This window comes from Brevundimonas sp. (genome assembly GCF_029946145.1).
Classification (GTDB): Bacteria; Pseudomonadota; Alphaproteobacteria; order Caulobacterales; family Caulobacteraceae; genus Brevundimonas.
In genome coordinates, this window is the sequence record NZ_JAQSDY010000027.1 from 499,958 (window position 1) to 555,575 (window position 55,618).

General features: G+C 69.6%; 53 protein-coding genes (2 of these 53 cut by a window edge). 20 read left to right on the forward strand and 33 right to left on the reverse strand.

Annotation, left to right across the window (positions count from 1 at the left end):
* The 7 genes from PSV23_RS14625 to PSV23_RS14655 form a co-directional block, all read right to left on the reverse strand.
* Positions 1 to 148: the beginning of a helix-turn-helix transcriptional regulator gene (locus PSV23_RS14625; protein WP_300470302.1), read on the reverse strand. It extends 242 nt beyond the left edge of the window; only the first 148 of its 390 coding nucleotides appear in the window; its start codon is at positions 146 to 148; its stop codon lies beyond the left edge, outside the window.
* Positions 149 to 218: 70 nt separating this feature from the next.
* The gene (locus PSV23_RS14630) at positions 219 to 815 is read right to left on the reverse strand and encodes a helix-turn-helix transcriptional regulator (protein WP_300470305.1); all 597 of its coding nucleotides are present in this window, start codon (positions 813 to 815) and stop codon (positions 219 to 221) included.
* 103 nt (positions 816 to 918) lie between these two features.
* Positions 919 to 1,476, reverse strand: coding sequence for a NifU family protein (locus tag PSV23_RS14635; RefSeq protein WP_300470308.1), 558 nt, complete (start codon positions 1,474 to 1,476; stop codon positions 919 to 921).
* Positions 1,477 to 1,670: 194 nt separating this feature from the next.
* Positions 1,671 to 2,141, reverse strand: coding sequence for a universal stress protein (locus tag PSV23_RS14640; protein ID WP_300470310.1), 471 nt, complete (start codon positions 2,139 to 2,141; stop codon positions 1,671 to 1,673).
* A 140-nt stretch (positions 2,142 to 2,281) separates the two neighbouring features.
* The gene (locus PSV23_RS14645) at positions 2,282 to 7,162 is read right to left on the reverse strand and encodes an NAD-glutamate dehydrogenase (protein WP_300470313.1); all 4,881 of its coding nucleotides are present in this window, start codon (positions 7,160 to 7,162) and stop codon (positions 2,282 to 2,284) included.
* 198 nt (positions 7,163 to 7,360) lie between these two features.
* Positions 7,361 to 8,200: an outer membrane protein gene (locus PSV23_RS14650; RefSeq protein WP_300470315.1), complete on the reverse strand. Its 840-nt coding sequence runs from the start codon at positions 8,198 to 8,200 to the stop codon at positions 7,361 to 7,363.
* A 331-nt stretch (positions 8,201 to 8,531) separates the two neighbouring features.
* Positions 8,532 to 9,752, reverse strand: a complete 1,221-nt coding sequence (locus PSV23_RS14655) for an AI-2E family transporter (RefSeq protein WP_300470317.1) — start codon at positions 9,750 to 9,752, stop codon at positions 8,532 to 8,534.
* 13 nt (positions 9,753 to 9,765) lie between these two features.
* Between PSV23_RS14655 and PSV23_RS14660 the strand changes: the two genes are divergently transcribed.
* Positions 9,766 to 11,340 (forward strand): helicase HerA-like domain-containing protein, encoded by a 1,575-nt coding sequence (locus PSV23_RS14660; RefSeq protein ID WP_300470319.1) that lies wholly within the window; start codon positions 9,766 to 9,768, stop codon positions 11,338 to 11,340.
* 969 nt (positions 11,341 to 12,309) lie between these two features.
* Here the strand turns inward: PSV23_RS14660 and PSV23_RS14665 are convergent.
* Positions 12,310 to 13,437, reverse strand: coding sequence for an MltA domain-containing protein (locus PSV23_RS14665; RefSeq protein ID WP_300470321.1), 1,128 nt, complete (start codon positions 13,435 to 13,437; stop codon positions 12,310 to 12,312).
* Entirely contained in the window at positions 13,434 to 14,081 is a 648-nt protein-coding gene (gene timA / locus PSV23_RS14670; protein WP_300470324.1) for a TIM44-related membrane protein TimA, read from the reverse strand. Before timA ends, PSV23_RS14665 begins: the two co-directional genes overlap by 4 nt.
* A gap of 189 nt (positions 14,082 to 14,270) precedes the next feature.
* Between timA and secB the strand changes: the two genes are divergently transcribed.
* Positions 14,271 to 14,789 carry a protein-export chaperone SecB gene (secB, locus tag PSV23_RS14675; RefSeq protein WP_300470326.1) on the forward strand — a complete coding sequence of 173 codons (519 nt, stop codon included), beginning with the start codon at positions 14,271 to 14,273 and terminating at the stop codon, positions 14,787 to 14,789.
* A gap of 159 nt (positions 14,790 to 14,948) precedes the next feature.
* Here secB and dnaQ read toward each other — a convergent pair whose 3' ends face one another.
* The 5 genes from dnaQ to PSV23_RS14700 form a co-directional block, all read right to left on the reverse strand.
* Entirely contained in the window at positions 14,949 to 15,665 is a 717-nt protein-coding gene (gene dnaQ / locus PSV23_RS14680) for a DNA polymerase III subunit epsilon (RefSeq protein ID WP_300470328.1), read from the reverse strand.
* A gap of 83 nt (positions 15,666 to 15,748) precedes the next feature.
* Complete coding sequence (coaE, locus tag PSV23_RS14685) at positions 15,749 to 16,366, reverse strand: dephospho-CoA kinase (protein ID WP_300470330.1); 618 nt, start codon at positions 16,364 to 16,366, stop codon at positions 15,749 to 15,751.
* The gene (locus PSV23_RS14690) at positions 16,363 to 17,160 is read right to left on the reverse strand and encodes a shikimate dehydrogenase (RefSeq protein WP_300470332.1); all 798 of its coding nucleotides are present in this window, start codon (positions 17,158 to 17,160) and stop codon (positions 16,363 to 16,365) included. Before PSV23_RS14690 ends, coaE begins: the two co-directional genes overlap by 4 nt.
* Positions 17,157 to 17,792, reverse strand: a complete 636-nt coding sequence (locus PSV23_RS14695) for a nucleoside triphosphate pyrophosphatase (RefSeq protein WP_300470334.1) — start codon at positions 17,790 to 17,792, stop codon at positions 17,157 to 17,159. The genes PSV23_RS14690 and PSV23_RS14695 overlap by 4 nt, the downstream gene beginning before the upstream one ends.
* Complete coding sequence (locus PSV23_RS14700) at positions 17,789 to 18,673, reverse strand: pyruvate, water dikinase regulatory protein (protein ID WP_300470337.1); 885 nt, start codon at positions 18,671 to 18,673, stop codon at positions 17,789 to 17,791. Before PSV23_RS14700 ends, PSV23_RS14695 begins: the two co-directional genes overlap by 4 nt.
* A 484-nt stretch (positions 18,674 to 19,157) precedes the next feature.
* On the opposite strand from PSV23_RS14700, the gene hemE reads away from it, so the two are divergent.
* From hemE to PSV23_RS14755, 11 genes are all read left to right on the forward strand, one after another.
* Complete coding sequence (gene hemE / locus PSV23_RS14705) at positions 19,158 to 20,204, forward strand: uroporphyrinogen decarboxylase (RefSeq protein WP_300470339.1); 1,047 nt, start codon at positions 19,158 to 19,160, stop codon at positions 20,202 to 20,204.
* Entirely contained in the window at positions 20,201 to 21,262 is a 1,062-nt protein-coding gene (hemH, locus tag PSV23_RS14710; protein WP_300470341.1) for a ferrochelatase, read from the forward strand. Before hemE ends, hemH begins: the two co-directional genes overlap by 4 nt.
* Positions 21,262 to 21,756: a CopD family protein gene (locus PSV23_RS14715; protein WP_300470343.1), complete on the forward strand. Its 495-nt coding sequence runs from the start codon at positions 21,262 to 21,264 to the stop codon at positions 21,754 to 21,756. The genes hemH and PSV23_RS14715 overlap by 1 nt, the downstream gene beginning before the upstream one ends.
* Positions 21,757 to 21,967: 211 nt before the next feature.
* Positions 21,968 to 23,383, forward strand: coding sequence for a transcription termination factor Rho (gene rho, locus PSV23_RS14720; RefSeq protein ID WP_300470345.1), 1,416 nt, complete (start codon positions 21,968 to 21,970; stop codon positions 23,381 to 23,383).
* Between the two features lie 40 nt (positions 23,384 to 23,423).
* On the forward strand, positions 23,424 to 23,663 hold the full coding sequence (locus PSV23_RS14725; protein ID WP_300470347.1) for a DUF6489 family protein: 240 nt from the start codon (positions 23,424 to 23,426) through the stop codon (positions 23,661 to 23,663).
* Positions 23,664 to 23,802: 139 nt separating this feature from the next.
* Positions 23,803 to 25,107 (forward strand): tRNA uridine-5-carboxymethylaminomethyl(34) synthesis GTPase MnmE, encoded by a 1,305-nt coding sequence (mnmE, locus tag PSV23_RS14730; RefSeq protein ID WP_300470349.1) that lies wholly within the window; start codon positions 23,803 to 23,805, stop codon positions 25,105 to 25,107.
* Positions 25,108 to 25,176: 69 nt separating this feature from the next.
* Positions 25,177 to 27,033: a tRNA uridine-5-carboxymethylaminomethyl(34) synthesis enzyme MnmG gene (gene mnmG / locus PSV23_RS14735; RefSeq protein WP_300470352.1), complete on the forward strand. Its 1,857-nt coding sequence runs from the start codon at positions 25,177 to 25,179 to the stop codon at positions 27,031 to 27,033.
* Positions 27,034 to 27,085: 52 nt separating this feature from the next.
* The gene (gene rsmG, locus PSV23_RS14740; protein WP_300470354.1) at positions 27,086 to 27,706 is read left to right on the forward strand and encodes a 16S rRNA (guanine(527)-N(7))-methyltransferase RsmG; all 621 of its coding nucleotides are present in this window, start codon (positions 27,086 to 27,088) and stop codon (positions 27,704 to 27,706) included.
* A complete protein-coding gene (locus tag PSV23_RS14745; RefSeq protein ID WP_300470357.1) occupies positions 27,690 to 28,502 on the forward strand; it encodes a ParA family protein in 813 nt (270 codons plus the stop codon). Before rsmG ends, PSV23_RS14745 begins: the two co-directional genes overlap by 17 nt.
* An 85-nt stretch (positions 28,503 to 28,587) precedes the next feature.
* A complete protein-coding gene (locus PSV23_RS14750; RefSeq protein WP_300470479.1) occupies positions 28,588 to 29,430 on the forward strand; it encodes a ParB/RepB/Spo0J family partition protein in 843 nt (280 codons plus the stop codon).
* A gap of 25 nt (positions 29,431 to 29,455) precedes the next feature.
* Complete coding sequence (locus PSV23_RS14755) at positions 29,456 to 29,641, forward strand: hypothetical protein (protein ID WP_300470359.1); 186 nt, start codon at positions 29,456 to 29,458, stop codon at positions 29,639 to 29,641.
* 171 nt (positions 29,642 to 29,812) lie between these two features.
* Here the strand turns inward: PSV23_RS14755 and holA are convergent, their stop codons facing one another.
* The 4 genes from holA to PSV23_RS14775 all read right to left on the reverse strand — a co-directional run bounded on the left by holA (position 29,813) and on the right by PSV23_RS14775 (position 34,462).
* Positions 29,813 to 30,865 (reverse strand): DNA polymerase III subunit delta, encoded by a 1,053-nt coding sequence (gene holA / locus PSV23_RS14760; RefSeq protein ID WP_300470361.1) that lies wholly within the window; start codon positions 30,863 to 30,865, stop codon positions 29,813 to 29,815.
* A 10-nt stretch (positions 30,866 to 30,875) separates the two neighbouring features.
* Positions 30,876 to 31,367 (reverse strand): LPS assembly lipoprotein LptE, encoded by a 492-nt coding sequence (gene lptE / locus PSV23_RS14765; protein WP_300470363.1) that lies wholly within the window; start codon positions 31,365 to 31,367, stop codon positions 30,876 to 30,878.
* Positions 31,367 to 33,925, reverse strand: coding sequence for a leucine--tRNA ligase (gene leuS / locus PSV23_RS14770; RefSeq protein ID WP_300470365.1), 2,559 nt, complete (start codon positions 33,923 to 33,925; stop codon positions 31,367 to 31,369). Before leuS ends, lptE begins: the two co-directional genes overlap by 1 nt.
* Before the next feature lie 63 nt (positions 33,926 to 33,988).
* The gene (locus tag PSV23_RS14775; protein ID WP_300470481.1) at positions 33,989 to 34,462 is read right to left on the reverse strand and encodes a DUF3576 domain-containing protein; all 474 of its coding nucleotides are present in this window, start codon (positions 34,460 to 34,462) and stop codon (positions 33,989 to 33,991) included.
* A gap of 336 nt (positions 34,463 to 34,798) precedes the next feature.
* On the opposite strand from PSV23_RS14775, the gene PSV23_RS14780 reads away from it, so the two are divergent.
* Positions 34,799 to 35,191: an NtrZ family periplasmic regulatory protein gene (locus PSV23_RS14780; protein ID WP_300470367.1), complete on the forward strand. Its 393-nt coding sequence runs from the start codon at positions 34,799 to 34,801 to the stop codon at positions 35,189 to 35,191.
* A gap of 6 nt (positions 35,192 to 35,197) precedes the next feature.
* Here PSV23_RS14780 and PSV23_RS14785 read toward each other — a convergent pair whose 3' ends face one another.
* Positions 35,198 to 35,839: a thiamine phosphate synthase gene (locus tag PSV23_RS14785; protein WP_300470369.1), complete on the reverse strand. Its 642-nt coding sequence runs from the start codon at positions 35,837 to 35,839 to the stop codon at positions 35,198 to 35,200.
* Between PSV23_RS14785 and PSV23_RS14790 the strand changes: the two genes are divergently transcribed.
* Positions 35,838 to 36,554, forward strand: coding sequence for a YggS family pyridoxal phosphate-dependent enzyme (locus PSV23_RS14790; RefSeq protein ID WP_300470370.1), 717 nt, complete (start codon positions 35,838 to 35,840; stop codon positions 36,552 to 36,554). The genes PSV23_RS14785 and PSV23_RS14790 overlap by 2 nt on opposite strands.
* A gap of 62 nt (positions 36,555 to 36,616) precedes the next feature.
* Positions 36,617 to 37,303, forward strand: a complete 687-nt coding sequence (locus tag PSV23_RS14795; RefSeq protein WP_300470371.1) for a response regulator transcription factor — start codon at positions 36,617 to 36,619, stop codon at positions 37,301 to 37,303.
* Here PSV23_RS14795 and PSV23_RS14800 read toward each other — a convergent pair.
* Positions 37,300 to 38,085, reverse strand: a complete 786-nt coding sequence (locus tag PSV23_RS14800; protein WP_300470374.1) for a hypothetical protein — start codon at positions 38,083 to 38,085, stop codon at positions 37,300 to 37,302. The genes PSV23_RS14795 and PSV23_RS14800 overlap by 4 nt on opposite strands.
* Before the next feature lie 146 nt (positions 38,086 to 38,231).
* On the opposite strand from PSV23_RS14800, the gene PSV23_RS14805 reads away from it, so the two are divergent.
* Positions 38,232 to 39,641, forward strand: coding sequence for an SLC13 family permease (locus tag PSV23_RS14805; protein ID WP_300470376.1), 1,410 nt, complete (start codon positions 38,232 to 38,234; stop codon positions 39,639 to 39,641).
* Here the strand turns inward: PSV23_RS14805 and PSV23_RS14810 are convergent.
* The 3 genes from PSV23_RS14810 to PSV23_RS14820 all read right to left on the reverse strand — a co-directional run bounded on the left by PSV23_RS14810 (position 39,638) and on the right by PSV23_RS14820 (position 43,940).
* On the reverse strand, positions 39,638 to 40,432 hold the full coding sequence (locus tag PSV23_RS14810; protein WP_300470378.1) for an exodeoxyribonuclease III: 795 nt from the start codon (positions 40,430 to 40,432) through the stop codon (positions 39,638 to 39,640). The two genes, PSV23_RS14805 and PSV23_RS14810, sit on opposite strands and share 4 nt — an antisense overlap.
* A 313-nt stretch (positions 40,433 to 40,745) precedes the next feature.
* The gene (locus PSV23_RS14815; RefSeq protein WP_300470380.1) at positions 40,746 to 41,378 is read right to left on the reverse strand and encodes an outer membrane lipoprotein carrier protein LolA; all 633 of its coding nucleotides are present in this window, start codon (positions 41,376 to 41,378) and stop codon (positions 40,746 to 40,748) included.
* A 183-nt stretch (positions 41,379 to 41,561) separates the two neighbouring features.
* Entirely contained in the window at positions 41,562 to 43,940 is a 2,379-nt protein-coding gene (locus tag PSV23_RS14820) for a DNA translocase FtsK 4TM domain-containing protein (protein WP_300470382.1), read from the reverse strand.
* A 161-nt stretch (positions 43,941 to 44,101) separates the two neighbouring features.
* Here PSV23_RS14820 and PSV23_RS14825 point away from each other — a divergent pair, with 161 nt between their 5' ends.
* Positions 44,102 to 45,355 (forward strand): UbiH/UbiF/VisC/COQ6 family ubiquinone biosynthesis hydroxylase, encoded by a 1,254-nt coding sequence (locus PSV23_RS14825; RefSeq protein WP_300470384.1) that lies wholly within the window; start codon positions 44,102 to 44,104, stop codon positions 45,353 to 45,355.
* Here the strand turns inward: PSV23_RS14825 and PSV23_RS14830 are convergent.
* The 5 genes from PSV23_RS14830 to rpe all read right to left on the reverse strand — a co-directional run bounded on the left by PSV23_RS14830 (position 45,352) and on the right by rpe (position 49,797).
* Positions 45,352 to 45,546, reverse strand: a complete 195-nt coding sequence (locus PSV23_RS14830; protein WP_300470386.1) for a Trm112 family protein — start codon at positions 45,544 to 45,546, stop codon at positions 45,352 to 45,354. The two genes, PSV23_RS14825 and PSV23_RS14830, sit on opposite strands and share 4 nt — an antisense overlap.
* Before the next feature lie 128 nt (positions 45,547 to 45,674).
* Entirely contained in the window at positions 45,675 to 46,334 is a 660-nt protein-coding gene (locus PSV23_RS14835; RefSeq protein ID WP_300470389.1) for an LON peptidase substrate-binding domain-containing protein, read from the reverse strand.
* 9 nt (positions 46,335 to 46,343) lie between these two features.
* The gene (gene trxA / locus PSV23_RS14840) at positions 46,344 to 47,240 is read right to left on the reverse strand and encodes a thioredoxin (protein WP_300470391.1); all 897 of its coding nucleotides are present in this window, start codon (positions 47,238 to 47,240) and stop codon (positions 46,344 to 46,346) included.
* A gap of 92 nt (positions 47,241 to 47,332) precedes the next feature.
* Positions 47,333 to 49,141, reverse strand: a complete 1,809-nt coding sequence (locus PSV23_RS14845; protein WP_300470394.1) for a heparinase II/III family protein — start codon at positions 49,139 to 49,141, stop codon at positions 47,333 to 47,335.
* The gene (gene rpe, locus PSV23_RS14850) at positions 49,138 to 49,797 is read right to left on the reverse strand and encodes a ribulose-phosphate 3-epimerase (RefSeq protein WP_300470483.1); all 660 of its coding nucleotides are present in this window, start codon (positions 49,795 to 49,797) and stop codon (positions 49,138 to 49,140) included. The genes PSV23_RS14845 and rpe overlap by 4 nt, the downstream gene beginning before the upstream one ends.
* Positions 49,798 to 49,899: 102 nt before the next feature.
* Here rpe and PSV23_RS14855 point away from each other — a divergent pair, with 102 nt between their 5' ends.
* Positions 49,900 to 50,364, forward strand: a complete 465-nt coding sequence (locus PSV23_RS14855) for an OsmC family protein (RefSeq protein ID WP_300470396.1) — start codon at positions 49,900 to 49,902, stop codon at positions 50,362 to 50,364.
* Positions 50,365 to 50,429: 65 nt separating this feature from the next.
* On the opposite strand, the gene PSV23_RS14860 is transcribed toward PSV23_RS14855, so the two are convergent.
* The 4 genes from PSV23_RS14860 to PSV23_RS14875 form a co-directional block, all read right to left on the reverse strand.
* Positions 50,430 to 51,185 (reverse strand): dienelactone hydrolase, encoded by a 756-nt coding sequence (locus tag PSV23_RS14860; RefSeq protein WP_300470398.1) that lies wholly within the window; start codon positions 51,183 to 51,185, stop codon positions 50,430 to 50,432.
* A gap of 58 nt (positions 51,186 to 51,243) precedes the next feature.
* Positions 51,244 to 52,848: a bifunctional phosphoribosylaminoimidazolecarboxamide formyltransferase/IMP cyclohydrolase gene (gene purH, locus PSV23_RS14865; RefSeq protein ID WP_300470400.1), complete on the reverse strand. Its 1,605-nt coding sequence runs from the start codon at positions 52,846 to 52,848 to the stop codon at positions 51,244 to 51,246.
* Between the two features lie 163 nt (positions 52,849 to 53,011).
* Positions 53,012 to 53,908 (reverse strand): manganese catalase family protein, encoded by an 897-nt coding sequence (locus PSV23_RS14870; protein WP_300470402.1) that lies wholly within the window; start codon positions 53,906 to 53,908, stop codon positions 53,012 to 53,014.
* 166 nt (positions 53,909 to 54,074) lie between these two features.
* Complete coding sequence (locus PSV23_RS14875) at positions 54,075 to 54,602, reverse strand: prolyl-tRNA synthetase associated domain-containing protein (protein WP_300470404.1); 528 nt, start codon at positions 54,600 to 54,602, stop codon at positions 54,075 to 54,077.
* A 52-nt stretch (positions 54,603 to 54,654) separates the two neighbouring features.
* Here PSV23_RS14875 and PSV23_RS14880 point away from each other — a divergent pair, with 52 nt between their 5' ends.
* Complete coding sequence (locus PSV23_RS14880) at positions 54,655 to 55,395, forward strand: DUF6065 family protein (protein WP_300470407.1); 741 nt, start codon at positions 54,655 to 54,657, stop codon at positions 55,393 to 55,395.
* A 91-nt stretch (positions 55,396 to 55,486) separates the two neighbouring features.
* Here the strand turns inward: PSV23_RS14880 and PSV23_RS14885 are convergent, their stop codons facing one another.
* Positions 55,487 to 55,618: the 3' end of a hypothetical protein gene (locus PSV23_RS14885; RefSeq protein ID WP_300470410.1), read on the reverse strand. It continues 423 nt past the right edge of the window; 132 of the gene's 555 nt are visible here — the last part of the coding sequence; its start codon lies beyond the right edge, outside the window; it ends in the stop codon at positions 55,487 to 55,489.

Consider the following 55,618-nt stretch of genomic DNA (forward strand, 5'->3'; position numbering starts at 1 on the left):
GACCCGTCTCGTACTTCTGCACCTGCTGGAAGCTGATGCCCAGCTGCTGGGCCAGGGCGCTCTGGGACAGGCCCAGGGCCGACCGCCGCAGGCTGATGCGCGCGCCCACATAGGCGTCCACATCGTTCCGTCCGCCTGTTCTGGCCATGAGCGCTCGCCTCCCTTTCCACACGGAAAGGTTTCATGGAACCGAAAATAGCGCAACTAAAAAGTTTCATTCAGTGCTCCAGCCGCGCCACGACGGCGGAGACCGACCGGGTGTCGGCGCGCGCGATCCGTTCCTCGGCGCCCAGGCCGCCCGCGCCCCCGCGCACCACCAGCACCTCGGCGTCGGCCCGGTCATACAGCCTGACCCGCGTCTCGCCGTCGGCCATCTCGATGACGCAACCCTGATCCCGGCGCGGCCAGCGGCCCGGTTCATACTCCAGCACCACGCCCGAGGCGGCCCAGGGCGCCAGGTCGTCGTTGGAAAGCTGCACTCGCCGGCCCGGGGCAGCCGCCGGGGGCGCGCCGGTGAAGCCCCGGCCCGTGCTCGCCACGCCGCGCGTATCGCCCGGCCGCTCCGGCCTCTCGTCGGCGGGACCCCGCGCCAGGGCCAGCGCCTCCGCCGTCGCGCCGATCGCGGCCGTCAGCCGCCGCTGCACGTCGGGGCGGAACAGGCCGGGACGCTTGCCCGTCTCGTACAGGCCCCAGCCCTGGCTGGTCATGCCGGCGCGCTGTCCGGCCTCGGCCTGACTCAGGCCGGCCTCGCGGCGCAAGGCCGCCAGGGCCTCGCCGAGACGCCGGGCATCCTCGTCGCTTTCAAACCGGGGCATGGGGCGATGATGGCGCCGTCCGCGCGCGGAAGCGAGGACGGATTCGTTTCAGGAGCACTCAAGCAGCAGCGACCGCGTCGCGAGCGATAGCGCCCAGGAACCTTCAAAGCACCTGTTCGACGCGGGTCACTTCGGGGATGTAGTGTTTCATCATCTGCTCGACCCCGGTCTTCAGCGTCGCCGAAGACGACGGGCAGCCGGCGCAGGCCCCGCGCATGCGCAGGGTCAGGACGCCGGTCTCCTCGTCGAAGGCGTCGAACAGGATGTCGCCTCCGTCCTGGGCCACCGCCGGACGAACCCGGCTGTCCAGCAGCTGCTTGATCTCGGCCACGACCTCGCTGTCCTCGCCCATGTCGGCGTGCGCCGCCGGCGCCGCGTTCCGCATCAACGGCTCGCCGGAGACGAACTGGTCCATCACGGCGGCCAGGATGGGCGCCTTCATCGTGCTCCACTCCGGCCCCTGGGCGTCCCGGGTCACAGAGACATAGTCATAGCCGAAGAAGACGCCGGTCACGCCCTCGAGCGCGAACAGGGCCTCGGCCAGGGGTGAGGCGGCCGCCTCTTCCGCGCTGACGAAGTCGGTCGGCGAATTCGCAACGTCCCGCCCGGGAAGGAATTTCAGGACGTTCGGATTGGGCGTCGGTTCGGTCTGGATGAACATGGCGCTCAGATGCGCCGTGCGAGGCGCTGGTTCAAGGCCCTATGACGGTCTCCCTCCCCCTCGTGGGGAGGGTGGCTGTCGCACAGCGACAGACGGGTGGGGAACCGCCGCACGGTCTGCTTCACCATACCCCACCCTGTCGTCGCTGCGCGCCGACATCCCTCCCCATGAAGGGGAGGGAGAGGCTGACTGCGTCACGCCAGATCCTCGATGTCCTTCTCGGTCAGCTCGCCCGGTACAATGGTCACCGGCAGCTTGCGGCCCGTGAAGGCGGCGCCCTGTTTGACCACCGCCGAGACCAGCGGCCCGGGTCCCCGCCCGCCGTGGCCCGCGGCCAGGACCAGAATCTTGATCTCGGCGTCCTCGCCGACAACCTTGCGGATGGCGTCCTGGGGCTCGCCCCGCTCTATCAGCAGCACCGGCGTGGCCCCCGACCGTTCGGCCGCCTCCTCCGCCCATTTGTTCAGCAGGGCTTCGGCCTCGACCCGGGTCTGGCGCTCGATCTCCTCGCGCACCCCCGCCCAGTGGGCGTCGGACGCCGCCGCCGGGATCACCCGCAGCAGCGTCACCCGCCCGCCCGTCGAACGCGCCCGCCGCGCCGCATAGCGCAAGGCGGACTCGAACTCGGGACTGTCATCGACGACGACCAGAAACTTGCGCGGCATCGGCCCTCTCCCTCAACCCCGGAAGCTATCAGAACCCGGACGCAGGCGCGAAGCGCCAGGCCGCGTCGGGTCGACCCAAAGGGCGGCGCGAAGCATCAAAAGGCGGAGCCTTTTGACCGCGGCCCGACAAGAAGGCTTCGTCAGCTTGCTGACGAGGCTATCTCACGAATGGCGCTGTTGGCGATGGTCAGTTTGGCGAAGGTCCAGCCCGAACCCGAGGCCTCGATCTCGTCGACCGAGGTGCGCACGCCCTCCACCGTCGCCTGACGCGGTCCGATCCAGGCGTCGACCGCCGCCTCGGCGGCCGCCTCGCTGGCCCCGACCGAGACTTTCGACGCCCTGGCCACGGCCCGGGTGAGCAGCACCTGCTCCGCCATCAGATCCTCGATCAGACGCCGCACCGCCAGCCGGTCGAAATGATCCGCCGACGGTACATTGTTCGCCGCCGACCTCAGCCGGTCGAAGTCGAAGGCCGCGCCGACCTGATGGTACAGCATCGCCATGGCCGGTTCGGGCCAGCCCGCCTCGCGCGCCAGATCGCCGATGTCGGCCGTGGCGACCAGCGGCCGCAGCATGGCGAAGTCGCGCGCCATGGCCTCGGACGCGCCCAGTCCGATGAAGGTCTGGACCCGGCTTTCCAGTCCGGCCTGTTCGAAGCGCGACAGCACCGCGCCGCCGGCGGCGCGCAGGGCGTCCGCCGCCGGGCGATAGGCCTCGATCAGCTGGTCGACGGTGCAGTCCTTGCGCATGGCCCGGCGGGCCAGCCAGAAGGTCTGGCGGCGCAGCACGGTCGCGATCTCGCGGTACAGCACCGTCTGGGCCTCGGCCGGAATTTTCAGATCCAGGGCCGACACCGCATCCCAGGCCTCGTCGAGGCGGAAGATCTGACGCGCGGCCTCGAAGGCGACGACCATGGCGCCCGTGTCGCACCGCGCCGACTGGCGCAACCGCTCGGGGAAGGTCGGGCCGGCCATGTTGACGATCTCGTTCGACAATATGGTCGAGACGATTTCGCGGCGCAGCCGGTGCCGCTGCATGTCGGCCTCGTATTTGGCCAGGGGGGCCGGGAAATAGCGGACCAGGGTCCGTTTGAAGAAGGCGTCGTCCGGCGCCGTCGAGGCGACGATGTCGTCGAACAGCTCCAGCTTGGAATAGGCCGTCAGCACCGCCAGCTCGGGCCGGGTCAGCGCCTGGCCCGCGGCCTTCATCTCGGCCAGTTTCACATCGTCGGGCAGGCCCTCGACCTTGCGGTCCAGCTTACCCCTGGACCCCAGCCACTGCATGAAACGCTGCTGGGAATCGAGCGCGGCCAGCCCTTCCGCCTCCTGCAGCGAGACGGCCAGGGTCTGGTCGTAGTTGTGCACCAGCACCTTCAGCCCGACCTCGTCGGTCATCGAGGCCAGCAGGGCGTCACGGTCCCCGGCCTTCAGCGCCCCCGAGGCGATGGCCGCCCCGGTCAGGATCTTGATGTTGACCTCGTGGTCGGACGAATCCACGCCCGCCGAATTGTCGATGGCGTCGGTGTTGATCCGGCCGCCCGCCCCGCCTGCACCGGAACGGGCGAAGGCGATGCGCCCGGCCTGGGTCATGCCCAGATTGGCGCCTTCGCCGATCACCTTTGCGCGCACGTCGGCGCCGTCGATGCGGATGGCGTCATTGGCCTTGTCGCCGACCTGGGCGTCGCTCTCGTGCGGCGCCTTCACATAGGTCCCGATACCGCCGAAATAGAGCAGCTCGGCCGGAGCCTTGAGGATGGCCTTCATCAGGGCGGCCGGGTCCAGCACATCGTCCTGGATGTCCAGCGCCGCCTTGATCTCGGGGCTCAGCTCGATCGACTTGGCCGAGCGCGGGAAGACCCCGCCGCCCTTCGAGATTCTCGACTTGTCATAGTCCTGCCAGGACGAGCGCGGGACCTTGAACATCCGCTCCCGTTCGACCCAGGAACTGGCCGGATCCGGGTTCGGATCAAGGAAGATGTCGCGGTGATCGAAGGCCGCGACCAGTTTGATCGCCTTCGACAGCAGCATGCCGTTGCCGAACACGTCGCCGCTCATGTCGCCGACGCCGACGACGGTGAAGGGCTCGCTCTGGATATCCTTGCCCATCTCGCGGAAGTGACGCTTGACCGCCTCCCACGCGCCGCGGGCGGTGATGCCCATCTCCTTGTGATCGTAGCCGACCGAGCCGCCCGAGGCGAAGGCGTCGTCCAGCCAGAAGCCGTAGTCGCGGGATATGCCGTTGGCGATGTCCGAGAAGGTCGCCGTGCCCTTGTCGGCGGCCACGACCAGATAGGGGTCGTCGCCCTCGAAGCGGATGACCTGGGGCGGCGGAACCACCGCGCCGGACTTGTCGATATTGTCAGTGATGTCCAGCAGACCCGACAGGAAGGTCTTGTAGGCGCGGATGGCCTCGGCCTGCTGGGCGTCGCGGTCGCCGCCGGCGCGCACGATCGCCGCCAGGCATTTCGGGAAGAAGCCGCCCTTGGAGCCGACCGGCACGATGACGGCGTTCTTGACCTGCTGCGCCTTGACCAGGCCCAGCACCTCGGTGCGGAAGTCGTCGCGGCGGTCGGACCAGCGCAGGCCCCCCCGCGCCACCGGCCCGAAGCGCAGGTGCACGCCCTCGATATGCGGCGCCCAGACGAAGATCTCGCGGAAGGGTTTGGGCAGCGGCAGGTCGGCCAGCTCGCGCGAGGCGATCTTGATCGAGATATGCGGCTTGGGCCGGCCGTCCGGGCCGGTCTGGTAGTAGTTGGTTCGCTTGATCGCCCGCACCAGCAGCGCCAGGCGCCGCAGGGCGCGGTCATGATCCAGACTCTTCACATTCTGCAGCAGGGCGTTGATCTGCTCGCCCAGCCTGGCGACCTCGGCCTCCCGGCTGGCGGCGTCGCCGCCCTTCGCCAGGTCGAACTTCGCCTCGAACAGCGCAAGAATGGCCCGCGCCACGGCCGGATAGTCGCGCAGCGCCTCTTCCTGCACGGCCTGCGACGGATCGAGACCGGTCTGCTGGCGATAGCGGGCCAGGGTCCGCACCAGCGCCGCCTCGCGCCAGTCGACGCCCAGTTCCAGCACCAGACGGTTGAAGCCGTCGCTTTCGGTCAGCCCGGTCCAGACGGCCGAGAAGGCGGCCTCGAACGGCCCCTTCACATCCTCGAATTTCAGACTCCCGCCGCGCGGGTCCTCAAGCAGGAACTCGTGCACATGGATGTCGGCGTCGCCCGACGGGTGCAGGGCATGGCCCCACTCTTCCAGCGTCTTCATCCCCATGTCGGCGAGAATGGGCAGCACATCCGACAGCGGCACCGCCGAACCCCGGCGGTACAGCTTGAAGCGGAAATTCAGCGGGCCGTCCGCCGGTGTGCGGAAGGCGCGCACGGATACCGGGTCGCCCGACCCGACCTGCCCCGACTCATTCAGCCCGTCGACCGCCTGCAGGTCGCGCACGGCCTCGTCGGCGTCATACCGGTCGCGATAGCCGGCGCCGAAGGCCTCGGCCCAGCGCGCGCTCAGCGGACCGACGGCGACATCGTCCACGTCGGCGGCGCGCAGGGCGGCCTCGAACCGGTCGATCCAGCTGCGCCCGGCCTCGGCGACCTCGGCCTCCAGCGCCGCATGATCCGGGCACGGATGATCGCCGGGCGTCACGCCGATGATATAGTGGATTCGCACCAGCGGCTGGTCCGACAGCTGCGGATACCAGGCCGACAGACGCCCGCCCCAGGCGCGCACCAGGATGCGGCCGATCCGTTCACGGACCGAGGCGTCGAAGCGCTCGCGCGGGACGAAGGCCAGGATCGAGACGAAGCGGTCGAACGGGTCCTTGCGGGTGAAGATCTTGATCCGCGGCCGGTCATGCAGGTGCAGTATGCCCAGCGCGATCTCCAGCAGTTCGTTCTCGGTGACCTGGAAGAGTTCGTCGCGCGGATAGTTCTCGAGGATGTTCCTGAGCCGCTTTTCGTTGTGACTGCCCGGCGTCTTGCCGGCGCGGGTCAGGGCGTTGGCGACCTTGCGGCGGATCAGCGGCACCTGGGTCGCGGTCTTGTCATAGGCCTCGGCGGTGAACAGGCCGACGAAGCGGGTCTCGCCCGACGGCCGGCCGTCCGGCCCGAACCGCTTGACCCCGATATAGTCCATATAGGCGCGGCGATGGACCCGCGACCGCACATTGGCCTTGGCCACGGTGACCGGCTCGGACAGGTCCAGCTGCTTCTTCATCGATTTCGTCAGCACCGCCGGCTCATTGGCGCGGCGCAGCACGGTGCGGTCCGGGTCCGCCAGCACGCCCAGGCCGGCGCCCGACTGCGACAGCGGCGCCTCGGCCTCATAGCCGCCGTCCTTGTTGCGCGGATAGTCGTAGTCGCGCGCGCCGAGGAAGACGAAATGATCGGCCTGAAGCCATTGCAGGAAGGCCAGGTTCTCGGCCAGGACCTCGGCGTCCACCCCGGGGGGCGAGGTTTCCAGATGGGCGATCGAGCGCGCCATCAGGGCGTTCATCGCCGCGTGACCGGCCACGGCGCTGCGCACGTCGCCCATGGTCGCGGCGAGGCCTTCCCCCAGGGCGTCGCGGCGCTCCTGGGGCAGGGGGTCGAGAACGACGATGATCACCGAGACCCGCCCGCCGTCCCGCTCGACCAGCGGATGGAACATCGACCGCACCGTCACCCCGGCCTCGGCCAGTTCGCCCATGACGCTGTCGACGAGGAAGGGTCGGTCCTCCTGGACGATGGCCAGACTGTCATAGCCGGTCGGCCGGCCGTCGGCGCCGGTCAGCGGCCCCAGGCTGATGCGCGCGGTCTCGCCCGCCTTGCGGCCGTCCGCCGAGCGCCAGACCGAGGCCAGCAGGGCCGCCAGATCGGCGCCGCCCAGTTCGGGCGCCTCGTCGGCGGCGTAGTCGTCCCATGCCTGCAGCAGATAGGATTTCGCCTCCGGGCCGGGCTTTCCGCCGACCGCGCTCGCAAACCCGGCCTCCAGTTCCTCCAGGGTGATCGCCTGAGGGAGCTTGGCAGCCAGTTCGCCGGACATGGGCAGGTCTCTTGCAGACGCGGCCTCTGCATCGGCCGCTGGAGTGATCGCCAGACTAGGCCGCTTCGCCGCAGGGGCAAGGGTGCTGTCAGACGGCCGCCTGACTAGGCCAGTCGGCCCGTTCCGGGAACCCCGAAAACGACAACGCCGGCCCCGTTTCCGGAGCCGGCGTCGCTGATCGTCGATCCTGGAAGGGACCTAGAAGCGGACGTTCATGCCGATGCGGAGCGCGTGCAGCTCCAGACCGTCGTTGCCGCGGGTGATATCCGTGCCCGCCGTGTTGGGGGCCAGGACGAAGGGGTTGGTGGCCGGAGCCGTCCCCTGACCGACGCGGACGACATGATCGCCGGGCTGCAGGTTGGAATACAGGTACTCGCCCGTGACCGACAGGTTCCGGGCCAGTTTCCACTCGACGCCGGCGCCCAGCTGATAGCCGTCGGCGTCGTCCTCATTGACCGTTTCGGTGAAGCTGTTGGCGCCGTTGGTGGTGCGGAAGCTGTTCTCGACTTTGGCCTTGGCGGCGCCGCCGGTCGCATAGAGCAGGGCCGGGCCGACGGCGAAGCCGACGCGGGCGCGCAGGGCGGCCATCTGTTCCACCTGACGGGTGAAGACATAGGCGGCCGGCGTGGTGCTGAAGGACGTGACCGAGTCTTCCAGATCCACGGCGCTCAGTTCGCCGACCAGGCCGACGACCAGCGGGCCGAACTGCATGTCATAGCCGGCGCGGATCGAACCATCGACGCCCGTGGGGTCGACGTCGCAGCTGTCGCCCGCGGCCTGGGCCGTGGCCGAGCCGTCGCACGAGCCGGGACCGAAGGCGTTGGTGGTCGTGCCGCTCAGAACGACGGTGTCGTCGAACTGGCCGTCGAAATCGCGGTCGAACACCAGGCCTTCGCCGGCGTCCTCATTGTTCTCAACCACGCCGCCGTAGACGCCGATGTAGGGGCCGCTCCAGTCGGGAACCGATTGGGCCAGGGCGGGCGCGGCGACGCCGGCCAGCAGAACCGCCAGGGACGCGGCGGAGAGAGACTTGTACATGGGGAGGTATCCTGGGAGCTTTCGCGGACTGTCCGCGGTTCGCCCTTCCGCGCCGCTAACGTGGCGGAATTCGGCGCGTTCCGTCCGAACACGTCCTTTGTCTCTCGAAGGGGCGGGCCTGTTGCGGAGATGTCGCGGCGCGATTCCGCACGCGGGACCCTGGAAAAGACAAGGCCGCCGAACTTTCGTCCGGCGGCCTGCTTGGGATCGGCGCCCGGGAGGGGGAGGGTTGGCGCCGATCTGTCCACCGCGGCTTGGGGGAGGGGAGGGGCCGCGGCGACAGGGATGAGATAGGCGCCGGTTGTGACCAATCAAGGGCGGTGAAACGCCCTCAATCGGCCGCCCCCTGCGGCGGGTTGACGCGGACCCGCCTGCTTCGCGCGGGCCCGGGGTCGTCCTCGTCGGCATAGGGTTCGCCATCGCCCGACATCAGGATGGCCATCCAGCGCGAGCCCCTGAACTCGGCCAGAATGGCCATGGCCATGACCGCCAGCGGCGTCGAAAGGAACATGCCGACCACGCCCCACAGCTGCCCCCACAGGGCCAGCGACAGCAGCACCACCACGGGATCGATGTTCTGGTTGTCGCCCTGCATGCGCGGCTGGATCATGTTGCCGCTGATGAACAATATGGCCTGCAGCCCGACCAGCAGCACCGCCGCGGGCCAGTAGCTTTCGAACTGCACCAGGGCGAACATCGGCGGGGCCAGACCCGCGACGGCCCCGCCCAGCACCGGAATGAAACCGACGATGAAGATGACGAAGGTCCAGAACTCCGCGTTCTGAAGGCCCACGGCCCGCATCAGCAGCCAGGCGGCGGCGCAGATCATGGCCCCCGTCACCGTCTGCACCCACAGATAGCCCTCGACCCCGCCGCGCACCCGCTGGAATACCTCCAGCGCTTCCGACCGGGACTCGCGGGCGGGGAACAGGCCGACCAGCTTGCGCCGGAACCCGGACTGCGACGCCAGCAGGAAGGCCAGATAGACCATGACGAAGAACGAGCCCGACAGCACCCCCTGGGCCTGCCTGGCGGCGCCGGCCAGATAGCCGCGCACGTCCAGCTGGCTCAGCAGCTCGGCCGCCGTCGGGGCCGCCTTGATCCCGAACAGCCGCCCGCCGTCGATCAGGATCTGGTCGATCCGGGGCCCTATCCGGGTGGTGATGCCCGTCGCCTCGTCAAAGAAGCCCGTGGCTCCGTTCACGATGAGGGCGATCGAGGCGAAGAAGCCCAGGACGACCAGCAGCAGGGCCGCCGCGCCGGCCCAGCGACCGGGAATGGGGGTCCGGTCCTCGATCGACCGCTTCACGCCGTCGATCATGATCATCAGGAAGACGGCCATGGCCAGCGGCGTCAGTATGCCCCGCAGCCAGTAGAGCGCCGCCCCGGCCGCCACCACGGCGATCAGCACGAGCGCGTTGCGCGCGACGGTGGAGGCCGGCAGGGCGATGGGCGGTTTCATGTCCGCATCGTCGGCGGCGTCGCGCGTCCGGTCAATGATCTCGACATGGCGCTTGAAGCCCGCCGCTCGCCGCGACAGGGTAAAGCCCATTCAGGAGTTCTCCATGACCGACGCGCCCGGCATCTTCCTCGGCCAATCCATGGACGGCGCGCCGGCCAGTGGTCCCGGCCTGCCGGAAATCCTGCTGCTGAACCGCGCCAACCGCCACGGCGTGGTCGCCGGCGCGACCGGCACCGGCAAGACCGTGACCCTGCAGATCATGGCCCAGGGCTTTTCCGACGCCGGCGTCCCGGTCTTCTGCGCCGATGTGAAGGGCGACCTGTCGGGCATCTGCGTTCCCGGCTCGCCCAACGAGAAACTGCTGGCCCGCGCCGCCTCCATGGGGCTGACGCTCCAGCCGAAGGCCGCCCCGGTCGTCTTCTGGGACCTGTACGGCCTCAAGGGCCACCCGATCCGCACCACGGTCAGCGAGATCGGCCCCCTGCTGCTGGCGCGGATGCTGAATCTGAACGACGTGCAGGAGGGGGTGCTGTCGGTCCTCTTCCACGTCGCGGACAAGGAAGGCCTGCTGCTGCTCGACCTCGACGATCTGCGCGCCATGCTGGCCTATGTCGGCGAGAATTCGGAGCGTATCGGCCGCGAGGTCGGCAATGTCGCCCCCGCCTCCATCGCCTCGATCCAGCGCGCCATCCTTCAGCTCGAACAACAGGGCGGCAAGGCCTTCTTCGGCGAACCGGCCCTGAAGCTTGAGGACATGATGCGCACCGGCCTGGACGGCCGCGGCCAGGTGAACGTTCTCGACGCGACGAAGCTGATGGCCAGTCCGCGCCTCTACGCCGCCTTCCTGCTGTGGCTGCTTTCGGAACTGTTCGAACAGCTGCCGGAGGTCGGCGACCCCGAAAAGCCGCGCCTCGTCTTCTTCTTCGACGAGGCCCATCTGCTGTTCAATGATGCGCCCGACGCCCTGCGCGAAAAGGTCGAACAGGTCGTGCGCCTGATCCGCTCCAAGGGCGTCGGCGTCTATTTCGTCACCCAGAACCCGGCCGACATTCCCGACAGCGTCCTGGCCCAGCTGGGCAACCGCATCCAGCATGCGCTGCGCGCCTACACCCCCGCCGAGCAGCGCGGCCTGAAGGCGGCTTCGCAAAGCTTCCGCGTCAATCCCGCCTTCGACACCGCCGAGGCCATCCAGGGTCTGGGCGTGGGCGAGGCCCTGGTCTCGGCCCTCGACGAAAAGGGCGCCCCCCGCGTCGTCGCCCGCACCATGATCCGCCCGCCCGACAGCCGCCTCGGCCCCGCCACCGACGCCGAACGCGCCGCCGTCATGGCCGCCAGTCCGGTGCGCGGCCTCTACGAGGCCATGGTCGACCGCGAATCCGCGGAGGAAATCCTCACCGCCCGGCGTGGCGAGGAAAATCAGGCCGCCGCCGACGCCAGACTGGCCGAAGCCCGCGCGAAAGCCGACGCCGCCGCCGCGAAAGACGCCGACAAGGCCGCCGCCCGCGCGAAGGAACAGGCCCGCTACGACCGCGAAGCCGCCCGCCCCCGCGCCGCGCCGCGCCGCTCGACCCGGGAGACGCCGATCGAGGCGGCGACCAAGTCGGTGCTCAGGACAGCGGGCTCGACGCTGACGCGGGAGTTGCTGCGAGGCCTGCTCGGCGGGTTGAAGCGGCGGTGATGGGGCCCCCCTCCCTGGGGGAGGGCCTGAGCGCACAACCACACCCCCTTGTCGTCATCCCGGCGAAGGCCGGGACCCAGCGGCGCGCGCGAGCGCGAACCTGTCGCGGATACGTCTGCCAGATCCATCGTGCGTGAACAGGTCGCCTTCGGCGCCGCTGGGTCCCGGCTTTCGCCGGGATGACGACAGGAAAACTGTGACGCTACTCCGCGAACCTATAGTCGCTTTGGCGAGAGAATATCTCACCGCATCAACGGCTTCTGCTTTTCCCAAACTCTATTGCCAGCACGGGGTCCCGGCCCCCTATCATTCTCCTCATCCCGTCGCGGGGGAGGGCGTCTGGCGCCAGGGCCAATCACGTGCGGCGGGAGTGATCGTTGCGGGACGCCGCGCCTCGCCTTCGGGCGGCGCGCGCGGCGGAACTGGACCACCCTAGAGGACGGGTTGCTCCCCCCTCCGGCGTGCGAAGGGACTGTCCTCCGGTTTGAAACGGAGGAGCCCGGGGGCCTGGCCGCCCCCGCCCGTCCGGGCTTAGTTTCGAAAGGGCCTAAATGGCGAGAGATCGGGGGCCGAAAACTGGCGACACCCCGGTTGGCCATGGGATGCCCGCCCCGAAGCGCTCGGAAGCCGCGATCACGCGGAGCGAAGGCGGCGACGCCGAAAACACATCCCGGTCCCCGTAACGCGAAAGCAGGGGGCCATCTATCGGTTCCGGGCCAGCCGCCCGCGCTCCGCCACCTCCCCGCACTTTTCGGCGGCGACGCCGGAAAGCGCTTGAGCCTGTCCGTCTTTGACAATCGAATGAATGGCCCGCGCCCCACCCCCTTGTCGTCATCCCGGCGAAGGCCGGGACCCAGCGGCGCCGAAGGCGATCTGTTCACGCACGCTGCATCTACCAGCCCTGTTCCCGACAGGTTCGCGCTCTCGCGCGCCGCTGGGTCCCGGCCTTCGCCGGGATGACGACAGAACCTACCCGCGCGGAACCAGCCGCCACATCCGCAGCGGATGGCGCACCGCCCCCGCCTCGGCCCCCGCCGCCTCGCCGCGGCCCATGTAGAGGTCCGCCCGCACCGGCCCGCGAATAGCCGAGCCGGTGTCCAACGCCACGACCAGACCCTGATACCCGCCCCGCGCCCCGGCCAGGTTGCCGCCGTCGGCCGAGATCCACACCAGATCGCCATAGCGCCAGCTGGCCGGATCGACGGCGATGGCGCGCCGCGCCGGCAGCGGGATCCCCGCCGCCCCGGCCGGGTCGCCGCCGTCGTCGGGGTCCAGCTTGAAGAAGATGTAGCGGGCGTTCAGCGCCATGACCTCTCGCGCCTCCGGCCCCCGATGCGCCGCCAGCCAGCCGCGGATGGCGTCGCCCGAGGTCCCGTTCGGCGGCAACAGTCCCCGCTCGGCCATCGGCCGGGCGATGCCGGTGAAGGGCCGGCCGTTGTCAGCGGCGTAGGCGGCGCGGACCCGCGACCCGTCCTCCAGCGTCAGATAACCCGACCCCTGGATCTGCATAAAGAACAGGTCCTCGGCCCGCATCCACGCCAGCGGTGGCGCGCCCGAGACCGTCTCCGGGTCCGCCTCGATATCGGCGCGGACGGGCAGGGTCTGGCCCCGCGTCCAGCCCGCCGGTCGGGCCAGAACCGGCGCATCGAACTCGGCGTTCGGGGCGGTGCGCGCGGCATACTCCGGCGCGAAATAGGAAGTCAGCAGGCCGGGCCGGCCATCCTCGGTCTCCGCCGCCACGACGGTGAAGCCGCTCTCGAAAAAAGCCCGCGCCGCCGAGGGCGTCACCGGCCTGGAGGTCTGTTTGATCCTCATGGCCCGGTCGCACTGGGCGCGGGCCGCCGGCTCCCGCGACGCCGTGCAGCCGACGGCGTAGGCCTCGAACGCCGCCAGATGATCCTCGCCGTTCCAGCCCGGCAGCACGGTCGGGCTCAGGCCCGCGTCCGCAGCCGGACGCGGCGGCGCGGGCCGGGGCTCGCCCGGAACAGGGGCTGGAGCGAGAGGCGCGGTCACGCACCCCGCCAGCAGGATCGTCAGGGCCAGGGCGGCGGCGCCGGCCCGGGGAGTTCGCCAGCGGCGCACGCCGCCCGCGATCATGCGGCGGCGGGTTCGGTGCGGGCCAGAACCCAGTTGGGGTCGGCGGCGCCCAGGGTCCGCTCGAAGGTCCACAGTTCGGCCACCCGCCGTTCCTCGATCTGCGGCTCGGCCGCCGCATCGGCCGAGGTCACGGTATTGCGCAGTTCGGCCAGGAAGCGGACCTTGGCGGTGGCGCGGTCTTCCTCGGCCGAGGCCTGTTCCAGATCGGCGCGGGCCGGGTGCAGGAATTCGGCGACCTCGCTCTCGGCCCGGGCCTCGCGCGCCGCGATCCCGGCCTCGAACGAGGCCATGACCGTCGGGGTCAGCAGCGGCTTCAGCGTCTCGCGGTCGCCGGCGGCATAGGCCCGCACGATGGTCTCATGGGCCTGACGGGCGCCCTCGAGAAAGCGCACGGGGTCGAAATTCGGGTCGCGCGCCTTCAGGCTGGCGATCGAGGCCAGGGTCACGGCGTCCAGAACATTGGGACGGCCGGCGGCCTGATCCGGACGGACCCCCGGCGTCGCGAGGGCGGCGGGCTTGGCGCGCGCATCCTCTTCCGGCTGCCGCCCGACCTTCTTGCCCAGCACATTATAGAGCTGGAACAGGACGATGGCGGCGATCACGGCGAAGATGACGATCTGGATCTGGACCGGCGGCACTGGCAATCCTTGGCTGGCGTCCGCGAAACGACGGCCGCGGCGACTGACGATTAGGGGCTCATATAGGGGCGCGCAACATGAACCGCTGCTGAGGTTGGGCGAGCGTCGTTGCCGCACCCCCGGCCTCGTGCTAGTCGCCGCGCCTTCCGGGCGCCTGAAATGGCGCCGTTCACCCTCTTCAGACAGACCCGACCGATGACCGACGCCGCCCCTCCCGCCGACGCCAAGCCTGCCGCGCCCGCTGCTGACGCCGCCCAGGGCCCGCAAGGACCCGGCTTCCGGATCGTGGCCCAGTACGTCAAGGACCTGTCCTTCGAGAATCCCAAGGCCCCCGACAGCCTGCGCGTCGACGGCAAGCCGGCCATCGACATGGGCGTCGAGATGAACGCCCAGGGGCGTCCCGACGGCCTGTTCGAGGTCGAGCTGCGCCTGACCATCAAGGCCACCACCGACGCCATGACCGTCTTCAACGTCGAACTGCAGTACGGCGGCCTGTTCGCCCTGCAGGGCGTGCCCGAGCAGGACATCGAGCCGCTGCTCCTGATCGAGTGCCCGCGCTACCTGTTCCCGTTCGCCCGCGAGATCATCGCCCGCGCCACCTCGGACGGCGGCTTCTACCCGCCCTTCATGCTGGACCCGATCGACTTCGCCGGCATCTACGTCGCCCGCCAGCAGTCCATCGCCCGCGGCCCGGCCGAGAGCGGCAAGGCTTAAGCGGAAACTCTCCCTCCCCCGAAGTGGGGAGGGACGGCGAGGCGTGAGCCGAGCCCGGGTGGGGAAGTTTGAAGCAACCCCCATCCGGCCCCGCGGCTGCAATTCCCCACCCGGATCGCTGCGCGATCGTCCCTCCCCATGAAGGGGAGGGAGAGGCGGTCAGGCCGCTTCGACCTCGACGCCGTAACCCTTCCACAGCGACCAGTCCTTCAGCGTCGCCTGCAGGAAAGCCTCGTGCGCCGCATGCTCCGCCTCGCTCCCGCGGGGCTGGAGCGGTCTTGGGCGCGGGGGATAGCCGGCCGCCGCATGGGCCGCCGCCGCCGCGGTGACGACGCGCGACGCCGACAGGTCCAGCCGCCGCTCCTTGCCGCCCTTGAGCTCCAGATAGACCTCGGCCAACAGCCGGGCGTCGATCAGGGCGCCGTGCAGGCTGCGCTCGACCAGGCTGATCTTGTAGCGCTTGCACAGGGCGTCCAGCGAGTTCGCCATGCCCGGAAACCGCGTCTGGGCCAGCTTCAGCGTGTCGATCCAGCGGTCCTCGGGGAACAGCGCCCGGCCGCATCGGCCAAACTCGTGATCGATGAAATTGCGGTCGAACTGGGCGTTGTGGGCGATGATCGGCGCGTCGCCGATGAAGTCGCACAGGTCGATGACGATCTCCGCGAATTTCGGCGCATCCTTCACATGATCGTCGGTGATCCCGTGCACCCGGATTGCGTCGGCCGGGATCAGGCGCTCGGGATGGATCAGACGATGAAACGTCCTTCCCGTCGGCAGCAGATCCTCGATCTCGATACAGCCGACCTCGATCATCCGGTCGCCCGTGCGGGGATCGAAGCCGGTGGTTTCGGTGTCGAGAACGATTTCGCGGGACATGCCCCTTATTGGCGCGCTTCGCCCGGTTTCGAAAGGGCCGCGTGGGGTCGGGAGGTCCCGAAGGGCCGACGATCGCGGCCCGCTCAGATGCCGCGCCGGGGCGGCGACCATCCCGGAGCCAGAACCATCCCCACGATTTCCTCGACCCGGGCCCGCGCCGCCTCCAGCCCCTCGCCCGTATCGACGACGAAGTCCGCCCGGCGGCGCTTTTCTGCGTCCGGCAGCTGCCGCGCCAGGATGGCCTCGAACCGTTCACGGGTCATGCCGGGCCGGGTCAATACCCGCGCCGCCTGCACCTTGGCCGGCGCCGTCACCACCACCACCGCGTCCACCCCGGCGTCGCCGCCGGTCTCGAACAGCAGCGGAATGTCCAGCACGGCCAGCCTGACGCCCCGCAACCGTGCGGCCTCCAGATCCCCGAGTCGCCCTTGCAGCACCAGCGGATGGACGATGGCCTCCAGCCGCCGGAACGCCTGCTCGTCCCGCCCCAGCGCCCTGGCCAGTCGCGCCCGGTCCACGGCCCCGTCCACCACCACCCCCGGAAACGCCTCGCCTACGGGCGCCACGGCGGCGCCGCCCCGGGCGTAGAGCCGGTGCACGGCGTCGTCGGCGTTCCAGACCAGCGCCCCGGCGTCGGCGAACATCGCCGTCGTCGTCGACTTGCCCATGCCGATGGAGCCGGTCAGGCCGAGAACGATCACGCCGCCTCTCCCAAAGCCCGCAGCGCCACGGCCCGCACATCCACATCCGGCGGCTCGACGCCGAACAGCGCCCGGAACGACGGCCTCGCCTGACCGATCAGCATGGCCAGCCCGTCCACCGTCGTCAGCCCTCGCGCCCGCCCTTCAGCCAGAAAGGCGGTGACCAGCGGCCGGTAGGTCATGTCCATCAGCACCGTGTCATCCGGCAGCGCCGCCAGATCGATCGTCGGCGGAACGCTCAGCGCATTGACCACCAGCGCGGCCTCGCCCAGGGCGCCGACGTCAGCCACCGCCACCCCCAGATCAACCGCCAGCACCCGCGCCCGCTCCACCGTCCGGTTCAGCACCCCGACCCGGGCTCCCGCCGCCTTCAGCGCCGCCGCCGCCGCCCGCGCCGCGCCGCCTGCGCCCAGCACGATTACCGGGCGGCCCCGTACGTCCAGACCCGGGGCCTGTTCGGCCAGGGCGGCCACCAGACCATGACCGTCCGTGCTGTCGGCCCGGACCCGGCCGCCCTCGAACACCAGCAGATTGGCCGCGCCGCAGGTCCGCGCCGTCTCACCCGCCTCATCCGCCAGGGCGAGCGCCTGCCCCTTGAACGGAGCCGTCACGTTCAGTCCTCGCAAGGTTCCGCGCCGTCCCTGATCCACCAGTTCGGCGAAGGCGTCGGCGTCCGCCGGCCCGAAGGCGCGATAGACCGCGTCCAGTCCCGCCGCCGCGATCCACGCCCCGTGGATGACCGGGCTCAGGGAATGCGCGATCGGTTGTCCGGCGACGCCCGCAACCATGGTCATGACCGCAGCACTCCGGCCCGCCGCAGCTCTTCCAGCACCGGCCACAGCGGCAGACCCAGGACGGTGAAATAGTCGCCCTCCACCACCTCGAACAGCTGTGCGCCCATCCCCTCCAGCCGATAGGATCCGACGCAGGCCAGCAGTCCGTCGCCCTCGGCTTTCAGATAGGCGTCCAGAAAACCGTCCGAGAAATTCCGCACCCGCATTGTCGCCGTGTCGACGCCCGACCAGAACACCTGCCCGTACCGCGCCAGCGCCGCGCCCGAATGCAGCTGGTGCGCCTTGCCCCGCATCGCCATCAGCCCGTCCCGCGCCTCGTCCCGGGAAGCAGCCTTCGACACCAGCCCGCCTTCGAAGGCCAGGGTCTGGTCCGCCCCAAGCACCCAGGCCTCCGCATCGTGTCGCGAAACCGCCAGCGCCTTGACCCGAGCCAGCTCGACCGCCAGTCCCGCGGCGTCGGCCGGGTCGTGCGTGGCCTTGACCGCATCCTCGTCGATGTCGGCGACCTGGACCGAAAACGGCACGCCGGCGCCTTCCAGCATGGCCCGGCGGGCGACGCTCTTTGATGCAAGGATCAGACGCTCGCCGCGCTCATGCAGCCCGAGGGTCGACGGCGCACCGGAAATGCTCACCAGGTCGCTCCCAGCCGGCGCGTGCGGCGCTCGTTCAGCACATTGATGATCGCGGCGGCCGTCTCCTCGACCGAACGACGGGTCACGTCGATAACCGGCCAGCCGCGCCTTTCGAACGCCCGGCGCGCCCTGACCGTCTCGTCGCGCACGGCGTCGTGATCAACATAGGAGGACGCCCGCGTCGCGTTCAGCCCGTCCAGCCTGTTCTTGCGGATTTGCACCAGCCGATCGGGCGACACGGTCAGGCCGACGATCAGCGGATTCTTCAGCCCGACCAGCCGTTCGCCGTCCTCCTGACCCGGCACCAGCGGCACATTGGCGGCGCGGATGCCGCGGTGGGCCAGATAGATGCAGGTCGGGGTCTTGGAGGTGCGGCTGACCCCGCACAGCACCACATCGGCGCTTTCCAGCTGGGCTGTCGTGCCCTGGCCGTCATCGTGCGCCATGGCGAAGTCCAGCGCCGCGATGCGGTTGAAATAGTCGGTGTCGAGCGCGTGCTGCGCCCCCACCCGCGTCGACAGGGCCGCCCCCAGATAGCGCGACAGGGCGCCGACCAGGGGATCCAGCGCCGCGATCTGCGGCATGTCCAGCCTGCGGCACCCCGCTTCCAGCTGTTCGCGCAGCTCCCGATCAACCAGGGTATGCAGAACCACGCCCGGCGAGGAAGCGATCTCCTCCAGCACCCGCTCCATCTGCTTGTCGTTCCGCACCAGGGCGTAGATGTGCTCGATCGGAATGACTCCGTCGAAGCGCGCCACCACGGCCTTGGCCATGGCGTTCAGGGTCTCCCCGGTGGAATCCGAGACCAGGTGGACATGGAAATAGGTGGCCAGTCGCGTCGGTCCCGTGGTCCGGCCCGTCCCTGTTGCGCCCGGCGTCATCGGCGGCTGTCCATATGTGCGAGACTCCTGTGGACGGGGCGGGGCGCCGTTGGCCCGCGGCTGTCGGTCTTTCCCTATAGCCGGGCCGGACGAGGGCGGCGAGCGGGGACAGGGGTGGACGAGACATGCATCGCCGGGCCGGTTCATCCCAAGGCCGTCATCCGTCACCGGTTCGCCTGTGGAGATCCTTAATGAGGGGTTAACGGCGCCCAGCCGCCATGGTCGGCCCCTCCCCGAAAAGCCCGTCCTTAATGCCTCGTTAGGACTTATCCCCGCTTTCACCAGCCCGGTGCATGACGGTGCGGCGTCTGTGACCATTTGCGGAAAACCCATCCGTCCGCGTCCGAACGATCCGGCTTATCCCCGCCATCCCCCGTACTGTCTTCTACCTCCAAAACTTTCGAATCTTTCTTGATAAGGATTGAAGGGGTGCGACACGGGTCGGGCTTGAGCCTGAACCGGGCCACCGGTAGGACCGGGTCAGATGACCGTCTCACCCCCCACACCGTTGCTTCTCAAGGTTCTCTCCGGGGAGACGACCTCACGTCCACCGGTCTGGTTCATGCGTCAGGCCGGGCGCTACCTGCCGGAGTATCGGGCGCTCAGGGCGACGACGCCGGACTTCATCTCCTTCTGTCTGGATCCGGAAAAGGCCGCCGAGGCGACGCTGCAGCCGATGCGCCGTTTCGGCTTCGACGCCGCCATCGTCTTCGCCGACATCCTGTTGATCCCCCGGGCGTTGGGTCAGGAGGTCTGGTTCGAGGCCGGCGAGGGGCCGCGGCTGGGCGCACTGCCTCCTGTTGAGGCCATGCGGGACCTGACATCCGGGGCCGGCGAGGCGCTGAAACAGGTCGGCCAGACCCTGTCGATCGTGCGGGCGCAGCTGGATCCGGAGCGCGCCCTGATCGGGTTCGCCGGCGCGCCCTGGACCGTCGCCACCTATATGCTGGACGGCGAGGCCCGGACGATCGGCAAGGGCGAACGCGCCCAGGCCCGGACCTACGCCTATGCCGAGCCGGAAAAGGTCGCGGCCCTGCTCGAGGTGCTGGTCGAGGCCACGGCCCATTATCTGAAGATGCAGGCCGACGCCGGGGCCCAGGTGCTGAAGATCTTCGAGAGCTGGGCCGAGGGCCTGCCGGAAGACCTGTTCGAAAGCCTGGTCCTGCGGCCTCATCAGCAACTGGTCCGCCGGGTGCGCGAACTGGGTGTCACCGTGCCCCTGATCGGCTTCCCGAGGGGCTCGGCGGCGCTGGCGGAACGCTACGCCGCCGAGGTCGACGTTCAGGCCGTGGCCCTGGACACCGCCTGCCCGCTTGAGATCGGTCGCCGCGTCCAGGCGATCAAGCCGATCCAGGGCGCGCTCGATCCCCTGCTGCTGCGCGCCGGCGGCCCGATGCTCGATCGCCGCGTCGACCAGCTGCTCGAGGCCTGGGGGCAGGGACCGTGGATCTTCAATCTCGGCCACGGCATCCTGCCCGACGTCCCGATCGCCCATGTCGAACAGGTGCTGAAACGGATCGGCGCCCAATGAGCGGGCTGGTTGCCGGTCGCCGGATCGCCGTCGTCCTGTTCAATCTGGGCGGGCCGGACGATCAGGCCTCGGTGCGCCCCTTCCTGTTCAACCTGTTTCGCGACCCGGCGATCATCGGCCTGCCCGATCCGTTCCGGACCTGGCTGGCAGGACTGATCTCCAGCCGCCGCGAGGTCGGCGCCCAGGCCAACTACGCCCTGATGGGCGGAGGCTCGCCGCTTCTGGCCGAGACGCGCAAACAGGCCGCCGCGCTGGAACAGGCGCTCGGGACCGCGCTCCCCGGAGACCAGGTCCGCACCTTTGTCGCCATGCGCTACTGGTCGCCCCTGACCGAACAGACGGCCGCCGAGGTCGCGGCCTTCGTCCCTGATGAGATCGTCCTGCTACCGCTCTATCCGCAGTTCTCGACCACCACGACGCAATCATCCCTGAAGCTGTGGGACCAGGTTTACATCGGGCCCGGCGCCAGCCGGACAGTCTGTTGCTATCCGGAGGCCCCCGGCTGGATCGCGGCCCAGGCAGGGGCTGTTCGGACCGCCGTCACGGCGGCTGCCGGCAAACCCGTGCGCGTTCTGTTTTCGGCCCACGGCATCCCCGAGAGTCTGATCGCGAAGAAGGGCGACCCCTATCAGGAGCAGGTCGAGGCGACTTGCGCCGCCATCGCCTCGGCCGCGGGACTGGGCGAGCGCGAAGCGGACTGGACGATCTGTTACCAGAGCCGGGTCGGGCCGATGAAATGGCTGGGTCCCTCGACGCCCGAGGCGATCGCCCGGGCCGCCCATGACGGCGTCGGCGTGATTGTCACGCCCGTCGCCTTCGTCTCCGAACACATCGAGACCCTGGTCGAGCTCGACATCGAATACGCAGAGATGGCCCACGGACTGGGCCTCACCCCGTATCTCCGCACGCCTGCGGTCGGGGTGGCCGCCCCCTTTATCCAGACGCTGGCCGAAGCCGTTATGGAGGCCTTGCCGCGCGGGGGAGTCGCGCCCTACGGTCCTGGCTGCCGGGCCGTCTGGAAGGCCTGCCCATCTCAATGCGCAAGGAGGGCGGCGTGATGCTCGATTTCGCTACGTTCGAGGTGGTGCGGGGGCTGCATATTCTGGCGGTCATCGCCTGGATGGCCGGCATGCTCTTCCTGCCGCGTCTCTATGCCTATGACGCCGAACAGGCCGACAAGGCCGAGCCGCTGCGCTCGGAGATGCGATCCCTGCTGCGAATCTGGCAACACCGGCTGCTGAAGATCATCATCAATCCGTCGATGATCCTCGCCTGGGTGTTCGGGGTGTGGCTGATCGTCATCCATATGGTCGGCTTCGATGAAGGGTGGAGCTTCCTGGCCCAGCCATGGATGATCGCCAAACTGGCGGGCGTGGTCGCTCTCAGCGGCTGGCACGGCTTCCTGGCGAAAGAGCTTCGCCGCATCCGCGCAGGGACGTCCGTCCGCACCGGAAAGTTCTGGCGCATGACCAACGAGATCCCCTTCCTGATCGCCATCGTCATGGTGCTCTCGGTCACGACCCAATGGACCTTCGGCCAGGCCGGCGCTTGACCTGACCCCCCCAGGCGTGGTTTCGCTGATCCCGAACCGTTCCTGGCCCAAGAGCCTTCCACGCCGGGCGGTCCCTCTCTCCCAGCGACGCCGATCGGATCTCTCCCGTCGGACCCCGTCGTTCTCCCTGCCGGCCGCAAGGCCAGACATTGTCAGCCCGCCCGGTCTCGCTTGCGCGAGCGCCCGGCTGCGCATGTGTAAGAAGCCTCCCATGACCGACGTCCGCGACACCGATCCCACCGCCCCTGAAGCCGAAAACCTCGAAGGCGAACAACCGTCAACGGAATTGGCCGCCGCCGACCTGCCCATGGTCGATCAGGAGTCCGGCGACGAAGAGGACGACGGCGAACCGATCGTCCCCAACGGCCGCATCACCCTGCAGGAGCTCAACGACAAGACGCCCGAGGAACTGGTCGCCTTCGCCGAGAGCCTCGAGATCGAGAACGCCGGCAACCTGCGCAAGCAGGACCTGCTGTTCGCCATCCTGAAGACCCTGGCTGACGAAGAGGTCGAGATCATCGCCTCCGGGACGCTGGAAATCCTGCCCGACGGTTTCGGCTTCCTGCGCAGTCCGGACGTCAATTATCTTCCGGGTCCGGACGATGTTTACGTCTCTCCCTCGCAGATCAGACGCTTCGGCCTGCGCTCGGGCGACACCATCCACGGCGCCGTCCGCGGCCCGCGCGAGGGCGAGCGCTATTTCGCCCTGCTCAAGGTCGACACGATCAATTTCGAGGACCCGGAAACGGTCAAGACCAAGGTCCTGTTCGACAATCTGACCCCGCTCTATCCCGAAGAGCGGCTGCACATGGAAATCCAGGACCCGACCCTGAAGGACCGCTCGGGCCGGGTCATCGACATCGTCGCCCCGCTGGGCAAGGGCCAGCGCTGCCTGATCGTCGCCCCGCCGCGGGTCGGCAAGACGGTCATGCTGCAGAACATCGCCAAGTCGATCGAGCGCAACCACCCGGAAGTGACCCTGATGGTCCTGCTCATCGACGAGCGCCCCGAGGAGGTCACCGACATGCAGCGCACGGTGAAGGGCGAGGTCATCGCCTCGACCTTCGACGAGCCCGCTACCCGCCACGTCGCTGTCGCCGAAATGGTGATCGAAAAGGCCAAGCGCCTGGTCGAGCACAAGAAGGACGTCGTCATCCTGCTCGACTCCATCACCCGCCTGGGCCGCGCCTACAACGCCACCGTCCCGTCGTCGGGCAAGGTCCTGACCGGCGGCGTCGACGCCAACGCCCTGCAGCGGCCGAAACGCTTCTTCGGCGCCGCGCGGAACGTGGAGCAGGGGGGCTCGCTGACCATCATCGCCACCGCCCTGATCGACACCGGCTCGCGTATGGACGAGGTGATCTTCGAAGAGTTCAAGGGCACCGGCAACTCCGAGATCGTGCTGGACCGCAAGGTCGCGGACAAGCGCATCTTCCCCGCCATCGACGTGCTGAAGTCCGGCACCCGCAAGGAAGAGCTGACCACGCCCAAGGATCAGCTGGCCAAGACCTATGTCCTGCGCCGCATCCTGAACCCGATGGGCCCGCAGGACGCGATCGAATTCCTCATCGACAAGCTGCGCCAGTCCAAGAACAATGCGGACTTCTTCCAGTCGATGAACACCTGATGCGGCTTCGGCTGTTTCACGTGAAACATGGAGCGGCGGCATGAAGGTCAACGTTGAAGTCGAGTGCACGCCCGAGGAGGCCCGCGTCTTCATGGGCCTGCCCAATGTCGAACCGCTGAACGACCATCTGGTCGCCGAGATGAAGCGGCGCATGGACGAGAACATCACGGCCATGCAACCGGACGAACTGATGAAGACCTGGACCAGCTTCGGCCTTCAGGCCCAGGACCAGTTCCGCAAGCTGATGGAAACCGCCGTCACCGGCGCGACCCGGCCGTGACCTCCGTCTCCTCCCCCGCAGGGGGAGGGGGACCGCGAAGCGGTGGAGGGGGCCTGTCCGCATCCGCCGGCGTCGCCCCCTCCGTCACGCCGCCAAGGCGGCGCGCCACCTCCCCATCGCTGCGCGACAGGGAGGAGACATGAGCACCATCTTCGCCCTTGCCACCCCTCCGGGCCGGGGCGCCATCGCCATCCTCCGCCTCTCCGGTCCATCCACCGACGCCGCCCTGACCGCTCTCGGCGCCGGCGGCCTTAAGCCGCGTCTCGCCTCGCTGCGGACCCTGACCCATGCCGGCCAGGCCGTCGACCAGGCCCTCGTCCTGCGTTTCCCCGCCCCCAACAGCTACACCGGCGAGGACTGCGCCGAGCTCCACCTCCACGGCGGCCGCGCCGTGGTCGAGGCCGCCAGCCAGGCCTTGATCGCCCTCGGCCTGCGCCCCGCCGATCCCGGAGAATTCACCCGCCGGGCTTTCGAGAACGGCCGCATGGATCTGGCCCAGGCCGAGGCCGTGGCCGACCTGATCGACGCCGAGACCACGGCCCAGGCGGCCCAGGCGCGGGGCCAGCTGGACGGCGCCCTGTCGCGCACCTACGCCGGTTTCCGCCGCGACCTGCTCAAGGCCATGGCTCTGGTCGAGGCCGAGATCGATTTTCCGGACGAGGAGATTCCCGACAATCTGGCCCGCACGGCCGGACCGGTTCTCGACGCCCTGATCGCCGATCTGGGCGCGGCCCTGGCCGACTCCCGGCGCGGCGAGCGGGTGCGCGAGGGCTATCGCATCGTCCTGATCGGCGAGACCAACGCCGGCAAGTCCTCGCTGTTCAACGCCCTGATCGCGCGCGAGGCCGCTATCGTCACCCCGATCGCGGGCACCACCCGGGACGTGCTGGACGTTGATCTGATCATCGGCGGATACGCCGTGACCCTGTCGGACACGGCCGGCCTGCGCGAGTCCGACGATGTCGTCGAGGCCGAGGGCGTTCGACGCGCGCGGGCCCGGGCCGAGGCGGCGGAGTTGCGGCTCTGGGTCCGCGGCCCGGGCGATCCGGCGGGCGCCGCGGCCGACCATGTGAGGCCGGGCGACCTGTTGATCCTCAACAAGGCAGACCTCGGAGAGGCGGAACCCGTCGCCGGCATGGAAAGTCTCGCGATCAGCACCGCGACGGGGCGGGGGTTGGCTGAGCTGCACGACTGGATTGCGGCCCGGCTCGCCCGCGATCTGTCGGGCGCCGATTTCCCGGCGGTCACCCGCGAGCGCCACCGCCGCCGTCTGACCGAGGCTCTCGCGGACGTCGAGGCGGCGCGGCGGGCGCTCGACCACACGCCGGAAATGGCCGGCGACGATCTTCGCCGGGCGGCGGAGACCCTGGGCCGGGTCACGGGCGCCATCGGCGTCGAAGACATTCTCGGCGAGGTCTTCTCGACCTTCTGCATCGGCAAGTGAGGTGTTTCACGTGAAACCACTCTCCGGCGCCGGTGGCGTTTCGGGCGCTTTTGCCCTATCTCCCCGGCCATGAAATCCTTCGATGTCATCGTCATCGGCGGCGGCCACGCCGGCTGCGAGGCCGCGGCCGCCTCCGCGCGCGCCGGGGCGAAGACGGTGCTGCTGACCCAGAAACTCGAGACCGTCGGCGAGATGTCGTGCAACCCGGCCATCGGCGGACTGGGCAAGGGCCATCTGGTGCGTGAGATCGACGCCATGGACGGCGTCATGGCCCGGCTGGGCGATGTCTCCGGCATCCAGTTCCGCCTGCTCAACCGCTCCAAGGGGGCCGCGGTTCAGGGGCCGCGCAGCCAGATCGACCGCCGCCTTTATCGCGAGGCCATGCAGACGGAACTGGCGCAGACGCCGAACCTGACCCTGATGGCCGGAACAGCCGAAAGCCTGATCCTCGACGGCGGCCGCGTCGTCGGCGTCGTCACGGGCGAGGGGACCGAGGTTCGCGCCGGCGCGGTGGTGCTGACCACGGGCACCTTCCTCAACGGCGTCATACACAAGGGCGACCAGCGCATCCCCGCCGGCCGCCACGGCGAGGCGCCGTCCACCGGCCTGGCCGCCGACCTCTATGGCGCGGGCTTGCAGATGGGCCGGCTAAAGACCGGCACTCCCGCCCGCCTCGACGGCCGCACCATCGCCTGGGACCGGCTGGAGATGCAGGCGGCGGACGCCGAGCCCGCGCCGTTCAGCTTCCTGACCGACCGCATTGACGTGCCCCAGATCGCCTGCGGGGTGACCCACACGACCGAGGCCACCCACCGGATCATCGCCGACAACCTGGGCGACAGCGCCGTCTATGGCGGCCACCTGTCCGGCCGCGGCCCGCGTTACTGCCCCTCGATCGAGGACAAGGTGGTCCGGTTCGCCGACAAGGCCTCGCACCAGATCTTCCTCGAGCCCGAGGGCCTCGACGATCCGACGGTCTATCCCAACGGCATCTCGACCTCGGTGTCCGATGCGACCCAGGCCGCCTTCCTGCGCACCATTCCGGGGCTGGAGGCGGTCGAGGTGTTCCGCTTCGGCTACGCCATCGAGTACGACTATGTCGATCCGCGCGAGCTGACGCCGGCGCTGGAGGTCAAGAAGCGGCCCGGCCTTTATCTGGCCGGCCAGATCAACGGCACCACAGGATACGAGGAGGCCGGAGCTCAAGGGTTGATCGCCGGCCTGAACGCCGCCCGCGCCGCCGCCGGCTCGGACCCCATCATCCTTGGCCGGGACCAGGCCTATATCGGCGTCATGATCGACGATCTGGTCACACGCGGCGTGACCGAGCCCTACCGGATGTTCACCAGCCGGGCCGAGTTCAGGTTGACGCTGCGGGCCGACAATGCGGATCAACGGCTGACCCCCATCGCCGAGGCGGCTGGAATTGTGTCGTCCAGGCGGTCACAGGCTTTCGCAGCCAAATCCGCGCAGCTGGCCGAGGCGGCGGCTGTTTCACGTGAAACGGTCTTTACGCCCAGGGAGGCCGGGGCTTTGGGGATCCACGTCAACGCCGACGGCCAGCGCCGCTCGATCCGCGACCTTCTGGCCTTCCCCGGTGTGACTCTGGAGACCTTCGCCGCAACCCGGTCCGAGATCGCGGGCTGGTCGCCCCAGGTCCGCCAGCAGATCGAGATCGAAGCGGGCTACGCCGGCTATCTGGACCGGCAGGCTTCTGACGCGGAGGCGCTGCGGCGCGAGGAGGCCCTGGCCCTGCCGGTTGACCTCGACTACGCCGCCATCGGCAGCCTGTCGAACGAGGTCCGTGAGAAACTCACGCTTGTCCGGCCGCGCACCCTGGGTCAGGCCGGGCGCATCGAAGGTATGACCCCCGGCGCCCTGACGGCGCTTCTGTCCCACGTGAAGCGCGCCCGGGTGGCTGCGTGACTCGCGTCGCCTTCGCGTCTCCTCTGCCTGAAATCGGGGAGGAGACCCGTCCATGACCCCCGAAGAATTCCAGATCCAGACCGGCGCGACCCTCGCGCAGATGGCCGACCTTCACATCTTCATCGAGCGCCTGACCGAGACCAATGCGGTGATGAATCTCGTCGGTCCCGACAGCCTGCCCGACGTCTGGAACCGGCATATCTGGGACTCGGCCCAACTGCTCGCGATGAAGCCCAATGCGAAGACCTGGGCCGATCTCGGGGCCGGGGCCGGGTTCCCCGGTCTGGTTCTCGCGATTCTGCTGAAGGATCGGTCCGACAGCCACGTCTGGCTGATCGACAGTCTGGGCAAGCGTTGCCGCTTCCTGCAGGAGGCGGTCGAAGGCCTGTCGCTGCGCGCCACCGTGATCAATGGCCGGGCCGAGGAGCAGAGGATAAAGGTGGACGTCGTCACCGCGCGCGCCCTGGCGCCGATGGAGCGGCTTCTGGCCTATGCACAGCCTTATCTACAGCGTGGCGCACAGGGGCTGTTTCTCAAGGGGGAAAAGGCCGAGGCTGAGTTGATCGAAGCCCGCAAGGTCTGGCAGTTCGATAGCGACCTCTCCGTCTCGCGCAGCGATCCGCGCGGCCGTATCGTTTCCGTCCGGAGCCTTCGACGTGTCCCCAACCGGTAAGACTCGCGTCCTCGCGGTTTCCAATCAGAAGGGCGGCGTCGGCAAGACCACGACCGCCATCAACCTGGGCACCGCCCTGGCTGCGATCGGCGAAAAGGTGCTGATCGTCGACATGGATCCGCAGGGCAATGCCTCCACGGGTCTGGGTGTTCCACGTGAAACACGACGGGTGACCATCTATGACGTCATCGTCGACGGCCGCTCGGTCGACGAGTCCGCCGTCCCGACCAGCGTGCCCGGCCTCCACATCATTCCCGCCGACGCCGACATGTCGGGCGTGGAGATCGAGCTGAGCCAGGCCGACCGCCGCTCCTTTCGTCTGCGTGACGCACTCTCGGGGCAGGGGGCGGATGGGCAGGCCCGGTATGACTATGTCCTGATCGACTGCCCCCCGTCGCTGAACCTGCTGACCCTCAACGCCATGGCCGCGGCGGACGCCGTGCTGGTGCCGCTGCAATGCGAGTTCTTCGCGCTGGAGGGCCTGACCCAGCTGATGAAGACGATCGAGATGGTGCGGCAGAGCCTTAATCCCACGCTGGAGATCCAGGGTCTGGTCCTGACCATGTACGATCGGCGCAGCACCCTGTCGGGTCAGGTCGCGGCCGACGTCCGGTCCCATTTCGGGGAGAAGGTCTATGAGGCGGTCATTCCCCGCAACGTGCGCGTGGCCGAGGCTCCGTCATTCGGCAAGCCGGCCTTGATCTACGACCTGAAATGCGCCGGCAGCCAGGCCTATCTGCGCCTCGCCCGTGAAGTGGTGGCGCGTGAGAAGTCCCGTCGGCTTCAGGCCGCGTGACGATGAATAGAAGAACGGAATCAGTGTCTTGAGCGAACGTCAACGCGGGCCGCAACGGGGATTGGGGCGAGGTCTCTCCGCCCTTCTGGGTGAACAGGTGGCCGAGAGCGCGCCGGTCGATGGCGCGCCCGCGCCCGCGGGCGTGCGCATGGCCCCGATCGAGAGCCTGAAGCCCAATCCGGAACAGCCCCGCAAGATCTTCAACAACGACGATCTGGCCGAGCTGTCGGGCTCGATCCGCGACAAGGGCGTTCTGCAGCCGATCCTGGTGCGGTCCCAGCCGGGTCAGGATGGCGTGTGGCAGATCATCGCCGGCGAACGCCGCTGGCGCGCGGCCCAGCTGGCGCGTCTGACCGAGGTGCCGATCGTGGTCCGCGAGATGGACGACGTCGAGGTGTTCGAGGTGGCGATCATCGAGAACGTCCAGCGCAGCGACCTGAACCCGCTGGAGGAGGCCGACGCCTATCGCATGCTGATGGAACGGTTCGGCCGCACCCAGGACGCCGTCGCCGGCGTCGTCGGCAAGAGCCGCAGCCACGTGGCCAATACCCTGCGCCTGCTGCAGCTGCCGGAAGAGGTCCTCTGGTTCGTGCGCCACGGCAAGATGAGCGCCGGCCACGCCCGCGCACTGATCACGGCCCCGAACCCGGCTGTCCTCGCCCAGCAGATCGTCGACGCGGGGTTGAACGTTCGTCAGGCCGAAGCGCTGGCGCGCCGCGCCGCCGAAGGGCCGAAGCCCGCCAAGGCGCGGGCGAAGGCGCCCTCTGGGGAGGGCGCGGCCGATGTGGTGGCGCTGGAGCAGGATCTGGCCGACGCCCTCGGCCTGAAGGTCCAGTTGTCGGACAAGGGCGGCAAGGGCGAGATCACCATCCGCTACGGCACGCTGGAGCAGCTGGACGACCTCTGCCGGCGGCTGATGCGGGGCTGAAGGCAACCTGTGCTAGGCTGATCCCATGACCGACAAGCCCAGCAATCCAACCGCCGAAGCCATGAAGCGCGCGCTCGCCGCCAAGAAGGCGGGGGGAGGCGCCACGCCCGCGGGCCTGCAGGGCGGCGAACGCGCCGAACAGAAGGCCCAGCAGGCGCGCAATCTGCAGCTCGCCAAGCCCGCCTTCCGCAAGGCTTCGAAGCGCGGCTAGGTCCGCCGTCTCCTCCCCACGCGTGGGGAGGTGGCGCGGCGCGGCTTCGCGCCGTGACGGAGGGGGCGACGCCGGTCTCGCCCGCCTGTATCTCCGTCTCCTGTTTCTTCCGATCCGTAGTCGAATTCCTCGCGAATCCGTCGCTGAATTCCTCGGTGTTTTCGGGCCGTTTCAGAGCCCCAGTCTTCTCGCCCGGGCGGATATCTCCAGCAGCAGCCGTTCGGCGATCAACTGGTCGGGCGAGCCCGTGGTCTTGGTGGCGATGTCGGCGGTGTTGATGCTGTCCAGTACCCGGTCGAGGTCCTCCAGCCGCCAGCTGCGGGCCTGACGCAGCATCTCGGCCTCCTGTTTCCAGAACACCCCCGCCGCCTTGGCCGCCTCCTTGGCCCCCGAGCCGTTCGCCTGAAGCACATTGATGCGGCGCAGACGGCCGAGGTGGATCGAGGCCTGTCTCACAGCCATGACAGGGGATTCGCCCTCGGCGAAGGCGCGGCGCAGCCCGGACTGGGCCGGGGCCGGGCGGCCGCCGAAGGCCTGCAACGCGGCGTCCTGCAGCGAGGCGTCGGCCTCGACCCCCAGATGTTGTTCCAGTTCGGCCACGTCGATCGTCTTGCCCGAGCCGGGGCCGATATAGAGGGCCAGCCGCTCGATCTCCTGCCGCATCAGTCCCCGTTCGCGAGGCAGACGGCTGACGAACCGGTCGAGGGCGTCGCCGGTCAGCCCGACCTTGTCAGCGGCCAGGGCCTCGCGCGTCATCCGGGCCACATCGCCAGCCTCATCCTCATAGCAGGCGATGCCCACAGCGCCTGAAGCCCCTTCAGCGGCCTTGCGCAGGGCGGAGTCGCGGCCCAGGGCCCCGGCCTCGATCACCAGCATGGCGTCGGGATTGTAGGCGCCCTCGGCGTGGTGCTTGAGAGCGGCGGCCAGCATCCGGTCGATCGAGGCCTTTTCGGATCCCAGCCGGACGCGCACCAGACGGCGGCCGCCGATCATGCTCAGCGCCGTCAGCGCCTCTTCCAGCCGCGCCTCGTCGCCATCGATGTCGCTGTCTGTGAGGACGGTGACGTTGAAGGGGTCGTTCAGGTCGGGGGTGATCGCCTTGCACAGGATTTCGGCGCGCTCGCCGACGCCCGAGCGGTCCTTGCCGTGGATGACGGCGGCGCGGACGCCGCGGTCGGGCGATGACAGGAAGCGATCGACCTCGGGCCGTTTGGTCAGGATCATGGTGCGACCCTCAAGGCCGCGCCGACAGCGCCCGCAAGATGTCCAGCCGGATCAGGCGCGCCAATTCGGCTGCGGCGCGTTCCTCGCCGTCCTGCTGGGCGGCGATGGCGGCGTAAGGCTGGTCGGCGGCGGCATAGGTGGTGGTGACGGTCTCGACACCGGAGACCGGTTCGCCACCGACCGCCGGCGTCAGGGTCCAGGCTCCGCGCACGGTGAGTTCATAACGGGTCGCGGTGTCGTCGATCCGGCGCCCCAGCGACTGGCGTGATTGTTCCAGGGACGTCTGCAGGCGGTACATCGGTTCCTGCGACCCGTCGCGGCCGAGAGCGTCCTCAAGCTGTTCGCGTACACGATAGCCGAGCCGGTCGTCCTGGGTGGAGACGGCGATGCGCGAGAGTGAGGATCCGGCGCCTGCCTCGCCGTACAGGGGTGTGAAGCCGCAGGCGGACAGTCCCATGACAGAGACAGCGGCGATGACAGACAACGACCAGGAGCGACGCATCAGCCGACCACCAGATTGACGATACGATCCTTGACCACCACGACCTTCCTCACCGTCTGACCCTCCAGCCGCGCCTGCACATCGGCGTCGGCCATGACGATCGCCTCGACTTCGGCCGGTTCCAGGCCTCTGGCGACGCGGATTTCGCCGCGGCGCTTGCCGTTGACCTGGATCGGCAGGACCACCTCGTCGTCAGCCGCCAGGGCCGGGTCGAACTCCGGCCAGTGCGCGTCCAGCACCATCCCCTGTTCGCCGAGGCGCGTCCAGCATTCCTCGGCCAGGTGGGGGGTGAAGGGCGCGATCAGCCGGGTCAGGGCCGACAGGGCCTCGCGCCGCGCCGCGCCGCCGGCCTTGGGCGTGTCGCGGATGGTGGCGATGAAGCCGTAGAGCTTGGCGATGGCCGAGTTGAAGCGGAAGGCGGCGACCCCTTCGGACACGGCCTTGATCGCCTTGTGGGTCTCACGGATCAGGGCGGCGTCGGCCTCGGGTTCGCCGGCGGCGTTCGGATCGAAGGCCTCGACCTCGGCCCAGACCCGCTGGACGAAGCGGCCGGCGCCCTCGACACCGCCGGGCGTCCACTGCACGTCCCGTTCGGGCGGACTGTCGGACAGGACGAACAGGCGGCCGGCGTCGACGCCATAGCCCTCGACGATCTCCTGCGGGGCGACGACGTTCTTCTTCGACTTCGACATCTTCTCGATGTCGCCGATGATCAGGCTCTCGCCGGTCGACAGCTGGCGGGCCGAGCGTTTTCCGGCCTGGTTGGTCAGTTCGACGTCGGTGGGCTCGACCCAGGCGCCGTCGGCGCGGCGGTAGGTCTCGTGGACGACCATCCCTTGCGTGAACAGGCCGGCGAACGGCTCCCGCACCGACATCAGGCCGGCGTCGCTCAGGGCCCGGCTGATGAAGCGGGCATAGAGCAGGTGCAGGACGGCGTGCTCCACGCCGCCGATATACTGGTCGACGGGCAGCCATTTGTCGGCGGCGGCCCTGGAGATCGGCTCGGCGGCCGTCGGATCGGTGAAGCGGGCGAAATACCAGCTGGAGTCGACGAAGGTGTCGAGGGTGTCGGTCTCGCGCACCGCCTCGCCGCCGCAGGACGGGCAGGCGACGTGCTTCCAGGTCGGATGACGGTCCAGCGGGTTACCGGGGGTGTCGAAGGTCACGTCCCTGGGCAGTTCGACGGGCAGCTGCTCTGGGGGCACGCCCACGGGACCGCATCTGGAGCAGTGGATCACAGGGATGGGACATCCCCAGTACCGCTGGCGGCTGACACCCCAGTCGCGCAGGCGATAGATGGTCGCCCCCTGGCCCTGACCGGCCGCCTCGATGCGGGCGATGGCCGCGGCCTTCGCCGGTTCGATCTCCATCCCGTCCAAGAAGTCGGACCGGAACAGGCGGCCGGGGCCCACATACGCTTCTGAATTCACGACGAAATCGTCGCCAGCGCCGTCGGGTCTCACGACCGGAATTACGGGCAGGCCGTATTTGCGGGCGAAGTCGAGGTCGCGCTGGTCATGGGCCGGGCAGCCGAAGATGGCGCCGGTGCCGTATTCCGACAGGATGAAGTTGGCGATCCAGACGCTGACCTCGCGGCCGTCGAACGGATGGATGACCCTGAGGCCCGTGTCGAAGCCGATCTTTTCGGCCTGTTCAATCTCGGCCTGGGTCGAGCCGCCCTTGCGGCATTCGGCGACGAAGGCGGCGGCGGCGGGGTTGGCTTCGGCGATCTCGCGGGCGATCGGGTGATCCGGCGCCACGCCCATGAAGCTGGCCCCGAACAGGGTGTCGGGGCGGGTGGTGTAGATCTCAAGCCCGTCCGGCGCGGCGGCGGGCGCGTCACCGGCCCATTTCCACGTCATCTGCAGGCCCTTCGACCGGCCGATCCAGTTCTCCTGCATCAGGCGGACCTTGTCGGGCCAGCGGCCTTCCAATTCCTTCAGCCCCTCGATCAGGTCGTCGGCATAGTCGGTGATGCGCAGGAACCACTGGTTCAGCTTGCGCTTCTCGACCACCGCGCCCGAGCGCCAGCCGCGGCCGTCCACCACCTGCTCATTGGCCAGGACGGTGTTGTCGACCGGGTCCCAGTTGACGACCGAGTCCTTGCGATAGACCAGGCCGCGCCTGAACAGCTCCAGGAACCAGGCCTGCTGTTTGCCATAGTAGGCCGGGTCGCAGGTGGCGAACTCGCGGGACCAGTCCAGCGACAGGCCCAGCAGCTTCAGCTGGTCGCGCATGGCGGCGATGTTGGACCAGGTCCAGTCGCCGGGGTGGATGCCGCGCTCGATGGCCGCGTTCTCGGCCGGCAGCCCGAAGGCGTCCCAGCCCATGGGGTGCAGGACGTCGAAGCCCTGGGCCCGTTTCGAGCGGGCCACGACGTCGCCCATGACGTAGTTGCGGGCGTGACCCATGTGGATGGCCCCTGACGGATAGGGGAACATCTCAAGCACATAGTATTTCGGCTTGCCGGTCCCCTCGGTGGGGGTGCGGAAGGCGTCGGCGGCCGCCCAGCGGGCCTGCTGGCGGGGTTCGGCGGTCTTGGGCTCGTATCGGGCCACGGGAATCCTTCAGGGTCGCTCCTGAAGGCGGGGCCAGAAGGAGGCGGTGGTCGTAGGGGAGGGTTAGCCGGCGTTCTGGAGGTTGAGCTGGCGCGCCTTGGTCAGGATGGCGTTTTCCAGATCGGTCTCGGTCTGTGCCGCCACACGGGCGCCGATCCAGGCGCCCGTCGCGTCGCGGACTTCCTTGGTCACCGTCACGTTCAGCGCATCGGCGCGAAGGCGGGTGTCGAGGATGAAGACCGTGGCCTTGAACCGCTCGTTCGGCGTCGCCGGGTCGGTGTACCAGTCGTAGTTGATGACGCCGCCCCAGGGATCGGCGTTGGCCAGGGGCATGAAGGCCATGGTGTCGAGGGTGGCGCGCCACAGATAGGCGTTGACGCCGATGCCGGCCTGGGCCGCGGCCGCCGACCGGGCGGGGGTGTTGCCGCCGCCGAATACGTCGCCCACGGTCGGTCCGAACGGACGGTCGGACGAGCAGCCGCTGAGCAGAACGCCCGAGGCGATAAGGGCGAACGACGCACCGCGAACCAGCACCATCGAGAAACTCCATTCGATCGAGACGTGCGGCGGACCGGTTCCACCCACGCGCTGGCTCGCCCCAACGTGGGTCGCAGCCGAAGCGAGGCTCTATAACACGGCGAAAAGGGGCGATGACAAGGCGAAGAAGCGTCCGGAACCCAAGGATCGTGTCTCGCGCCGGGCATTCGCGCGTCGCGAGAGCCGGCGGGCCGTGACGCTCGCGCCACAGGAGTCTTCCAGAGTCATGCGGAACCCCTTTCCAGCGGCGCCGTTTCGTTGACCGGGCTGACCAGCGGTGTCTATCTGCTGGGAGAGATCACGACGGGATCCCCGTCGTGACGTGAAGGGCAGGACATGCGCAGCAAAAGCGCCGTCATCGCTGGACTGACCGCGGGGCTTGCGCTCCTGGCCGTGGCCGACGTCGCGTCGGCCCAGACCGACGCCCGCACGCGCGCGCCCGCCGTCTCCCTGACCGACGCCCAATCCGCCCGCGCCGCCGTCGGCCCGTCGCGCCTGCGCTTCACCGAGCGCGGCCGCTGGGGTCTGGATCTGAACCTGGGCCAGCCGGAAACCCGCGACAGCAATGTCGGCGACGTCGAGGCCGGAGCCTATTACCGCGTCAACCCGCGCCTGCGCGTCGGCGCCGCCGCCGGCCTGACCGAGGCCGACACCGATCCGGCCCGCGGCCCGCAAACCGAGCGCCGCCAGGCTGCGCGGTTCCGGCTGGAATCGATCTTCCGCTTCTGACGCCGGTCAGGCGCCGAACGCCGCCTGGATCGCCGATACCCCCGCCAGACCGCCCGCGCCCGAGCCAATGAGGCTTTGCGCGTTCTTCGCGTCGATCCCGCCGAGGGCGTAGACCGGACAGGCGGCTGACGCCGCCAGTGTCCGAAAAACCGTTAAATCGAGCGGCGCCCTGGCCGATGAGGCGCCTCCCGCCGCGAACAGTGGCGACAGGATGCGGGCGTGAAGGTGCGCGCTGTCGAGCGGGGAGCCCGCATGGGCCGCGCCGGTGATCAGCCACTCCGGATGCGCTTCCGACAGGGGCCCGGCTTGATCCAGGGCGCGTTCGGGCAGGTGCAGGCCGTCCGCGCCGACCGCTTCGGCCAGATCGGCGTCCAGACCGATCAGAAGCCGAACGCCGGCCCTCGCCGTGACATCCCGCAGCCGCAGGGCGGCGCCCAGGGCGTCCGCCTGACCGAAATGACGGAACACCACCGCCGCCCCGGCCGGCAGCCGCGCCGCCGTTTCCCACGGGCGGGGCGTACGGATCGGGTCGGTAAAGAACAACAGCGGCGGCAGTGCCCGTGGCGCCCGCGCCCGGCTGACTTTCGCGGCGTCGCGTGCGAGGACACGGGCCACCTCCCACAGGGTTTCGGCGTCCGAGCGGTTCATGGCTTCCTCATCCCCCGATCCTGCCGACGCGTCCAGCATCGCCGGCCGCCTGGCCGCGCTCCGGCGGCGGATAGGGCAGGCTTGCGAGACGGCTGCGCGCGGGTCCGACAGCGTCGTCCTGACCGCAGTGACCAAGACCCAGCCGCCCGAGGCGATCGACGCCATTCTGGCCGCCGGCCAGCGGGTGTTCGGCGAGAACCGGGTGCAGGAGGCGCAGGCGCGGTGGGCTGGGCGCCGCGCTGCCGTTGCTGATCTCGAACTGCGCCTGATCGGGCCTTTGCAGACCAACAAGGTCCCGGACGCCCTCGCCCTGTTCGACGTTATCGAGACGCTGGACCGGCCCCGCCTGGCGGAAGCCCTCGCTATCGCCGCCGGCAAGGCCGGCAAGACGCCGCGGGTGCTGGTCCAGGTCAACACCGGAGCCGAGCCGCAGAAGGCCGGCGTCCTGCCGGAAGAGGCCGACGCCCTGATCGCTCTGGCGCGGTCGCTGGGGCTGACGGTCGAGGGGTTGATGTGCATTCCGCCTGTGGATGACGCGCCCGATCACCATTTTGTCTTGCTGGGAGACATCGCCCGCCGCAACGGGCTGGACGTCCTGTCGATGGGGATGAGCGGCGACTATGAGACCGCGATCCGCCTCGGTGCGACCCATGTCCGAGTCGGTTGGGCGTTGTTCGGGGAACGAAACACCCCTCAAACGGCCTCTATCGATTGAAAACCGCTCCGCTTCGGGTCCTGCCCTTGGCGGAACGGGCAACGCTCGCCATTCTGGTATCCATGCCCGCACCCAAGACCATCCTGATCATCGACGACGACGACGACCTGCGCGAGGCGCTGGCCGAACAACTGGCCCTGCACGAGGCTTTCCGGCCGGTGCAGGCCTCGACCGCCGCCGAAGGGGTGCGGATGGGCCGCGAGGTGCGGGCCGACCTGATCCTGCTGGACGTCGACCTGCCCGACATGGACGGGCGCGAGGCCTGCCGTCTGCTGCGCAAGGACGGCGTCTCGACCCCCATCATCATGCTGACGGGCCAGTCGTCTGATTCCGACACCGTTCTGGGGCTGGAGTCGGGGGCCAACGACTATGTCACCAAGCCCTTCCGCTTCGCCGTCCTGCTGGCCCGCATCCGGGCCCATCTGCGTAGCCATGAACAATCCGAGGACGCCGTATTCCGCATCGGCCCCTATGAGTTCCGGCCCGCCGCCAAGGTCCTGGTCGACGACAAGGCGCGCAAGGTGCGGTTGACCGAGAAGGAAACCAGCATCCTCAAATACCTCTATCGCGCCGGGGCCAAGGCCGTGTCGCGCGAGGAGCTGCTGACCGAGGTCTGGGGCTATAACGCCGGGGTCACGACCCATACGCTGGAAACCCACATCTACCGCCTGCGCCAGAAGATCGAGCCCGAGCCGGGCCAGGCGCGCCTGCTGCTGACCGACGCGGGCGGGTACCGTCTGCAGCCCTAGCCGGGCCGCCACTCACTGAGCACCGAACCTGTCGCGCCGTCCTCGAAGGCGATGCGATCCACGGTCGCGCCCACGACGCAGGCGGGCGGCCGATCGGGTGCGATGACCCTGCAGCGGATCACCCGCCCGTCGGCCCAGCCGGTCAGGCGGCCTTCCAGAACCAGCCGGTACCCCTGGGCGGGGGTTGCCACGGGCTGCTCGCCCTCGGCCCGAACCACGTAGGTGAAGTCGCGGTCGCCCGACCGTCCCAGCCGCGAGGCACCAGCCGGGCGAACCATGACCAGACCCGCCACCCGGGCCGGGAGCGGGACAGCCGGAGCGCCGGGCGTGCGGATGGTTCGGGCAGGGCAGGCCTCGGACCGCATCCATGGCTGGTTGATCCAGACGCCCGACAAGGCCTCGAACCCGTCGGGCGGGGGGCCGGAGACGTCGCCCCCGGTCCAGTCGGCCAGGGACAGGGTCAGGCGGATCGACCGCCCGTCGGCGGAGGCGACCCAACCGGGGGCGCCGTCCGTGGTCGAGGGCGCGCCCGGGAGGCCCGGTTCCGGGCCGAAACAGCCGAACGCCATCTTCAGGGTGAAGGTGCGGCCGGCCAGGGCGTCGGGCCCGGCGGGCGCGATGCCCGCCGCGGCGTCGGAGGCGGCGGCGTCGATGGCGGAGAGAATGGCGGCCCTGTCCAGCGCCGGCGAGGGCGGCGCGGGCGCGGGCGCGGGGGTTGCGGGTTCGGGCGACGCAGGCTCGGCTGGTCCGGACCGGTCGCAGCCGGCGGCGATGCATCCCATCAGGACGAGCGCCGCCGTGGTTCGCCGCGCGCTATTCACTGTCGCCTCTGAAACCATGGAACAAGCCTAGCATATCGTCCGCTTGGACAGGGGGCGCTCCTGTGCGGGGCTCCTTTCAGAAAGCCGCAGGGGGGCCGCGCCGTTCCATGACCTTCGATCAGATCGCGGCCCTGGTGGTCCTGACGGCGGTGGTCGGCGTGCTGGTCCACGGTCGGGTGCGGGCCGATGTCGTGGCCCTGTCGGGAGCCGCGGCCCTGCTGCTGCTGGGCGTGGTGCGCCCGGTGGAGGTTCAGGGCGCCTTCGCCAGTCCCGCGGTTATCGCCCTGGCCGGCCTGTTCGTCATCGCCTACGCCATAGAGCTGTCCGGCCTGCTGGGACTGATGATCCGGCAGGCGACAAAGCTGGCGGCGCGCGTCGGAGCGATCGGGGTCTGGGCCGTGATCGGCATGTGCGGCGTGCTCGGCGGTTTTCTCAACAATACGCCGGTGGTGGTGCTGGCGGCGCCGGTGATCCGCGACGTCGCCCAGTCGCTGAGGCTGTCGCCCAAACGCTTTCTGATGCCGCTCAGCCACGTCTCGGTGCTGGGCGGGCTGATGACCCTGATCGGCACCTCGACCAATCTGCTTGTCAACGACATGGCCCGCAATGCCGGCCAGCCCGTGTTCAGCCTGTTCGAGATCACGCCCGTCGGCCTCAGCATCGCCGTCGTCGGCGGCCTGTGGCTGTATTTCGTCGGCGCGCGCCAGCTGGGGCGCAGCGTGGAGGCCGACGAAGCGGAACAGGCGCGGTTGGCCGAGATGGAAGAGGCCCGGCGCCAGGCGGCCGAAGCCGTCATGGCGAAGCGGCGACGGCTCCTGCCATTCAACCTGCCGCGCCTGGGCGAGGCGCGCACCAACGAGGACGGCTCCGGCGACGCTCACCTGGGGGACGTGGCCCTGTTCGGGGCGGCCGACCGGCCCTTCGACCTGCGCCGCGCCCTGATCGCGCTCGGGGTGTTCGTGGCGGTGGTCGCGGCCGCGGGGCTTGGCCTGGCTCCGATCGCCGCGGCGGCCTTCGCCGGGGCCGTCGCCCTGATCCTGCTCAAGGTCATCACGCCCGAGGAGGCCTATGCCGGACTGCGTCCCGAGATCCTGCTGCTGATCGCCGGCATGGTGGTGGTCGGGGTCGCCATCGAGGTCACCGGCCTGGCCGCGATCGGGGCCGAGATGCTGATCGGGGTGATCCGTCCGTACGGGCCGCTGGTCGCCCTGATCATCCTGTACGGGGTGACCCTGTTCGCTACGGAACTGCTGTCCAACGCCACGGTGGCGGTGCTGATCACCCCGATCGCGGTGGCACTGGCCGAAAGCTTCGGGGTCGATCCCCGGCCGTTCCTCGTCTGCGTGATGATGGCGGCCTCGGCGGCCTTCGCCACGCCGTTCGGCTATCAGACCAATGTACTGGTCTTCCAGATGGGCAATTACAGCTACATGGATTTCGTGCGGGTGGGCGTGCCGCTAAACCTGATCACCTGGGCGGCGGCCATGATCGCGATCCCGATCTTCTTCCCCTTCTAGACCGCCAGATCGACCGTGACCGGGGCGTGGTCGCTGGGCTGGGTCCATTCGCGGACGGTGTCGTGGATGCGGGCCGTGCCGGGCGCTGCCGCCGGGGTCAGGCCGGGCGAGGTCCAGATGTGGTCGAGGCGCAGGCCGCGGTTCGACTTGCGGAAGTCGGCGGCGCGATAGCTCCACCAGCTGGCCAGCTTCTGCGGCTCGGGAATCTGGTCGCGTACGACGTCAGCGAAGCCGCCTGCTTCCTGGAGGCGGCGCAGGGTCTCGACCTCCAGCGGCGTGTGGCTGACGATTTTCGACATATAGCGGTGGTTCCAGACGTCATTCTCGCCCGGGGCGATGTTGAAATCCCCTGCCAGCAGCAGGGGCCGCTGCTTGTCGCGGCCCGCCATCTCGGCGGTCAGACGCTCGTAGAAGTCCATCTTGTGATCGAATTTCGGGTTCACCGCCCGGTCCGGCGTGTCGCCGCCGGCGGGGATGTAGAAATTCTGGATCTCGACGCCGTCGACCATGGCCGAGACGCAGCGGGCGTGCCCCTCACGGCAGACGTCCAGCCTGGGAGCCTCGGCGATCGGCTTGCGGCTGGCGATGGCGACGCCGTGCCAGCCCTTCTGGCCGCCGATCTTCAGGTGGGGCATGCCCATGGCCTCGAAGGCCGCCCGGGGGAACTGGTCCTCGAGGCATTTGATCTCCTGCAGGCACAGGACGTCGGTTCCGCTCTCCTCGACGAAGCGGGCGACCTGGTCGATGCGCAGGCGGACGGAGTTGATGTTCCAGGTGGCGATGCGAAGCATGGTGAAGGCTCTAGCATCTTTGTCGGGCCGCGGTCGCCGGACGCTTTGGGCGCTATCGCTCGCCGCGCGGCGGCTCGCTGCTTGAGCGCGGAACGCGCGCGAAGCGCCAGGCCGCGTCGGGTCGGGAGGTCCCGAAGCGTCCGGCGACCGCGGCCCGACAAAAAAGCGCCCGATCGGGGGGATCGGGCGCTGGAAGGTTCGTCTCTCGCCGCCGGGAAGGGGATGAAATCCGTAGCGGTCAGGCCGGCTCCCGCCGACCTGTTGCCAAAGTGCCACTCACTTGAAAAAATGTCAAGTTCGCTCCGGGCGTGACTCAGCCGCGGCGCGGACGGCGCGTGGGGTCGCTGAGCTGGAACAGGCTGGCGGCGAGGCCCGGGGCCGCTTGCAGGGTGGTCAGCTGGGTGCGGGTGCGGCCGCCCTGGGCGTCGGTGATGGTCCATTCATGCAGCCGCAGCGGCGAACCGGCGAAGGACAGGATGACCGAGCCATCGTTGGGCCGGCGATTGTCCCGCGCGGTGATGGCGAAGGCGCCGGACGCCATGCGGGTGACGCGGTCGATGCGCACGCCCTGATCCAGACGCACGGTCCGGGCGAGGAAGGTCGACAGAGGCGTCGAGCCCAGCGGCACCTGGCGGAAAACGTTCAGCCGCGGGTCGTAGCGTTTGACGTTGGAGCCGTCCGACACGACCAGCAGGCCGGCCGGGCTGGTGTATTCGAAGCGCATCTTGCCCGGGCGTTGCAGCCAGAAGCGGCCTTCCCGGCGCTGGGCGCCCGAGGTCTCGACGAAATTGCCCCGGGCCGAGGTCAGATTCTGCAGATAGGTCTGGGCCTGGGCCACCACGGCGCGATCCTCGGCCGAAAGGCCGGTCTGGGCGGCGGCGGGCAGGGCGGCGAAGGCCGCAATGGCGGCGGTTCCAAAGGCGAAGGCGCGGCGCGAGACGGTCATGGGGTCTTCTCCCGTTCGGGATGGTTGTTGTTCATGCCGTAATGCGGACTGCGAATGGCGCGGGCATGACCCGACCCTGACCATATTCCGGCGGCGGAATGAAGCGTCGTTCATCGACGGCGGTTCCGAAAAGCCGGAAATGCGCTCAAGCAGCAAGCCGACGCGCGGCGAGCGGTAGCGCGCCTACGCCATCGGCGGAGGCCCCGCCAGAATGTCGCGCTTGCCGGCGTGGTTGGCCTGGCTGACGACGCCTTCCTGCTCCATCCGCTCGATCAGGGAGGCGGCGCGGTTGTAGCCGATCTGCAGGCGGCGCTGGATATAGCTGGTCGAGGCCTTGCGGTCGCGGGTGACCACGGCCACGGCGCGGTCGTACAGGTCGTCGCCCGAACCGCCGCCGCCCTCGTCGTCGAACGCCGCGTCGCCGTCGCCGTCGGGATCATCGGTGATCAGGTCCAGATAGTCGGGCTCGGCCTGGCCGCGCAGGTGTTTGCAGACCTCGTCGACCTCCTGGTCCGTCACGAACGGTCCGTGCAGGCGGGTGATGCGGCCGCCGCCGGCCATGTAGAGCATGTCGCCCTGGCCCAGCAGCTGCTCGCCGCCCTGTTCGCCGAGGATGGTGCGGCTGTCGATCTTGGAGGTGACCTGGAAGGAAATGCGGGTCGGGAAGTTCGCCTTGATGGTGCCGGTGATGACGTCGACCGAGGGGCGCTGGGTGGCCATGATCAGGTGGATGCCGGCGGCGCGGGCCATCTGGGCCAGCCGCTGGACCGCGCCCTCGACGTCCTTGCCGGCGACCAGCATCAGGTCGGCCATCTCGTCCATGACGACGACGAGGAAGGGCAGGGGTTCCGGGCGGATCTTCTCGGACTCATAGACCGGGCGGCCCTGTTCGTCGAAGCCGGTCTGGACGGTGCGTTCGAAATGCTCGCCCTTGGCCACGGCCTCGCGGGCCCGCTCGTTGTAGGAGGCGATGTTGCGCACGCCGAGCTTGGACATGCGGCGATAGCGGTCCTCCATCTCCCGCACGGTCCATTTCAGCGCGACGACGGCCTTCTTGGGATCGGTGACGACGGGGGCCAGCAGGTGCGGGATGCCGTCATAGACCGACAGCTCCAGCATCTTGGGGTCGATCATGATGAAGCGGCACTCGGCCGGCGTCATCCGGTAGAGGATCGACAGGATCATGGCGTTGACCCCGACCGACTTGCCCGAACCGGTGGTGCCGGCGATCAGCAGGTGCGGCATGCGCGCCAGATCGGCGACATAGGGCTCGCCGCCGATGGTCTCACCCAGGGCCAGCGGCAGCAGGTGGGCGGGCTTGTCGTATTCGGTCGAGGCCAGCAGGTCGCGCAGATAGACGGTTTCACGCTTCGCATTCGGCAGCTCGATGCCGATGGCGTTGCGCCCCGGCACGACCGAGATACGGCAGGCGCGGGCGGACATGGAGCGGGCGATGTCGTCCGACAGGGCCACGACCCGGCCGTGCTTGACCCCGGGGGCGGGCACCAGCTCGTACAGGGTGACGACCGGGCCGGGGCGGATCTGGTCGATCACGCCGCGCACGCCGAATTCCTGCAGCACGCCTTCCAGCATCTTGGCGTTCTGCTTCAGCGCCTCTTCATCGACCGAGGCGACGCGTTTGGCCGGCTTGGTCAGCATGCCCAGCGGCGGCAGTTCGAAACCGCCCCCCGGACCGTTCTGGGGCCGGGCGAAGTCGAAGGCCACCTGGCTGTCGTCGAGTTCGCGCCTGGACGCCCTCGGCGCCTTGGCGGCGGCGACCTTGGGCTCGGGCGCGCTGCGGGCGGGAACGGGGGCGTCCCACGGCGGGTCGTCCGGGGCGTCGAGGCCGATCGTGGGATAGTCGTCCGGTTCGGGCGCCGGGCGCGGACGGGGCGGCGCCTTGACCGCATCGCGGCGCGCCCTGGCAGGCGACGGCGCGGGCGCGCGGCGACGGCCGGCCCAGTGGAAGGCGTCGCCCACGTCCGCCAGTCTCAGGCCGATGGCGTAGCCGATGGCCCACAGGGCCATGGGGAAGAAGAGAACGCCGGCGAAGATCGGGGCGCCCGGTAGACGCAGGGCCGTGCAGGTCATCCGCACCAGGCCGACGATCGCGTCGCCCCACAGGCCGCCGAGGCCGGCGGCCAGCGGCCAGGCGGCGGGCGGGGCGAGGGCCGACAGGGCGGCGGACAGGGCCAGAACGCCGCCGGCGGCGGACAGGGCCTTCAATCCCGTGGGCTTGAGCCTTTGCTGGATCACGTCGCCGATGGCCGCGGCGAGTCCGAAGGCGATCAGCAGCAGGGCGGCGGGGAAGGCGGCCATGCCCAGGGACTGCATGAACAGGTCGGCGAACAGGGCGCCGTTCAGGCCCAGCCAGTTGGTCGGAGCGACGCCCGAGGCGGCGTTGAGGCTGGGATCGACCGGATTCCACGACACCAGGGCGGCCAGCAGCAGGGCCGCCAGCAGGGCCTGGAGCACGCCGCGGAATTTGATCGCGATGGGCGCGCCCCAGACGATGCGGGCGCTCTCGAAGGCGCGATGGCCGATGGCGAGGGCGGCGGACATGCGAGGGCGGACTCCGGACGAGGACTGGCGCCTGTTGTCACCCGGGCAGGGTTAAGACGCTGTTTACCAGCGCACTGTCCCTCCCCCGCACGCGGGAGAAGGAAAAAGGCCGCGACTCCGCGGCACTGGACGCGCCCCCGATCCAGCGCGACAACCGGCCCATGAGCACGCCAGACCGTTATGACGTCATCATCGCCGGCGCCGGCCTGGCCGGGGCGACCTTCGCCCTGGCCGCCGCCCAGGGCGGGCTGAAGGTCGTGCTGTTCGATCCGCAGCCGTTCTCGCTGCAACTGGCGCCGACGTTCGACGGACGGTCGACGGCCATCGCCTTCTCGACCTTCCGCATGCTGGACGCGCTGGGCGTCGGTGCGGCCTTGCGGCCGCATGCCTGCCGGATGGACCGGATTCTGGTCACCGACGGCCATCGGCCGGGGGCGGCGTCGCGACCCGCGGGTTCCGCCTTCCTGCGCTTCGACGCCGACGAGATCGGCGACCGGACCGAGGGCGAGCCCCTGGGTTACATGGTCGAGAACCGGCGCATCCGGATGGCGCTGGCCGAGGCCGTCACGGCCGCCGGGATCGAGGTTCGGGCGCCCGCCGCGGCCGCGAAGATCGAGGCCGGCCCGGCCGGCGCCGTCGTCACCCTGGCGGACGGCGCGCGTCTGGGGGCACCCCTGGTCGTGGGAGCCGAGGGTCGTTTCTCGCCTGTGAGACAAAGCGCCGGAATCGAGACCGTCGGCTGGGGCTATGGCCAGAGCGGGGTCGTGGCCACCGTGTCCCTTGGCCGGGACCACGGCAATGTCGCCCATGAATATTTCCTGCCCTCGGGCCCGTTCGCCATCCTGCCGCTGACGGAACAGCGGGCCAGTCTGGTGTGGACCGAGACGACGCGCCGGGCGGACGCGCTGAAGGCCGCGTCGGACGCCGCCTTCCAGTCGCATCTGATGCGGCGGTTCGGCGACTTCCTCGAGGATGTGACGGTGGTCGGGCCGCGCTTCGTCTATCCGCTGTCGCTGCAGCTGGCCGAGGCCCTGACCGGCCCCCGCACGGCCCTGATCGGCGACGCCGCGCACGGGGTGCATCCCGTGGCGGGTCAGGGGCTGAACATGGGCCTGAAGGACGCCGCCGCCCTCGCCGAGGTGCTGGTCGAGGCCATGCGGCTGGGCGAGGACATCGGCTCGGAGACGGTGCTGGACCGCTACGCCCGCTGGCGGCGCTTCGACAATGCGGCGCTGGCGGCGGGCTTCGACGCCTTCGTGCGGCTGTTCTCGAACGACATCGCACCGGTTCGGCTGGCCCGGGGTCTGGGCATCGCCGCCGTCAACCGCATCGCGCCCCTGCGCCGCGCCTTCATGCACGAGGCCGGCGGCGCGACGGGGGATTTGCCGCGGTTGCTCCGGGGCGAGGCGGTCTAGTCCAGCTTCCGCGCCTCTTCCGGCAGCATGATCGGCACGCCGTCGCGGATCGGATAGGCCAGTTTGGCGCCCTTCGACACCAGCTCCTGACGCTCGCGATCATAGGTCAGCTTGCCGCGCGTGACCGGGCAGACCAGCACCTCCAGCAGGCGGGGGTCGACCGAGGCGGGGGTGTGGAAGGTGTCGGACATGGCTGCAGTGGCTAGTGGCTAGTGGCTAGTCGAGACTCGTAGGGCATAGGCGGCTCCTTGGCGACGGGTTGCAACGCCACAGGCGCTTCGACACTCAATCACTAGCCACTAGCCACTAGCCACTCTCCTCACTGCATCAACGGCGCATCGCCCTCGCCGTCGCTGGCGGCGTCGATCGTCAGCAGCGCCGTCAGGACCGAGGAGCGGTCGGTCAGGCTGACCGCCTCCAGCAGGGCCTGTTTCTCGGCCGGCTCGAACGGCAGGGCCATCGACAGGCTGTTGATCAGGGCCTCGGGCGGGGCCGTTTCGGCGGTGTCCCAGTCGATGTCGAGACCGCGCGTCTCCAGATAGGCGCGCAGGGCGTCCAGCAGGCCGTCGCGGTCCAGGCCTATGTCGTCCACGGGCGGGGCGCTGAGATCGTTCTCGAACGGGGCGAAGTCGGCGCGGATCTGGCGATAGGGCGTCTGGGCCGGCAGCTCGCTGGACAGACGGAAACGGGCGCAGCCGGTCAGGGTGATCAGATACCGGCCGTCCGACGTCTCGGCGAAACTGGTGATCCGCCCGGCGCAGCCGACGGGCGACAGGTTGGGCAGGCGGGCCGAGCCGGCCTGGGGCTGGAGCATGCCGATGATGCGGTCGCCGGCCATCGCATCATCGATCATGTTCAGATAGCGCGGCTCGAAGATGTTCAGCGGCAGCTGGCCGCGCGGCAGCAGGATGGCGCCCGGCAGCGGGAACACAGGGATGACCTGCGGCAGGTCGGCGGCCTTCACATATCCCTGCGCCACCCCGGCCTCCTATGCGAACAGAATGGAGGACAGACGGCGGCGCCCGTCCCGCGCGATGTCGGACGCCCCGCCGGCGGCGTCGAAGACGACCAGCAGTTGCTTGCGCGCGGCCTGATCGTTCCATTCCCGGTCGGCGGCGACGATGGCCAGCAGGCTGTCGACCGCGCCCTTCAGATCGCCGGCGGACGCCTGTGCCAGCGACAGGTCGTAACGGGCCTGATGGTCGGCGGGGGTGGCGGCGACCCGGGCTTCCAGTTCGGACGCGGCGCCGGTCGGGGCGGCCGAGGCGAGCGCCAGCTGGGCGCGCACGCTCTGGACGGTCGGCTCCTTCGAGTCCTGCGGGGCCATGGCGATGGTCTGGCGGGCCTGGTCCGTGTCCCCGTCGGCCAGATAGACGCGGGCCATGCCGGCGATGGCCTTTTCATTGGCCGGCTCCAGCGTCAGCAACTGGGCGAAGGCCTGGGCCGCGCCGCCGAGGTCGTTCAGCGACAGGGATTCCTCGCCCAGCGACAACAGCTGTTCGATGTCGGAGTTGGCGCTCGTGCCGCCGGTCAGCTTGTCGATGAAGGCCTTGAGCTGGCTGTCCGGCACGGCGCCCTGGAAGCCGTCGACGGGCTGGCCGTTGACGAAGGCGTAGACGGTGGGGATCGACTGGACGCGCAGCTGGCCCGCATAGGCCGGGTTCTTGTCGACGTCGATCTTGACCAGTTTCACGGCCCCGCCGGCGGCGCGGACGGCCTTCTCGATCATCGGCGTCAGGGTGCGGCACGGTCCGCACCAGGTGGCCCAGAAGTCGACCAGCACGGGCTGGGTCTTCGAGGCTTCGATGACGTCGGCCATGAAGCCGGCGTCCGAGCCGTCCTTGATCAGGTCGTCAGGGAGGGTGGTTGGGTCGGCGAGGCTCATGGTCGTCCTTCGGGGGTCGGTCCTGTGGTCGGAAAGGCGTAACGCGGCAGTCCCCAGATGGTCGCGGCGACCCTTCGTCTCAAGGGACAGGATCAGGAAGGATCGCCCCCCGCGCCGGCGGGGCTCAGCTTCCAGCGGATCTTGGTTTCGGAATCGGTGCGGGCCGAGCCGCGCACGACGATCTGCAGCGACCGCCGGGTCAGGCCATCGTCGATATGGACCGAGGGCTCGATGGCCACGTCGGGCCCGTCGGTGCGGAACCACCAGCCCCGGCCCGAATGGCCGCGCAGCAGGATGGAGCGGCGATCGCGGGCCAGCGAGGCCTGGACGCCGGGCTCCAGCTGGAAGCGCACGGCATAGGGGGCGGCGATGGCGCGGATCACCTCCTTCTGGCCGGGGGCGGGGTGCAGCCGCTCCTCGGCGCGCAGTTCGTCGAGACGCTGGTCCAGATACAGGCGGCGCTGATGCAGCAGGCCGTAGTCGTGGACCCAGCCGTCGTGCTCGACCTCCAGCCAGACCGCGCCCTCGCCGTCGCGCTGGTCGACGGCGAAGTGAAGCGGCCGGCCGACCAGGCGGTGGTCCAGAAGTTCACCGCGCCAGCCGCCCAGGGGTTCTCCGGTCGAGCCGTCGCCGAGGGTCAGGGTCGAATGGCCGGGGGCGAGGCGCAGGCCCTGGCGGTCGGCGGCGCGCGGGGTCCAGCCGCAACCGGTGACGATCCGGTCCTTGCCGCAGACGATCTCCAGCGCCATCGGCTGGGCGCAGGCGGCGGCGGACCAGGCGCCGCGCGCGGGGCTGGCGATATCGGCGGCGATGGTCAGCAGGGGACTGCGGATGCGGGCGACGCCGCCGACGGTCCCGCCCGGAGCCTCGGCGTGGACGTCGTCGTGGGCGCGCCCGGCCGCGACCCGGGCGGCGGTCGAGGGACCTCCGCCCTGCATGGTGATCAGCCGGCCGTCGGGCAGGTTCTGCAGGCGCAGGGCGTGGGTCAGGCGCCGGATCGCGGACCGCACGACGTCGGGCGTGGCTTCCGAGACCTGCGACAGGGCGTCGTCCAGCGTCAGCAGATCGAGCAGCAGTTCGAGACCGGCCTCCGGGCTGCGGCTGGCGTGGCCGCCGTCGGGCGCGACCGTGCGGTCCAGGGCGCCGGGCAGGCCGCGCAGGGCCGGGCGCCGCAGGGAGACGCCCGGGGCGCCGGCGAGGGCGCAGCCGGCGATGGCGGCGGCGGTCAGGCGTTCGGCCTTGCCCACCAGACCGCCGGGCGGGCGCAGCAGCTGGCGGCCCTGACGGCCGAGGATGTCGGCCAGCCTGAGCCGTTCGGCCTCGGTCGCCACCTGTCCCATACGTCGGGCGGCGCAGGCCAGATGACAGGTCCGGCGCGCCAGAATTTCCGGACCCCAGGCGAAGGGCGACCAGCGGGCGAAGGCGTCGGCCCATGCCAAGGTCAGCCGCACCGCCTCGCGCGCGCCGCGCTCGCCCTGCAGCATCAGCGACGGCAGCCAGGCGAAGCTGTGCAGCTCGACGGCGAAGGCGCGGGTCGGACTGGGCCGGTTCCACGGATCGTCGGGCGCGGCGGCCTCGAGGCTGGATCCGGCGAGAGTGAATTTGCCGCCGAGGACGATCTTGCCCTGGGCCGGATCGACGGGGCGGAAATCGCGCGGGGTGGCGGCGAAGCCCTGGGCCGGGCGGCCCTTCAGGGTCAGGCTGTAGCCGGGCAGGCCGTAGAGTTCGATCCACAGCTGGCGGGTCAGCAGCCGGCCGATGACGGCGGGCCACAGGCCGGGCCCGCTCGACACGCCGGTGGTCCTGACCGGCGTGCGCATCGGGGCGCCGCGCAGGCCGGGGATTTCTCCGGGCGCGGGACCGTCGGCTTCAGGACGGGCGAAGGGACCGGGAGGACTCACGCTGCCTTCAGCGCCTGGATATTGGCGGCGTAGGCCGAGGGGCCGCCCCGGAACACGGCCGTGCCGGCGACCAGGGCGTCGGCTCCGGCGGCGACGCAGGCGCCGGCGTTTGCGGCGGTGACCCCGCCGTCGACCTGCAGGTGCGCCTTCGATCCGGCGGCGTCGAGCAGGGCGCGGGTCCGCTCGATCTTGCGCAGGGTGGCGTCGATGAAGGACTGGCCGCCGAAGCCGGGATTGACCGACATCAGCAGCACCAGATCGACCAGGTCGATGACGTCTTCCAGCACGCCGAGGGGGGTGCCCGGGTTCAGCACAACGCCGGCCTTCGCCCCCAGCTGGCGGATCCGGCCCAGCGTCCGGTGCAGATGCGGCCCGCTTTCAGGATGGACCGTCAGAATGTCGGCGCCGGCCTCGCGATAGGCCTCCAGCCAGGGATCGACCGGGGCGACCATCAGGTGCACGTCGAACGGCAGGGCGGTGTGGGGGCGCAGGGCCTTCACCACATCCGGGCCGATGGTGATGTTGGGCACGAAATGGCCATCCATCACGTCGACGTGGATCCAGTCGGCGCCCGCGGCGTCGAGCGCTCGGACCTCCTCGCCCAGACGGGCGAAGTCGCTGGCGAGGATCGAGGGGCAGATCAGGGGCGCGGCCATGTCAGCGGGGATAAGGCGGGTCGAGGGCGGGAGCAAGGCGCGGCTTGGGTTTCGGCCGGCCCGGCGCTACACGGTTCGGTCATCGCCGTTTGGAGGACCGTCATGAGCGAGCATCTGGCCACCATCGAATGGAGCCGTGGCGACCAGCCGTTCCTCGATAAGCGCTACGCCCGCGCCCATGACTGGCGTTTTGACGGCGGGGCGCTGGTGCGCGGGTCCTCGGCGCCGTCCGACCTCGTGCCGCCGCCGCTGTCGGATCCGGCCGCGGTCGATCCTGAGGAGGCCCTCGTGGCGGCGCTGTCGAGCTGCCACATGCTGTTCTTCCTCGCCTTCGCGGCCAAGGAAGGGTTTCTCATCGACGCCTACCGGGACGAGGCTATCGGCGTCCTGGGCCGGGACGAGCGCGGAAAGACCTCGATCACAGCCGTGACGCTGCGGCCAGCCGTGACCTTCTCGGGCGCACTGCTGCCGGACGCCGCCGCTATCGATGGCCTGCACCACCGGGCTCACGGGGCTTGCTACATCGCGAATTCGATCCGGGCGGAAGTCACGATCGAACCGCGCTAGAGCCAGTCAACAGTGTCACCCGGACGCCGCGCAGCGGCGATCCGGGACGCCAGGGCGTTTCCAGCTCAGGCGGCGGGGGCCACGGCCACGTCGTTCAGCAGGGCGACAAACCGCCGCTCTGCCTCGGCCGCCAGCTCGGGATGATAGCGCATCGGCCCGGCCGCCATCGGCTCGTCAAAGGCGTGGCTGCCCTCGGCGATCCAGGTCTCGACCTCGGCCCCGCAGCGGCGGACCATGTCGTGCACCCGCTCGGCATTGCGAACGGTGGTCAGGTGGTCGGTGCGCGAAATCACGGCCAGCGTCTTCGGGCAATGCCGCCACGGCCGCATCCGGTTGAAGGCGCCGACGCCGACGTAAGGATAGGCCAGCCAGGCCCCGATCACCCCGTCCAGCGAGACGGCGCCGGGGTCCTCGACGCCCAGCATGCGGCGGCCCCGCTGCGAGCTCATCGCCTCCATGATGCCCCAGCCGCCATGGCTCCAGCCGGCGAGAACGATCTTCGAGGCGTCGACGTCGGGCCGCCGCGAAACGCCGTACAAGGCCGTGAGCACGTCGCCCGCCCGCTGCCAGCCATGCAGCAGCAGGCCCGTGCAGACCATGGCCATGGCGAACTGACGGCTCCAGCCGCGGGGCGCATAGGAGTCGACGATGACCGCCCGCCAGCCCGCCGCCTTCGCCGCCTCGGCGTATCGGGGCAGGTGATCGCGCAGGCCTCCGCAGCCGTGGAACAGGATCACCGTCGGGCGCGGCCGGTCGTCGTCGGGGCCGACGACGGTGGCGTGCGGCTCGAGCATCGACCAGCGCTGGGAGAGAGTCTGCATGGGGCAAGCCTGAAGGGAGGGGGCGTTCAAACCGCCGGCAATGGCAGAGGTTCCGCCTTCAGTGCCGGAAGACCCGCACCCCCGTAAAGGCCATGGCCACGCCGGCCTCGTCGGCGGCGGCGATGACCTCGTCGTCGCGGATCGAGCCGCCGGGCTGGATCACGGCCGTCGCCCCGGCGGCCACCGCTTCCAGCAGGCCGTCGGCGAAGGGGAAGAAGGCTTCGGAGGCGCAGGCGGACCCCTGGGCCAGCGAATGGGCCAGACCCTTGGCCTCGCCGGCCTCGCGGGCGCGGATGGCGGCGATGCGGGCCGAGTCGCGGCGGTTCATCTGGCCGGCGCCGATGCCGGCTGTCTGGCCGTCCTTCGCATAGACGATGGCGTTCGATTTCACGTGCTTGGCCACGGTGAAGGCGAACAGCATGTCCTCGATCTCCTGCGGCGTCGGCTCGCGGCGGGTGACGATCTTCAGGTCCGCGGCGGTGATGCGGCTGCGGTCGCGCGACTGGACCAGGAAGCCGCCGGCCACCGAGCGGAACACCTCGCCCGCGGCCAGCGGATCGGGCAGGCCGTCTGTGAGCAACAGGCGCAGGTTCTTCTTCGCCGCGAAGATGGCCTTCGCCTCGTCGTCGGCGCCGGGGGCGATGACGACCTCGGTGAAGATGTCGGTGATCAGCTTCGCATCGGCGCCGGACAGCGGCCGGTTGACCGCGACCACGCCGCCGAAGGCCGAAACCGCGTCGCACTCCAGGGCGCGGGCGTAGGCGGCGGCGAGGTCAGAGCCCACCGCGACGCCGCAGGGGTTGGCGTGTTTGACGATGACGCAGGCCGGGGCCTCGAACTCGGCGACCAGCTCATAGGCGGCGTCGGCGTCGGCGATATTGTTGTAGCCCAGCTCCTTGCCCTGCAGCTGGCGGGCGTGGGCGACGCCCGGCCGCGTGTCGCCGGTGCGGTAGAAGGCGCCGGTCTGGTGCGGGTTCTCGCCATAGCGCAGCGTCTGGGCCAGCGAGCCGCTGATCGACTTGCGCGCCGGGGCGGCGTCGCCGACCTGACGGGCGAACCAGCCGGAGACGGCGGCGTCATAGGCGGCGGTGCGGGCGAAGGCGCGGGCGGCGAGGCGCTTGCGCAGCTCGAGCGTCGTGGCTCCGTCGGCCTCGAGGGCCGCCAGCAGTTCGGCGACCGAGGTCCGATCGACGCAGACGGCGACATAGCCGTGGTTCTTGGAGCCTGAACGGATCATGGCCGGGCCGCCGATGTCGATGTTCTCGACCACGGCGTCGAAGCCGCCGCCCGACGCCACCGTGGCCTCGAACGGATAGAGATCGACCCAGACGATATCGATGGGGCCGATGTTGTGGGTGGTCATGGCCTCGGCGTGATCGGCCGCGTCGCGCACGCCCAGCAGGCCGCCGTGCACCACCGGGTGCAGGGTCTTGACCCGGCCGTCCATCATCTCGGGGAAGCCGGTCAGCTCGGCGACGTCCTTCACCGGCACGCCGAAGCCGGCGATGGCGGCCCGGGTGCCGCCGGTCGAGACCAGTTCGACGCCGAGGCCGTGCAGGGTGCGGGCTGCGTCCTCCAGCCCGGTCTTGTCGGACAGGGAGATCAGCGCGCGCTGCGGCGCCACGCGGTCCGGCGCGGGGGGAAAGTCGGGAGCGGCGGGCATGGCGGCGTCCGTATCTGGCGTTGGGGTCGGGGAGACGGGGCGCGTCTAGCACCGGAAGCGCCGCGATAGAACCGTCGGAACAGATCGACGCAAAAACACGATCGGCCCGGAACGTCCCTGGGGACATTCCGGGCCTCTCGGGCAGTCTCTTACGCTGGGCGCCCTACTCGAGCGGCGTCGTCGATCCGGCCCCCGGACCCGCGCCCAGATCGGCGCCGGTGATCGGGTTGCTGGCGGGGTCGGAGGCGAGGCGCTCCGACAGGGCGGCGATGGTCTTCTTCTGCGCGGCGTTCAGCCTGACGCTCGCCGTGCCGTCGCCGCCATCGACGGCCATCTGGTCTTCGCGCTCATCGACGAATTCCCACTGCTCGCCCTCGTTCCAGGGCCCGCGTGCGTCACCCTCGCCCTGGGACATGTTGTAGTATTTGTCAGCGAAGGCCGGATCGGCGGGGATCTTGCCCGGCGGGAAATTGGGCTCGATCGAATACAGGGCTTTCTCGAACGACTTCTGGTGCGCGACCTCGCGGGTCATGAGGAAGCCGAGCGCCTCCTTGATGCCCGGGTCGTCGGTCACGTTGATGAGCCGCTCATAGACGATCTTGGCCCGCGACTCGGCGGCGATGTTGGAGCGCAGGTCGCAGGCCGGGTCGCCGATCGAGTCGATATAGGCGGCCGTCCACGGCACGCCCGCCGAGTTCACCAGCGCCGGTCCTCCACCGTACAGGATCGAGGTCGTGTGGCTTTCGCCCTGGTTGTTCAGCGACATGTAGAGCTCGGCCTCGGTCTTCGACGCTTCGGCCAGTTCGCCCTTGGCGCCGCGGTTCAGCATGGAGACGATCGAGCCGATCACCTCGAGGTGGCTCAGCTCCTCGGTGGCGATGTCTATGAGCATGTCCTTGCGGCCCGGGTCCTCTTCCGCCAACGCCTGGGTGAAGTAGCGCATGGCCGCCGCCAGCTCCCCCTGCGGGCCGCCGAACTGCTCCAGCAACAGCGTCGCCAGCCCCGGGTTGGGCTCCGCAACCCTGACAGTATACATCAAGCGCTTGTTGTGCATGAACATGACGAGAATTCCTGACAAATGATCCGATGGGACCACAAGCTTTCGCCGCCCATTCAGTTCCTATGACAAGTTTCCGACACAGCCGGTCAGGGTCGGTATTTCAACCTCTACAGTAAAGCGTCGCCGAAGCTTCAGCATAAGGGGTGAGGCGTCACTGATTCCGGCGTCAGCCCTCCAGCCGGCTGAAATCCACCACCATCGGCTCCCGCCCGATCAGCGACAGGAAGCGCCGGAAATCCGCCTGCGCCAGCGCCATCGTGGCCGTATTGGTCAGCGGGTGGAAGTTGACGATCTCCGCGTCCCACAGCGCCTTGTCGAGCACGAAGGCGACGCGCCGGTCCGGGTCGTTGATCAGGGCCAGCGCCGTGACCGAGCCGCCGCGCACGCCCAAGGTCTCATACAGCAGGACCTCATTGCCGAACGACAGCCGGTCCGAGCCCATCGTCCGATGCGCCCGTTTCAGGTCGACCACCGTGTCCTGGCGCGCCGAAATCAGCCACAGCCGGCCCTTCTTGTCCTTCAGGAACAGGTTCTTGGTGTGGGCGCCGGGCAGGGCGGCCTTGAGCGCCTGACCCTCCTCGACGCGGAAGACGGCCGGGTGGTCGTGCGTCGTCGAGGCGATCCCCTGCTCCTTCATCCAGCCGAGCAGGCGGTCGCGGTCGTAAGCGGGCGGCGTCGGCTTGTGTTCGGTCATACGGCTTCGCTAGGGATAGGGACGTCCCCTCGATACCGCCCGGAGGCTCCCTGTGGAACTCGAATGCTATCCGATGACGCAAACGCCGCCGGACCTGGTGCCCGGCCGGCAGTCGCGCAACTGGATGGACGCCTTCGCCAGCCGGCACCCCTATCGCTGCCTGCCGCTGACCATGGCCAACACCACGGGCTGGGAGATCCTGTGTCCCCTGACCTTCACCGCCGAATGGAACGGCGGGCCCAGCCAGGCCGACATCGTCATCACGCCGGAGCGGCCGAACGCGGACCTGACGCATGTGGTGACCTCGCACTTCTCGCGTGGGGTCCTGACCATGCATCCGCAATATCTGTTCCGCACGCCGCCGGGCTGGGGCCTGCTGGCGGGCGGTTCGCCCAACCATCTGAAGGACGGCATCCAGCCGCTGGTCGGTCTGATCGAAACCGACTGGCTGCCCTTCCCCTTCACCATGAACTGGCTGTTCACCCGGCCGGGCAAGGTGAAGTTCGAAAAGGGCGAACCCTTCTGCTTCATCACCCCGATCGAGCACCGCAAGGTCGAGACCATGCAGCCGGTGATCCGGTCGCTGGAGTCCAATCCGGTCATGCACGGCCAGTTCGAGGCGTGGAACCGCGCCCGCACCGACTTCAACAAGCGTCTGGCCTCGGGCGACCCGGACGCGGCCAAGGAGGCGTGGCAGCGCTATTATTTCAAGGGCGAGATTCCCGAGGATCTGGGCACGGCGCCCGAAACCCACGTCAACAAGCGCCGGCTCAAGTCGCCGCGCGTGGGCTGAAGGAGTGGCTAGTGGCTAGTGGCTAGTGAGGTGCACCACAGCATTGCACGACCCACGAATCGCCAGCCAACAATCACTAGCCACTAGCCACCTACATGGGCCGGGTGACGCGCGGACCGAGGTTGGAGATGACCTCGCGGGCGTCGAAGGCGTTGGGGTCGCCGGCCGGCTTGGCGCCGCGGCCCATGACGATCTCGGCCGAGGCCTCGTAGCGGTCGATCTC

Excerpts from the sequence above, each read along its gene's own strand:
- PSV23_RS14665 (WP_300470321.1), bottom strand. The coding sequence starts at position 13,437 with ATGATCGCGGGCGGCGTGCGCCGCTGGCGAACTCCCCGGGCCGGCGCC.
- PSV23_RS14630 (WP_300470305.1), bottom strand. The coding sequence starts at position 815 with ATGCCCCGGTTTGAAAGCGACGAGGATGCCCGGCGTCTCGGCGAGGCC.
- dnaQ (WP_300470328.1), bottom strand. The coding sequence starts at position 15,665 with ATGTCCCGCGAAATCGTTCTCGACACCGAAACCACCGGCTTCGATCCC.
- PSV23_RS14780 (WP_300470367.1), top strand. The coding sequence starts at position 34,799 with ATGCGCAGCAAAAGCGCCGTCATCGCTGGACTGACCGCGGGGCTTGCG.
- PSV23_RS14825 (WP_300470384.1), top strand. The coding sequence starts at position 44,102 with ATGAGCACGCCAGACCGTTATGACGTCATCATCGCCGGCGCCGGCCTG.
- purH (WP_300470400.1), bottom strand. The coding sequence starts at position 52,848 with ATGCCCGCCGCTCCCGACTTTCCCCCCGCGCCGGACCGCGTGGCGCCG.
- PSV23_RS14635 (WP_300470308.1), bottom strand. The coding sequence starts at position 1,476 with ATGTTCATCCAGACCGAACCGACGCCCAATCCGAACGTCCTGAAATTC.
- hemE (WP_300470339.1), top strand. The coding sequence starts at position 19,158 with ATGACCGTCTCACCCCCCACACCGTTGCTTCTCAAGGTTCTCTCCGGG.
- PSV23_RS14690 (WP_300470332.1), bottom strand. The coding sequence starts at position 17,160 with ATGACCATGGTTGCGGGCGTCGCCGGACAACCGATCGCGCATTCCCTG.
- PSV23_RS14790 (WP_300470370.1), top strand. The coding sequence starts at position 35,838 with ATGGCTTCCTCATCCCCCGATCCTGCCGACGCGTCCAGCATCGCCGGC.
- PSV23_RS14700 (WP_300470337.1), bottom strand. The coding sequence starts at position 18,673 with ATGACGCCGGGCGCAACAGGGACGGGCCGGACCACGGGACCGACGCGA.
- holA (WP_300470361.1), bottom strand. The coding sequence starts at position 30,865 with ATGATCCTGACCAAACGGCCCGAGGTCGATCGCTTCCTGTCATCGCCC.
- PSV23_RS14655 (WP_300470317.1), bottom strand. The coding sequence starts at position 9,752 with ATGGGCTTTACCCTGTCGCGGCGAGCGGCGGGCTTCAAGCGCCATGTC.
- hemH (WP_300470341.1), top strand. The coding sequence starts at position 20,201 with ATGAGCGGGCTGGTTGCCGGTCGCCGGATCGCCGTCGTCCTGTTCAAT.
- PSV23_RS14855 (WP_300470396.1), top strand. The coding sequence starts at position 49,900 with ATGAGCGAGCATCTGGCCACCATCGAATGGAGCCGTGGCGACCAGCCG.
- PSV23_RS14640 (WP_300470310.1), bottom strand. The coding sequence starts at position 2,141 with ATGCCGCGCAAGTTTCTGGTCGTCGTCGATGACAGTCCCGAGTTCGAG.
- PSV23_RS14660 (WP_300470319.1), top strand. The coding sequence starts at position 9,766 with ATGACCGACGCGCCCGGCATCTTCCTCGGCCAATCCATGGACGGCGCG.
- PSV23_RS14795 (WP_300470371.1), top strand. The coding sequence starts at position 36,617 with ATGCCCGCACCCAAGACCATCCTGATCATCGACGACGACGACGACCTG.
- PSV23_RS14805 (WP_300470376.1), top strand. The coding sequence starts at position 38,232 with ATGACCTTCGATCAGATCGCGGCCCTGGTGGTCCTGACGGCGGTGGTC.
- PSV23_RS14785 (WP_300470369.1), bottom strand. The coding sequence starts at position 35,839 with ATGAACCGCTCGGACGCCGAAACCCTGTGGGAGGTGGCCCGTGTCCTC.
- PSV23_RS14755 (WP_300470359.1), top strand. The coding sequence starts at position 29,456 with ATGACCGACAAGCCCAGCAATCCAACCGCCGAAGCCATGAAGCGCGCG.
- PSV23_RS14775 (WP_300470481.1), bottom strand. The coding sequence starts at position 34,462 with ATGGTGCTGGTTCGCGGTGCGTCGTTCGCCCTTATCGCCTCGGGCGTT.
- rho (WP_300470345.1), top strand. The coding sequence starts at position 21,968 with ATGACCGACGTCCGCGACACCGATCCCACCGCCCCTGAAGCCGAAAAC.
- PSV23_RS14650 (WP_300470315.1), bottom strand. The coding sequence starts at position 8,200 with ATGTACAAGTCTCTCTCCGCCGCGTCCCTGGCGGTTCTGCTGGCCGGC.
- rpe (WP_300470483.1), bottom strand. The coding sequence starts at position 49,797 with ATGGCCGCGCCCCTGATCTGCCCCTCGATCCTCGCCAGCGACTTCGCC.
- mnmE (WP_300470349.1), top strand. The coding sequence starts at position 23,803 with ATGAGCACCATCTTCGCCCTTGCCACCCCTCCGGGCCGGGGCGCCATC.
- secB (WP_300470326.1), top strand. The coding sequence starts at position 14,271 with ATGACCGACGCCGCCCCTCCCGCCGACGCCAAGCCTGCCGCGCCCGCT.
- PSV23_RS14810 (WP_300470378.1), bottom strand. The coding sequence starts at position 40,432 with ATGCTTCGCATCGCCACCTGGAACATCAACTCCGTCCGCCTGCGCATC.
- PSV23_RS14820 (WP_300470382.1), bottom strand. The coding sequence starts at position 43,940 with ATGTCCGCCGCCCTCGCCATCGGCCATCGCGCCTTCGAGAGCGCCCGC.
- mnmG (WP_300470352.1), top strand. The coding sequence starts at position 25,177 with ATGAAATCCTTCGATGTCATCGTCATCGGCGGCGGCCACGCCGGCTGC.
- PSV23_RS14645 (WP_300470313.1), bottom strand. The coding sequence starts at position 7,162 with ATGTCCGGCGAACTGGCTGCCAAGCTCCCTCAGGCGATCACCCTGGAG.
- trxA (WP_300470391.1), bottom strand. The coding sequence starts at position 47,240 with ATGAGCCTCGCCGACCCAACCACCCTCCCTGACGACCTGATCAAGGAC.
- rsmG (WP_300470354.1), top strand. The coding sequence starts at position 27,086 with ATGACCCCCGAAGAATTCCAGATCCAGACCGGCGCGACCCTCGCGCAG.
- PSV23_RS14725 (WP_300470347.1), top strand. The coding sequence starts at position 23,424 with ATGAAGGTCAACGTTGAAGTCGAGTGCACGCCCGAGGAGGCCCGCGTC.
- PSV23_RS14870 (WP_300470402.1), bottom strand. The coding sequence starts at position 53,908 with ATGTTCATGCACAACAAGCGCTTGATGTATACTGTCAGGGTTGCGGAG.
- PSV23_RS14860 (WP_300470398.1), bottom strand. The coding sequence starts at position 51,185 with ATGCAGACTCTCTCCCAGCGCTGGTCGATGCTCGAGCCGCACGCCACC.
- PSV23_RS14830 (WP_300470386.1), bottom strand. The coding sequence starts at position 45,546 with ATGTCCGACACCTTCCACACCCCCGCCTCGGTCGACCCCCGCCTGCTG.
- PSV23_RS14815 (WP_300470380.1), bottom strand. The coding sequence starts at position 41,378 with ATGACCGTCTCGCGCCGCGCCTTCGCCTTTGGAACCGCCGCCATTGCG.
- PSV23_RS14715 (WP_300470343.1), top strand. The coding sequence starts at position 21,262 with ATGCTCGATTTCGCTACGTTCGAGGTGGTGCGGGGGCTGCATATTCTG.
- lptE (WP_300470363.1), bottom strand. The coding sequence starts at position 31,367 with ATGCGTCGCTCCTGGTCGTTGTCTGTCATCGCCGCTGTCTCTGTCATG.
- PSV23_RS14800 (WP_300470374.1), bottom strand. The coding sequence starts at position 38,085 with ATGGGATGCATCGCCGCCGGCTGCGACCGGTCCGGACCAGCCGAGCCT.
- PSV23_RS14875 (WP_300470404.1), bottom strand. The coding sequence starts at position 54,602 with ATGACCGAACACAAGCCGACGCCGCCCGCTTACGACCGCGACCGCCTG.